General features: G+C 69.1%; 53 protein-coding genes and 1 riboswitch (1 of these 54 only partly in view). Of the genes, 35 read left to right on the top strand and 18 right to left on the bottom strand.

The annotated features are described in order from the left end of the window. Positions 1-457 carry the final stretch of an O-linked N-acetylglucosamine transferase, SPINDLY family protein gene (locus AC2EWF_RS00515; RefSeq protein WP_483637416.1) on the top strand. Its footprint begins 1646 nt before the window's first position, so only the last 457 of its 2103 coding nucleotides appear in the window; its start codon lies off the left edge, out of view; its stop codon occupies positions 455-457. Positions 458-472: 15 nt separating this feature from the next. Here the strand turns inward: AC2EWF_RS00515 and AC2EWF_RS00510 are convergent, their stop codons facing one another. Genes AC2EWF_RS00510 through AC2EWF_RS00500 form a run of 3 tightly spaced genes read right to left on the bottom strand, consistent with a single transcriptional unit; the run spans position 473 to position 2489 of the window. Further along, positions 473-739 carry an acylphosphatase gene (locus tag AC2EWF_RS00510; protein WP_483637415.1) on the bottom strand — a complete coding sequence of 89 codons (267 nt, stop codon included), beginning with the start codon at positions 737-739 and terminating at the stop codon, positions 473-475. Continuing rightward, entirely contained in the window at positions 739-1218 is a 480-nt protein-coding gene (locus AC2EWF_RS00505) for a TlpA family protein disulfide reductase (protein WP_483637414.1), read from the bottom strand. Before AC2EWF_RS00505 ends, AC2EWF_RS00510 begins: the two co-directional genes overlap by 1 nt. Further along, positions 1215-2489 carry a YihY family inner membrane protein gene (locus tag AC2EWF_RS00500; RefSeq protein WP_483637413.1) on the bottom strand — a complete coding sequence of 425 codons (1275 nt, stop codon included), beginning with the start codon at positions 2487-2489 and terminating at the stop codon, positions 1215-1217. Before AC2EWF_RS00500 ends, AC2EWF_RS00505 begins: the two co-directional genes overlap by 4 nt. A gap of 226 nt (positions 2490-2715) precedes the next feature. Here AC2EWF_RS00500 and wrbA point away from each other — a divergent pair, with 226 nt between their 5' ends. Genes wrbA through AC2EWF_RS00485 form a run of 3 tightly spaced genes read left to right on the top strand, consistent with a single transcriptional unit; the run spans position 2716 to position 4161 of the window. Beyond that, positions 2716-3315, top strand: a complete 600-nt coding sequence (wrbA, locus tag AC2EWF_RS00495) for an NAD(P)H:quinone oxidoreductase (RefSeq protein ID WP_483637412.1) — start codon at positions 2716-2718, stop codon at positions 3313-3315. Further along, positions 3312-3662 carry a DUF2069 domain-containing protein gene (locus AC2EWF_RS00490; RefSeq protein ID WP_483637411.1) on the top strand — a complete coding sequence of 117 codons (351 nt, stop codon included), beginning with the start codon at positions 3312-3314 and terminating at the stop codon, positions 3660-3662. The genes wrbA and AC2EWF_RS00490 overlap by 4 nt, the downstream gene beginning before the upstream one ends. 31 nt (positions 3663-3693) lie before the next feature. Then, entirely contained in the window at positions 3694-4161 is a 468-nt protein-coding gene (locus AC2EWF_RS00485; protein WP_483637410.1) for a cupin domain-containing protein, read from the top strand. 9 nt (positions 4162-4170) lie between these two features. Here AC2EWF_RS00485 and AC2EWF_RS00480 read toward each other — a convergent pair whose 3' ends face one another. Further along, positions 4171-4809, bottom strand: a complete 639-nt coding sequence (locus AC2EWF_RS00480) for a LysE family translocator (protein WP_483637409.1) — start codon at positions 4807-4809, stop codon at positions 4171-4173. After that, a complete protein-coding gene (locus tag AC2EWF_RS00475; protein ID WP_483637408.1) occupies positions 4806-5594 on the bottom strand; it encodes a hypothetical protein in 789 nt (262 codons plus the stop codon). Before AC2EWF_RS00475 ends, AC2EWF_RS00480 begins: the two co-directional genes overlap by 4 nt. Before the next feature lie 69 nt (positions 5595-5663). Between AC2EWF_RS00475 and AC2EWF_RS00470 the strand changes: the two genes are divergently transcribed. From AC2EWF_RS00470 to AC2EWF_RS00460, 3 genes are all read left to right on the top strand, one after another. Further along, entirely contained in the window at positions 5664-6641 is a 978-nt protein-coding gene (locus tag AC2EWF_RS00470; protein WP_483637407.1) for a helix-turn-helix transcriptional regulator, read from the top strand. 75 nt (positions 6642-6716) lie between these two features. Further along, positions 6717-8354 carry an acyl-CoA dehydrogenase family protein gene (locus AC2EWF_RS00465; protein WP_483637406.1) on the top strand — a complete coding sequence of 546 codons (1638 nt, stop codon included), beginning with the start codon at positions 6717-6719 and terminating at the stop codon, positions 8352-8354. Positions 8355-8412: 58 nt separating this feature from the next. Next, a complete protein-coding gene (locus AC2EWF_RS00460; protein WP_483637405.1) occupies positions 8413-8904 on the top strand; it encodes an asparaginase domain-containing protein in 492 nt (163 codons plus the stop codon). A 45-nt stretch (positions 8905-8949) separates the two neighbouring features. On the opposite strand, the gene sufT is transcribed toward AC2EWF_RS00460, so the two are convergent. After that, positions 8950-9507: a putative Fe-S cluster assembly protein SufT gene (sufT, locus tag AC2EWF_RS00455; RefSeq protein ID WP_483637404.1), complete on the bottom strand. Its 558-nt coding sequence runs from the start codon at positions 9505-9507 to the stop codon at positions 8950-8952. A gap of 225 nt (positions 9508-9732) precedes the next feature. Here sufT and AC2EWF_RS00450 point away from each other — a divergent pair, with 225 nt between their 5' ends. Next, positions 9733-10155 carry a hypothetical protein gene (locus AC2EWF_RS00450; RefSeq protein WP_483637403.1) on the top strand — a complete coding sequence of 141 codons (423 nt, stop codon included), beginning with the start codon at positions 9733-9735 and terminating at the stop codon, positions 10153-10155. A 269-nt stretch (positions 10156-10424) separates the two neighbouring features. On the opposite strand, the gene AC2EWF_RS00445 is transcribed toward AC2EWF_RS00450, so the two are convergent. Together AC2EWF_RS00445 and AC2EWF_RS00440 are read right to left on the bottom strand one after the other, a co-directional pair. Further along, positions 10425-11894, bottom strand: coding sequence for an NAD(P)(+) transhydrogenase (Re/Si-specific) subunit beta (locus AC2EWF_RS00445; protein WP_483637402.1), 1470 nt, complete (start codon positions 11892-11894; stop codon positions 10425-10427). Further along, entirely contained in the window at positions 11891-12193 is a 303-nt protein-coding gene (locus tag AC2EWF_RS00440) for an NAD(P) transhydrogenase subunit alpha part 2 (protein ID WP_483637401.1), read from the bottom strand. Before AC2EWF_RS00440 ends, AC2EWF_RS00445 begins: the two co-directional genes overlap by 4 nt. Before the next feature lie 183 nt (positions 12194-12376). Between AC2EWF_RS00440 and AC2EWF_RS00435 the strand changes: the two genes are divergently transcribed. Genes AC2EWF_RS00435 through AC2EWF_RS00425 form a run of 3 tightly spaced genes read left to right on the top strand, consistent with a single transcriptional unit; the run spans position 12377 to position 13830 of the window. Continuing rightward, the gene (locus AC2EWF_RS00435; protein ID WP_483637400.1) at positions 12377-12964 is read left to right on the top strand and encodes an RNA polymerase sigma factor; all 588 of its coding nucleotides are present in this window, start codon (positions 12377-12379) and stop codon (positions 12962-12964) included. After that, positions 12961-13347, top strand: a complete 387-nt coding sequence (locus AC2EWF_RS00430) for a hypothetical protein (RefSeq protein ID WP_483637399.1) — start codon at positions 12961-12963, stop codon at positions 13345-13347. Before AC2EWF_RS00435 ends, AC2EWF_RS00430 begins: the two co-directional genes overlap by 4 nt. 3 nt (positions 13348-13350) lie before the next feature. Beyond that, positions 13351-13830 carry a DUF3106 domain-containing protein gene (locus AC2EWF_RS00425; protein WP_483637398.1) on the top strand — a complete coding sequence of 160 codons (480 nt, stop codon included), beginning with the start codon at positions 13351-13353 and terminating at the stop codon, positions 13828-13830. A gap of 35 nt (positions 13831-13865) precedes the next feature. On the opposite strand, the gene AC2EWF_RS00420 is transcribed toward AC2EWF_RS00425, so the two are convergent. Beyond that, positions 13866-14966: an NAD(P) transhydrogenase subunit alpha gene (locus AC2EWF_RS00420; RefSeq protein ID WP_483637397.1), complete on the bottom strand. Its 1101-nt coding sequence runs from the start codon at positions 14964-14966 to the stop codon at positions 13866-13868. A 112-nt stretch (positions 14967-15078) separates the two neighbouring features. Here AC2EWF_RS00420 and cdd point away from each other — a divergent pair, with 112 nt between their 5' ends. The 5 genes from cdd (at position 15079) to AC2EWF_RS00395 (ending at position 19133) form a co-directional block, all read left to right on the top strand. Continuing rightward, positions 15079-15489, top strand: a complete 411-nt coding sequence (gene cdd, locus AC2EWF_RS00415) for a cytidine deaminase (RefSeq protein WP_483637396.1) — start codon at positions 15079-15081, stop codon at positions 15487-15489. A 51-nt stretch (positions 15490-15540) separates the two neighbouring features. Further along, positions 15541-16110 (top strand): nitroreductase family protein, encoded by a 570-nt coding sequence (locus AC2EWF_RS00410; RefSeq protein WP_483637395.1) that lies wholly within the window; start codon positions 15541-15543, stop codon positions 16108-16110. Further along, a complete protein-coding gene (locus tag AC2EWF_RS00405; protein WP_483637394.1) occupies positions 16098-17006 on the top strand; it encodes a 5'-3' exonuclease in 909 nt (302 codons plus the stop codon). Before AC2EWF_RS00410 ends, AC2EWF_RS00405 begins: the two co-directional genes overlap by 13 nt. Positions 17007-17118: 112 nt before the next feature. After that, positions 17119-18099: a DMT family transporter gene (locus AC2EWF_RS00400; protein WP_483637393.1), complete on the top strand. Its 981-nt coding sequence runs from the start codon at positions 17119-17121 to the stop codon at positions 18097-18099. 386 nt (positions 18100-18485) lie between these two features. Then, positions 18486-19133, top strand: coding sequence for a glutathione S-transferase family protein (locus tag AC2EWF_RS00395; protein WP_483637392.1), 648 nt, complete (start codon positions 18486-18488; stop codon positions 19131-19133). A gap of 9 nt (positions 19134-19142) precedes the next feature. Here AC2EWF_RS00395 and AC2EWF_RS00390 read toward each other — a convergent pair whose 3' ends face one another. From AC2EWF_RS00390 to metX, 3 genes are read right to left on the bottom strand one after another with little or no spacing between them, the layout of a single operon-like run. Then, positions 19143-20258 (bottom strand): homoserine dehydrogenase family protein, encoded by a 1116-nt coding sequence (locus AC2EWF_RS00390; RefSeq protein ID WP_483637391.1) that lies wholly within the window; start codon positions 20256-20258, stop codon positions 19143-19145. Beyond that, positions 20255-21466, bottom strand: coding sequence for a cystathionine gamma-synthase (gene metB, locus AC2EWF_RS00385; protein ID WP_483638234.1), 1212 nt, complete (start codon positions 21464-21466; stop codon positions 20255-20257). Before metB ends, AC2EWF_RS00390 begins: the two co-directional genes overlap by 4 nt. A gap of 25 nt (positions 21467-21491) precedes the next feature. Then, positions 21492-22514 (bottom strand): homoserine O-succinyltransferase MetX, encoded by a 1023-nt coding sequence (gene metX / locus AC2EWF_RS00380; RefSeq protein WP_483637390.1) that lies wholly within the window; start codon positions 22512-22514, stop codon positions 21492-21494. Between the two features lie 78 nt (positions 22515-22592). After that, positions 22593-22705: riboswitch (SAM riboswitch) on the bottom strand. A gap of 142 nt (positions 22706-22847) precedes the next feature. Here metX and AC2EWF_RS00375 point away from each other — a divergent pair. The 12 genes from AC2EWF_RS00375 to AC2EWF_RS00320 all read left to right on the top strand — a co-directional run bounded on the left by AC2EWF_RS00375 (position 22848) and on the right by AC2EWF_RS00320 (position 37200). Continuing rightward, the gene (locus tag AC2EWF_RS00375) at positions 22848-23483 is read left to right on the top strand and encodes a peroxiredoxin (protein WP_483637389.1); all 636 of its coding nucleotides are present in this window, start codon (positions 22848-22850) and stop codon (positions 23481-23483) included. A gap of 85 nt (positions 23484-23568) precedes the next feature. Beyond that, positions 23569-24642, top strand: a complete 1074-nt coding sequence (locus AC2EWF_RS00370; protein ID WP_483637388.1) for a cysteine synthase A — start codon at positions 23569-23571, stop codon at positions 24640-24642. Between the two features lie 66 nt (positions 24643-24708). Next, positions 24709-25428: a 2OG-Fe dioxygenase family protein gene (locus AC2EWF_RS00365; protein WP_483637387.1), complete on the top strand. Its 720-nt coding sequence runs from the start codon at positions 24709-24711 to the stop codon at positions 25426-25428. Positions 25429-25478: 50 nt separating this feature from the next. Further along, positions 25479-26297, top strand: coding sequence for a creatininase family protein (locus AC2EWF_RS00360; RefSeq protein ID WP_483637386.1), 819 nt, complete (start codon positions 25479-25481; stop codon positions 26295-26297). Between the two features lie 47 nt (positions 26298-26344). After that, positions 26345-27517, top strand: coding sequence for a YncE family protein (locus AC2EWF_RS00355; RefSeq protein WP_483637385.1), 1173 nt, complete (start codon positions 26345-26347; stop codon positions 27515-27517). 26 nt (positions 27518-27543) lie between these two features. After that, positions 27544-28044: an SRPBCC family protein gene (locus AC2EWF_RS00350; protein ID WP_483637384.1), complete on the top strand. Its 501-nt coding sequence runs from the start codon at positions 27544-27546 to the stop codon at positions 28042-28044. A 69-nt stretch (positions 28045-28113) separates the two neighbouring features. Then, a complete protein-coding gene (locus AC2EWF_RS00345) occupies positions 28114-29715 on the top strand; it encodes a peptide chain release factor 3 (protein WP_483637383.1) in 1602 nt (533 codons plus the stop codon). Between the two features lie 398 nt (positions 29716-30113). Further along, a complete protein-coding gene (locus AC2EWF_RS00340) occupies positions 30114-31013 on the top strand; it encodes a lysostaphin resistance A-like protein (protein ID WP_483637382.1) in 900 nt (299 codons plus the stop codon). A gap of 119 nt (positions 31014-31132) precedes the next feature. Beyond that, a complete protein-coding gene (locus AC2EWF_RS00335; RefSeq protein WP_483637381.1) occupies positions 31133-34768 on the top strand; it encodes a response regulator in 3636 nt (1211 codons plus the stop codon). A 7-nt stretch (positions 34769-34775) separates the two neighbouring features. Further along, positions 34776-35636, top strand: a complete 861-nt coding sequence (locus AC2EWF_RS00330) for a CheR family methyltransferase (RefSeq protein ID WP_483637380.1) — start codon at positions 34776-34778, stop codon at positions 35634-35636. Further along, entirely contained in the window at positions 35636-36202 is a 567-nt protein-coding gene (locus AC2EWF_RS00325) for a chemotaxis protein CheB (RefSeq protein WP_483638233.1), read from the top strand. The genes AC2EWF_RS00330 and AC2EWF_RS00325 overlap by 1 nt, the downstream gene beginning before the upstream one ends. Next, the gene (locus tag AC2EWF_RS00320; protein WP_483637379.1) at positions 36199-37200 is read left to right on the top strand and encodes a diguanylate cyclase domain-containing protein; all 1002 of its coding nucleotides are present in this window, start codon (positions 36199-36201) and stop codon (positions 37198-37200) included. Before AC2EWF_RS00325 ends, AC2EWF_RS00320 begins: the two co-directional genes overlap by 4 nt. Positions 37201-37204: 4 nt before the next feature. On the opposite strand, the gene AC2EWF_RS00315 is transcribed toward AC2EWF_RS00320, so the two are convergent. From AC2EWF_RS00315 to AC2EWF_RS00305, 3 genes are all read right to left on the bottom strand, one after another. Further along, on the bottom strand, positions 37205-37675 hold the full coding sequence (locus AC2EWF_RS00315; protein WP_483637378.1) for a hotdog fold domain-containing protein: 471 nt from the start codon (positions 37673-37675) through the stop codon (positions 37205-37207). Between the two features lie 72 nt (positions 37676-37747). Further along, entirely contained in the window at positions 37748-40222 is a 2475-nt protein-coding gene (locus AC2EWF_RS00310; RefSeq protein ID WP_483637377.1) for an acyl-CoA dehydrogenase, read from the bottom strand. Positions 40223-40241: 19 nt separating this feature from the next. Further along, the gene (locus AC2EWF_RS00305) at positions 40242-41138 is read right to left on the bottom strand and encodes an alpha/beta fold hydrolase (protein WP_483637376.1); all 897 of its coding nucleotides are present in this window, start codon (positions 41136-41138) and stop codon (positions 40242-40244) included. Positions 41139-41256: 118 nt separating this feature from the next. On the opposite strand from AC2EWF_RS00305, the gene AC2EWF_RS00300 reads away from it, so the two are divergent. The 5 genes from AC2EWF_RS00300 to AC2EWF_RS00280 all read left to right on the top strand — a co-directional run bounded on the left by AC2EWF_RS00300 (position 41257) and on the right by AC2EWF_RS00280 (position 45797). Further along, positions 41257-41835 (top strand): TetR/AcrR family transcriptional regulator, encoded by a 579-nt coding sequence (locus tag AC2EWF_RS00300; RefSeq protein ID WP_483638232.1) that lies wholly within the window; start codon positions 41257-41259, stop codon positions 41833-41835. Positions 41836-41920: 85 nt separating this feature from the next. Further along, positions 41921-43744 carry a phosphoenolpyruvate carboxykinase (GTP) gene (locus tag AC2EWF_RS00295; RefSeq protein WP_483637375.1) on the top strand — a complete coding sequence of 608 codons (1824 nt, stop codon included), beginning with the start codon at positions 41921-41923 and terminating at the stop codon, positions 43742-43744. A 110-nt stretch (positions 43745-43854) separates the two neighbouring features. Next, complete coding sequence (locus AC2EWF_RS00290) at positions 43855-44436, top strand: RNA polymerase sigma factor (RefSeq protein ID WP_483637374.1); 582 nt, start codon at positions 43855-43857, stop codon at positions 44434-44436. Next, entirely contained in the window at positions 44433-44876 is a 444-nt protein-coding gene (locus tag AC2EWF_RS00285) for a hypothetical protein (protein WP_483637373.1), read from the top strand. The genes AC2EWF_RS00290 and AC2EWF_RS00285 overlap by 4 nt, the downstream gene beginning before the upstream one ends. Before the next feature lie 18 nt (positions 44877-44894). Continuing rightward, on the top strand, positions 44895-45797 hold the full coding sequence (locus AC2EWF_RS00280; RefSeq protein ID WP_483637372.1) for a DUF4097 family beta strand repeat-containing protein: 903 nt from the start codon (positions 44895-44897) through the stop codon (positions 45795-45797). A 211-nt stretch (positions 45798-46008) separates the two neighbouring features. Here AC2EWF_RS00280 and AC2EWF_RS00275 read toward each other — a convergent pair whose 3' ends face one another. After that, positions 46009-49089 (bottom strand): TonB-dependent receptor, encoded by a 3081-nt coding sequence (locus AC2EWF_RS00275; RefSeq protein ID WP_483637371.1) that lies wholly within the window; start codon positions 49087-49089, stop codon positions 46009-46011. Positions 49090-49515: 426 nt separating this feature from the next. Here AC2EWF_RS00275 and AC2EWF_RS00270 point away from each other — a divergent pair, with 426 nt between their 5' ends. Next, positions 49516-51063 carry a tetratricopeptide repeat-containing sulfotransferase family protein gene (locus tag AC2EWF_RS00270; RefSeq protein ID WP_483637370.1) on the top strand — a complete coding sequence of 516 codons (1548 nt, stop codon included), beginning with the start codon at positions 49516-49518 and terminating at the stop codon, positions 51061-51063. An 83-nt stretch (positions 51064-51146) separates the two neighbouring features. Here AC2EWF_RS00270 and AC2EWF_RS00265 read toward each other — a convergent pair whose 3' ends face one another. Then, a complete protein-coding gene (locus tag AC2EWF_RS00265; protein ID WP_483637369.1) occupies positions 51147-52058 on the bottom strand; it encodes a hypothetical protein in 912 nt (303 codons plus the stop codon). A gap of 232 nt (positions 52059-52290) precedes the next feature. On the opposite strand from AC2EWF_RS00265, the gene AC2EWF_RS00260 reads away from it, so the two are divergent. Beyond that, a complete protein-coding gene (locus tag AC2EWF_RS00260; RefSeq protein ID WP_483637368.1) occupies positions 52291-55182 on the top strand; it encodes a bifunctional diguanylate cyclase/phosphodiesterase in 2892 nt (963 codons plus the stop codon). Positions 55183-55258: 76 nt separating this feature from the next. Here AC2EWF_RS00260 and hslO read toward each other — a convergent pair whose 3' ends face one another. Continuing rightward, complete coding sequence (hslO, locus tag AC2EWF_RS00255; RefSeq protein ID WP_483637367.1) at positions 55259-56155, bottom strand: Hsp33 family molecular chaperone HslO; 897 nt, start codon at positions 56153-56155, stop codon at positions 55259-55261. Positions 56156-56210 lie beyond the last annotated feature (55 nt).

Genomic DNA, 56210 nt, shown 5'->3' with positions numbered 1-56210 from the left:
CACTGCCGCCGCCGCGGCCGGCATCGCGCCGGAGCGGCTGGTCTTCATGCCGCAGCTGCCGCACCTGGAGTACCTGGCACGCTACAACCACGCCGACCTGTTCCTAGACACGCTGCCGTACAACGCGCACGCCAGCGCTTCGGATGCGCTGTGGGCGGGTTGTCCGCTGCTCACGTGTCGCGGGCGCGGCTTCCCTGGCCGGGTCGCCGCCAGCCTGCTCCATCACCTGGACATGCCGGAGCTCGTCTGCGAGAACGAAACCGCCTTCGTCGCCACCGCCGTCCTGTACGGCAACGACCGCGAAGCGCTGGAAATGCTGCGCCTGCGCCTCGCGATGCAGCGTGCGAACAATCCACTGTTCGACATGCAGGGCTTTGCCGCCGACTTCCGCCGCATGCTCAAGGCCATCAGCGCCAGGTATCGCAGCGGGCGACCGGCAATGGACCTGGATCTGTAGGCTGCGCGCAACCGCTCAGGCGGTATGGAATCCATGCAGCGGCTGATCGGCCAGCTCCGCACGATCCACGCTCGTCACCGTCGCACCGGGCGGCCCCTGGCGCAGCCAGTGCTCCAGCAGGCCGAGCGCCGTCGCCTTGCCGCTGGCGACCACTTCGACACGGCCGTCCGGCAGGTTCTTCGCGTAACCGGCCAGGCCCAGGGCCAACGCCTGCTCGCGGGTGCCGGCGCGGAAGCGCACCCCCTGTACCCGGCCGCTGACCAGGAAGCGCGCGGCCGGCATCAGTGTTTCGTCCTGCCGATCGCCGCATCCAGCTTGGCGGCGTTGATCGGGCCGATGAAGTGCGTGGCTACAGTGCCATCGGGTGCGATCAGGTACGTGGTGGGCAGGCCGCGCGGTTCGTCGAAATCCTTGAGCGGCTTGTCCAGGGTGACCTGGGCGACCGGGTACACCACCGGATGCTTCTTGAGGAATGCCTTGATATCGGCCGGTTCGCTGTCCTCATAGGCCAGGCCGATCGCGCGCACGTCCGGGTGCGTGGCCACGTAATGCGAGAGTTCCGGCATCTCCGCGATGCACGGCACGCACCAGGTGGCCCAGAAATTCACGATCACCCAGTGTCCGCGCTGTGCGGCGAGATCGTAGGGCCGGCCATCCAGCGTGGTGGCATGGATGGATGGATGCACGGGCATCGACGCGCGCGCCGTGCCCAGCAACGCCAGCGGCAACGCCAGCGCGGCGAGCCAGGTGGACCTGTTCATGCGGAATTCTCCCGTTGATCGGCGGCTGCGGAAGCCACCGGAAAGACGTGGTGGAGCGGCGTACCCAGGGTGGCACGCAACGACGCCGCAAGTTCGGCCAGCATCGCCAGCAGTTCCTGCGGCAACTGCAAGTCCAGCGCCGCCGCTTCCTGTGCCGGCTGCAACGGCAGACGGTAGTTGCTGTGCCGGTATACGCGCAGCAGGTCGGCGCAGTCCAGGCTGCGGCTGAGCAGCCAGCCGCCGGCCTCGCTGCGCTGGATCAGGTCGGCGCGCTGCAAGTCGTCGAAATACGCCGCCACCAGCGCGCTGCGCAGGCGCGGCTCGCCGGCACGGATCAGCGCCGGGTCCACGCTGTCGCCGCGCCGCTGCGCGTCGATGAAGTGCCGCAGCACCACCAGCAGGCCGAGGAACTCCGAACCCTCCGGCAGCGTCTCGGTAGGCGGCTGGTAGTCGAACGCCGACACCGAGGCGGCGACCGAGGCGCCGAGGATCACGATGATCCACGACAGGTAGATCCACAACAGGAAGATCGGGATCGCCGCCAGCGCGCCATAGATGTCCTGGTAACTCTGCGCGTGCTGCACGAAGCGGGCAAAGCCCCAGCGCGCGAGTTCGAACAACAGCGCGCCGAGCAGCGCGCCGATCGCCGCGTTGCGCCGCGACACCCTGCTGTTCGGGATCAGCACGTACATCAGCCACAGCGTGATGTACGTGACCACGAACGGCAGCATGCCGAGCAGGCGCTGGCCCATGCTCACCAGCTGGCCCGTCGCGGCCTGCAGCAGCGGCACGGCGGTGACATAGGAGGTGAGCGCGATGCCGCCCATCACCAGGATGGGCCCCAGCGTCAGCGCGGCCCAGTACAGCAGCAGCCGCGATCCCCAGCCCCGCGGCTGGCGCACGCGCCAGATGCGGTTCAGCCGGTCCTCGATGCTCACCATCATCGAGATCGCGCTGAACAGCATCACCAGGATGCTGATGCCGGTGAGTTTGCGTGCGTTCGTGGCGAACGCCACCAGCGCCTCCTGCACCTTTTCGCCGGCTGCCGGCACGAAGTTGTTGAACACGAAGTTGAGCAGGGTCTCGCGCGCCGTCTCGAACATCGGAAACGCGGCGAACATCGTCAGCACCGCCACGGTGAGCGGCACCAGCGAGACCAGCGTGGTGTAGGACAGCGCGCCGGCGGTCTCGAAGCACTTGTCGTCGACGAAGCGCTGCCACAGGAAGCGGCCGAAACTCAGCGTGCGGTCGCGGTCGAAGCGCAGTTGCATGGGGCGGCTCGCAAAATCGGAAGCGTTCGTGTTGAGCGTAGCGGAACGAAGTTCCGCGAAGTCAAAACACCAGGCACCCGGAATTCCCTGCCCTTCGACTTCCTCGCTCCTCAAAGCATGGCCATCCTTGGCCATTTTCCGCATAGGCCCGCGGGCCTACGCTCAGGGCGAACGGATGTTTTGATAGCTTCTACACTAACGCATCGCCCACATCGCGCCCACACGCATGAACGACATCCTCGTCCTCTACTACAGCCGCAGCGGCCATACCGCTCAGCTGGCACGGCTGATCGCCCGCGGCATCGAAGAGATCCCGGGCGCGCGCGCGCGCCTGCGCCAGGTGCCTCCGGTGGCGCCGGTCACCGAAACCGCACAGCCCCCGGTGCCGGACGAGGGCGCGCCCTACGTGGCGAAGCAGGACCTCGCCGAGTGCAGCGGCCTGGCGCTGGGGAGCCCCACCCGCTTCGGCAACATGGCCGCGCCGCTCAAGCACTTCCTCGACACCACCGGCGCCGAATGGGCCAGCGGCACCCTCGTGGGCAAGCCCGCCGCGGTGTTCACCTCCACCAGCACCATGCACGGCGGCCAGGAATCCACCCTGCTGACGATGGCGCTGCCGCTGCTGCACCACGGCGTGCTGCTGCTGGGCATCCCGTTCACCGAGCCCGCGCTCACCGCCACCCTGAGCGGCGGTTCGCCTTACGGCGCCAGCCACGTCGCCGGTCCCAAGGGCGAGAACGCCATCAGCGAGCACGAGCGCGAACTGGCCCGCGCGCTGGGCCGGCGCCTCGCCGATACCGCACGCAAGTTGACCGTGGGCGCATGAACAGCGCCGCCATCCTGCCGATCGAGCAGAAACTGGGCCTCGCCGCCTGGGCCTCGCTCGCCGCATTGCAACTCGTCTGGCACGCATGGCTGTTGCCGCCGCAGAGCCTGCCCGTGGCGCTGGCGATGGCGATCACACTGGGCCCGCTGCTGTTGCCGCTCGCCGCACTGCGCAAGCCTCGCCGCGCCCTGCTCTGGGTCGGCATCCTCGCCCTGTTCTATTTCTGCCACGGCGTCGCCGAGGCGTGGAGTTCGCCCGCCGAACGCGCGCCGGCCACCGCCGAGATCGCACTGACCCTGTTGCTGATCGGCACGTTGGGCGCAGGCGTACGGCGCCCGCGCCGCTGACGACGCTATATCCATCGATCGGGAGATCCGTATGCCCCAGCCACGCGAACTGCTGAAGGCCGCCGACATCGAGGCAATGGAGGCGGTGGCCAGCCTCCACTCGCTGAACCCGAACGCGCTGCGCCTGCACAAGTCGCTGGGCGACGCCACCGGCCTCACCCAGCTTGGTTTCCACCGCATCGAGCTGATGCCCGGGCGCGACTCCAGCGAATACCACTGCCACCACTACGAGGAAGAGTGCGTCTACGTGCTGGCGGGGCATGGGCGCGCGCTGATCGACGAGCAGGCGCACGCCGTCGGCCCCGGCGACTTTCTCGGCTTCGCGCGCAACGGCCCGGCCCATGTGATCACCAACACCGGCGACGCGCCGCTGGTACTGCTGGTGGCCGGCCAGCGCCTGGAGCAGGACATCTGCGACTACCCGCACCGCCGCAAGCGCCTGTACGTGCGCGGCGAGCAGGGCGACCTGGTGGACTTCGACGCGATCGTGCCGGACTGACTGCACCGCTCACGCCGGCCGCAGGGCTTCCAGCCCGGTGAACACCGCCACCGCGATCAGCAGGCCGCCCACGCAGCGCATGGCCAGCACGCCGCTCGCCGGGCGGCCCTGCAGCCAACCGCGCACGCGCTCGGCCAGCAAGGCCAGCGTGCCGTACACGCCGCACTGGGTCAGCGCGATGATCGCCCACAGCACCAGCGCCTGCAGCCACAACAGGCCATCGGCCGGGCGCAGGAACTGCGGGAAGATCGCCAGCATGAACAGGTAGGCCTTGGGATTGAGCAGGCAGGTGAACAGCCCCTGCCGGAAGGTCGCGCCCAGCGGCGCCGCCGTATGCCCGGCCACCGGCGCGTGGAGCGCCACCGCGCTGCGCAGCAGTGAGATCCCGATCCAGGCGATGTACAGCGCGCCGGCCAGCAGCAACGCATGGAACACGCCAGGCACCAGGCGGATCAGCACGCTGATGCCCAGCGCCGTCATCAGCACGTGGCAGGCGCCGCCCGCCACGATGCCGCCCAGCGCCGCGAGGCCGCGGGCGCGGCCGCCGCTCAGCGCGCTGCCGAACACGAAAGCCATGTCCAGCCCCGGCAGGGCGATCACCCCGAACACCAGCACGAAGAACAGCCACAGCCCGGCGGCGTGGCTCATCGCGTCGCCTCGCCGGCAGCCTCCAGCCAGCGCAACCGCGAGCGCGGCGTGGGATCCATCGCCAGCAGCTCCGGCGTCCCGCGCAGCATGCCGCTGGCCAGCAAGGCCTTGGCTGCAGCCTGCATCGCCGGTTCCAGCTGTGCGTGCAGGATGGCTTCGTCACGCACCACGCCGAGCCAGACCAGGTAAGGACCGTCCACGCGCACCGGCAGCTGGGGAAAGTTGTTCGCTTCGTCCAGCGTCACCAGGATGCCGGCCGGCCGAGCACCGGCCGCACGGTAACTCTCGAACTGCGCCTCCGCGTGCGCGGCGAACACCGCTTCGCTGCCCGGCTTCACCGCGAACAACTGCGCCACCACGATGCCCTGGGCACCCTGCGCTTCATCCACCGGATCCACCGCCGGCAGCAGCGCCACGCCGGTGTCCGCCCGCAACGGGCGCAGCAGCAGCACGTCGTCGCTGTCGGGCAGCAGCGCATTCACCTTCATCCGGTGTTCGCGCCACAGCGGCCCGTAGTAGAACTGCGCGTTCACCACCGCTCGCGAGGGCATGTCGCGGAAACCGCGCAGCCACACGAAGCGATCCGCCTGGCCGCGCGGCAGGAACTGGCCGTGCACCATCGCGCCCAGCTGCTCGAAGGCCTCCGGGAAATAAGTGTCGAAATAGCTGGCGAAGCGCTTCTGGCCGCCTTGGCTGGTGGTGTAGCGGCGCAGCTCCACGACCTGGGAGCCGGGAAGGTGAGCAATGCTCTGGAAGTCGGGCGAGTGGTGCGGCGTCTCGTGCATGGCGGTTCCTGGGCGGTTGAGGACGAGTCGCGTGCACGCTATGCCCCAATCAGGACAGATTCCGCCCTGATGAATCGCTACACTGCGTCCATGACCCGCCCCACCACCCGCGTGCTGGCCGTGCTGGAACTGCTGCAGGGCCGTGGCCGCATCGCCGGCCCTGAGCTGGCCCGGCAAATCGGCGTGGACGGGCGCACCCTGCGCCGCTACATCGCGATGCTGGAAGAAATGGGCATTCCGATCGTCGCCGAGCGCGGGCGTTACGGTGCCTACATGCTGGTGCCCGGCTTCAAGTTGCCGCCGCTGATGTTCGGCGACGACGAGGCGCTGGCGCTGTCGGTGGGGCTGGTCGCGGCGCGCGGGCTGGGCCTGGCCGAGGCCGCGCCGGCCGTCGCCAGCGCCCAGGCCAAGCTGGCGCGCGTCACGCCGGAGCGCCTGAAGCGGCAGCTGCACGCGATCGCCGAGACGGTGCGCGTCGACCTCGCCCACGCCAGCGATGCCCCGCACAGCAACGAGGCGTTGATCGCGCTCACCGCCGCCGCGCAGGCACAGCAGCGCGTGCACCTGCACTACACCACGCCGCAGCACCAGCGCAGCGAGCGCGACGTCGATCCCTACGGCCTCGCCTGGCGTGCGGGGGCCTGGTACGTGGTGGGCTGGTGCCACCTGCGCCGCGACCTGCGCTCGTTCCGGCTGGACCGCGTCGGCGCGGTGCGGGCGCTGGCCGCGCATTTCGAGCGCCCCGCCGGCTTCGATCCACTCGAACAACTCGCTTTCAGCCTCGCCACCCTGCCGCGCAGCGTTGCGATCGAGGTACTGCTGCGCACCGACCTGAAGACCGCGCGCAACGCCTTCTCGCTCGCCTTCGGCCTGTTCGAGCCGGTCGCCGGCGGCGTACTCCTGCGCAGCAGCGCGGACGACCTGGCCTGGTTTGCACGCCAGCTGGCGCGGCTGCCGTTCGGCTTCGAGGTGCGCACCCCGGCACGCCTGCGCAGCGCGCTCAAACGACACGCGGTGCGCCTGCTCAAGCTGGCCGGCGGGGGCTGAGCGGAGTTCGCGGCTCACGCGCTGGGGACGGCACCCTTGCCTATACTGGCGCGGTCGATCCGACCGGAGCCGGCCATGGGATTCCTGCAAGACGCCCCACAGCTTGCCCACCCGTACCGCAACGACCGCCTGCTGCATGCGCTGCTCGAACGCACCCTGCCCGCCGCGCGCCGCGCCGCGCTGGAGGCCGACCTCGATGCGCTGGGCGGCTACGCTCTGGCGGCCTGGCGGCGCGCCGCCGTCACCACGCGTCGCAAGCCGGTGCTCACGCAGTGGGATGCCTGGGGCCGCCGCGTCGACCGCATCGAGCTGACCACGGCGTGGCGGGAAGGCCCGGACATCACCACCCGCCATGCGCTGCTCGCCAGCGGCCACGAGGCCCACGAGCACGCAAGGCTGGAGGAATTCGCCCGCGTCTACCTCTACCACGTGGCCAGCGAGTTCTACACCTGCCCGCTGGCGATGACCGACGGCGCGGCGACGGCACTGAAAGCCTCGGGCAACCGGGCCCTGCTCGAGCGTGCGCTGCCGCATTTCCTCAGCCGCGACCCGGCCACGTTCTGGCTGAGCGGCCAGTGGATGACCGAGACGCGCGGCGGCTCGGACGTAGGGCAGACCGAGACCATGGCGCGGCAGGACGCCGACGGCCAATGGCGCCTGCACGGCCGCAAATGGTTCAGCTCGGCGGTGGTGGGCGAAGCGGCGCTGGCGCTGGCCCGCCCCGAAGGCGCCGGCGACGGTTCCGGCGCGCTGGCGCTGTTCTACGTGGAGACCATGGATGGCGCGCAGCGGAAGCCGCAGCTCCTGATCGACCGCCTCAAGGACAAGCTGGGCACCCATGAGCTGCCCACCGCCGAGATCCACCTCGACGGCCTGCCCGCCTGGCCACTGGGCGACCTGGCGAACGGCGTGCGCCAGGTGGCGCCGATGCTCAACGTCACCCGTACGTGGAACGCGGTGTGCGCTGTCGCCAGCATGGCGCGAGCGACCGTGCTGGCGCGCGACTACGCCGAACGCCGCCAGGCCTTCGGTCGTCCCCTGATCGAACAGCCGCTGCACGCGCAGACCCTGGCCGACATGCAGGCCGAGTTCGAGGGCGCATTCGCATTGGCCTTCGAGGTGGCGCAACTGCTTGGCCGCGTGGAGCACGGTGCAGCCGCGCCGCACGAAGCCGCGCTGCTGCGCCTGCTCACCCCGCTGGCCAAGCTGTGGACGGGCAAGCTCGCGGTGCGCCTCTGCTCCGAGGCGCTGGAATGCTTCGGCGGCGCCGGCTACATCGAGGATACCGGCCTGCCCCAGCTGCTGCGCGACGCGCAGGTCTACGCGATCTGGGAAGGCACCACCAACCTGCTGGCGCTGGATGCGTTGCGCGTGCTGGCGGGCGACGGGCTGGCCGCGTTGCGCACCGCCGCAGCCACCTGGCTGCAGGGCGGCGATCCGCATGCCGCATTCGCGATCGATGCCGCGCTGGACGCCGCCGCCACGCACCTCGATGCGCTATCGGCGGATCGCGCCACGCTGGAGGCCGGTGCGCGCGGGCTCACGCTCACCCTGGCGCGCAGCGCGGCGGCGGCGTTGCTGGCCCGGCAGGCGGCGTGGGCGCTGGCGCGCGGGGACACGCGTCCGGCGGCGGCGCTGCGCCGCTTCCTCGGCCACGGCCTGCTGCGGCTGGCCGATACCGGAACGGACGACACCGCCCTGCTGCTGGGGTGAGCGCCGCACGGACGCAACCCGCTAAAATGCGCGGATTCCCCCTTGCGGCGCAGCGACCATGCAGCATCTCACCATCGTCACCACCGGCGGCACCATCGACAAGATCTATTTCGACGACAAGTCGGACTACAAGATCGGCGCGCCGCAGATCGGCGAGATCCTCGGCCAGCTCGGCGTGGCCTTCCAGTTCGACGTGATCCCGATCCTGCGCAAGGACAGCCTGCACGTCACCGACGAGGACCGCGCGCTGATCCGCTCCACCATCGAGGCGCAGCCGCACCGCCATGTGCTGGTGACGCACGGCACCGATACCATGGTGGAAACCGCCAAGGTGCTGGCCGGCATCCCGGGCAAGACCATCGTGCTCACCGGCGCGCTGAACCCGGCCCGGTTCCAGGGTTCGGACGCGGTGTTCAACATCGGCTGCGCGGTGGCCGCGGTGCAGACCCTGCCCGATGGCGTCTACATCACCATGAACGGCCGCGTGTGGGACCCGGCCAAGGTGCGCAAGAACCGCGCGGAGAACCGGTTCGAGGAAGTGAAGGGCTGAGGCGGCGGTTCCGCGTCCTCTCCCGGCAGGGAGAGGGAGCCGAAACTACAGCATGCCGGTTTCGAGCTTCGCCGCGTCGGACATCATCGAGTGCGTCCACGGCGGGTCGAACACCAGGTCGATGTCGGCCTCGGCGACGGTGGGGATCATCTCCAGCTTGGTGCGGGCGTCGTCCACCAGGATGTCGCCCATGCCGCAGCCGGGCGCGGTGAGGGTGAGCTTGACGTAGACCTTGCGCTGGCCGTCCTCGCGCTGCTCCAGGCTGAGGTCGTAGACCAGGCCCAGTTCGACCACGTTCACCGGGATCTCGGGATCGAACACGGTGCGCAACTGGTCCCAGGCCAGTCTCTCCACGTCGGCGTCGGTGGCGTCCGCCGGCACCTCGATCGGCAACGGCTTCTCCTTGCCCAGCGCCTCGGCATCGCCGCCGGCGATGCGGAACAGGTTGCCGTCCACGTACACGGTGAAGCTGCCGCCCAGCGCCTGGGTGATGTAGCCGATCTGGCCGGCGGGCAGGCGCACCGTTTCACCCTGCGGCACCATCACCGCATCGCAGTCGCGCAACAGGGTGAAGGGTTCGCTGCTCAGACTGAAACCGCTCATGCCACCGCCAATCCGTCATGAAAGATGGGCGCCGCACGGCGCACCAGGCTGTCTATTATGCCGTGCCGGGCCGCCGGCATCCTGCCCCAGATCAGGCCGGCGCCGCGAATTGCAAGCCGCGACGTGCCAGCGCACGGCACCGGCCGGCGCCGGCAACCGGCTATGATCGGGGCTTTGCCCATCGGACCGACGCATGCCCAGCCCTTCCGTCTTCCGTTCCCCACCATGAAGCCGCGCGACATCCTGCTGTACGTATTCGCGCTGTTCTGCGCGGCGATGATGGGCCTGGCCGTGGGTGCGACATGGATGGTGGCGGCGATGTACCTGCGCCAGTCCGCGCCCTGGCTGGCGCCGGCGGCGGGCGTGCTGCTGGCGTGGGCGACCCGTCACTGGATCCGCCGGCCCGGCGTGGGCGCGGCGGGGCTGGCGGCGTTCGCCACCTTGCTGGCGGCGCTCTACTTCAACATGCTGATGGCCGCGATCCAACTTGCCGGGAATTTCGGCATGAGCCTCACCGAAGCCATCCGCACTGCCGGCACCGGCATGCTGTTGGCGCTGGCGCAACTGGGCCTGCGCCCGATCGACGGAGCCTGGTACGCCGCAGGCGTGTTGCTGGCGGCATGGCTGGCCTGGTGGCGGAAGCGGTGATCCTGGAGGTACCCCCGCGATCGTCCTGATCGCGAGGATCAAACAGGCAGCCGTCCATGGCTGCATTGCTTGTGCCCCTGCGATCGTCCCTGATCGCGAGGGTCAAACGGGCGGCCATCCATGACCGCACTGCTCAAGCCCTTGCGATCATCCATGATCGCCAGAATCAAACGGGCGGCCATCCATGACCGCACTGCTCAAGCCCTTGCGATCATCCATGATCGCCAGAATCACACGGGCGGCCATCCATGGCCGCACTCTTCAATGGATCAGGTCTCCAGCGCCTTCAGCTCGCTGACCAGCTGGCCGGCGGCGGCCTGGCCGTCGCCGTAGAGCATGCGGGTGTTGTCGGCGTAGAACAGCGCGTTCTCGATGCCGGCGAAGCCGGTGCCCTTGCCGCGCTTGATCACGATCACCTGTTTTGCCGCGGCGACGTCGAGAATGGGCATGCCGTAGATCGGCGAGGACGGATCGGTCTTCGCCATCGGGTTCACCACGTCGTTGGCGCCGATCACCAGCACCACGTCGGTATTGGGGAACTCGGGGTTGATGTCGTCCATGTCCTCGATCAGGTCGTAGGGCACGCCCGCCTCGGCCAGCAGCACGTTCATGTGCCCGGGCATGCGGCCGGCCACCGGGTGGATCGCGAACTTCACCTTCACCCCGCGCTCGATCAGCAGCTTGGCAAACTCCCACACCTTGTGCTGCGCCTGCGCCACCGCCATGCCGTAGCCGGGCACGATCGCCACGCGCTCGGCGTAGGCCATCATCACCGCCGCGTCGGCGGCCTCGACAGGCTTCTGGCTGCCTGCGATCTCCTGCGCCGCGCCGCCCGCCGCCGCGCCGAAGCTGCCGAACAGCACGTTGCCCAGCGAGCGGTTCATCGCCTTGGCCATCAGCTGGGTCAGCAAGGTGCCCGCCGCGCCCACCACCATGCCGGCGATGATCATCGCCTCGTTGCCCAGCACGTAGCCCTCGAACGCCACCGCGAGGCCAGTGAACGCGTTGTACAGCGAGATCACCACCGGCATGTCGGCGCCGCCGATCGGCAGCGTCATCAGCAGGCCGAACAGCAGGGCGAACACGAAGAAACCCGCGATCACCGGCATCGTGAGGTCGCCGCCGGCCAGCATCGCGCCATGCAGCAGCGCCAGCAGCAGCACCAGCAGGTTCACGATGCGCTGGCCGGGGAAGACGAAACGCCGGTCCAGCCAGCCCTGCAGCTTGGCAAAGGCGATCAGCGAACCGGAGAAGCTCACCGCGCCGATCAGCGCGCCCAGCACGCCCAGCACCAGGGCCACTGGCGAGAGCGGCGCCATCGCGGGCGCTTGATGCAGGGCATCGATCGCCCAGCCCTCGGGCCGCAGCGGCGAGGTGTCCGGCACCGCCGGCAGCACCCGACGCACGTGGGCCACCAGCTCCACCGCGCCGATGGCCGCCGCCGCACCGCCGCCCATGCCGTTGTACAGCGCCACCATCTGCGGCATCGCGGTCATCGCCACGCGCCGGCCACTCCACCATGCCGCGGCCACGCCGATCAGGACCGCCGCCAGGATCAGTCCGCGGTGGTGCAGCTCCGGCAGCGCGAGCGTGGCCAGCACCGCCAGCAACATGCCCACGCCCGCCCACACGATGCCGCCGCGCGCGGTGCGCGGCGAACTCATGCGTTTCAGTCCCAGGATGAACAGCAGCGCGGCGAGGAAATAGCAGGCCTTGACCAGGGCGGGCAGCCAGCTCATGGCTTGTCCCCCGGCTTGCCGGCGCTGGGCTTGAACATCTCCAGCATGCGCTCGGTGACCACGTAGCCGCCGGCCGCGTTGCCGGCACCCAGCAGCACGGCAAGAAAGCCCAGGCCGGTCTCGAACGGTGTAGTGGCGTGGCCAAGCGCTATCATGGCGCCCACCAGCACGATGCCGTGAACGAAATTGGAACCGGACATCAGCGGGGTATGCAGGATCACCGGTACCCGCGCGATGATTTCGTGGCCGGTGAACGCGGCCAGCATGAAGATATACAGCGCCAGGAACCCGTCGAGCATGTGCTTCCCCCGCCTCGCAGCCATGTCCGCCGCATCATACGGTACAAGGCCTGCCCGGATTCATCCCCGCGCGGACGGCGCGGCGCCCGGCCGGTCAACCCGCGCCGGGCTTCGGCGTTGAGCACGGGTGTCGAACTGATGGAGCCCAGGCATGCATCTGCCGACGACGCCGACGAGGCGGCCATGAACAGCCTCGCAGGCACACTCGATGCCGAACTGCTGGCCGAGACCGCGCAGGAGACCCCTGCCACCCTCGACGCCTTCCTGGCGCAGGTGGAGCGGCGTGCCTTCCGCATGGCCGAACTGAACCTGCGCCAGCGCGAGGACGCCATGGACGCGGTGCAGGACGCCATGCTGCGGCTGGTCAAGCACTACCGCGACAAGCCGTCCGGCGAATGGGCGCCGCTGTTCTGGGGCATCCTGCGCCGGCGCATCGTCGACCTGCAGCGCCGCCGCAAGGTGCGCTCGATCGTGGTGGGCTGGCTGGGTGGCGGCCGCGACGACGAGGGCGACGAGCTGCCCAGCTGGGAACCGGCCGACCACGGCCCCGGCCCGCTGGACCGCCTGCAGGACGCGCAGTCCTGGGGCGATCTCAGCACCGCGCTGGGCGAGCTGCCCCGGCGCCAGCGCGAGGCCTTCATGCTGCGCATGCTGGAGGGCCTGGACGTGGCAGAGACCGCACAGGCCATGGGCTGCTCCGAAGGCAGCGTGAAAACGCATCTGTCGCGCGCCATGCAACGGCTGCGCGAGCAACTGGAGGACTGGCGATGAACACATCGCAGAAACAGCTGGAACACCGCGCCCGCGAGCTTTATCTGGAGGCCGCGCGGCGCATCGACCCCGCCACCGCGGGCCGCCTGCGCGCCGCACGCCGCGAGGCGCTGGCCAGCACGCGACGGGCGCAGCGGCCGCACCATCTCGCGCGCTGGCTGGTGCCGTCCGGCGCCTGCGCGGCGATCGCGCTGGCGGCCCTGCTGGTATGGCCGTCCGCGCCGCACCCGGTCGCCACCGCCCCGATCACCGCCGCCACGACCGCCGGCGAAACCGACAACCCGTTGCCGCCCGACCCTGAACAGGCCGATCCCAACCTGTACCAGAACCTCGACTTCTACGGCTGGCTGGCTGCCAACGACAATCAGTCCTCGACACGCTGAACCATGATCCTGTCCGCACGACCGCTGCTGTCGCTCACCCTCGCCACCCTGCTCGGCGGCCTGGCCGCGCCCGCGCTGCATGCGCAGGCAGCGCCGGCACCAACCCACTGGAACAACCTCACACCGGCCCAGCGCGACGTGCTGGCGCCGCTGCGGCAGGAATGGGACACCATGCCGCCGCGCCGGCAGCAGCACATGCTGGAGAAGAGCGAGCAGTGGGTGACCCTGCCTCCGCAAAAGCGCGAGGAGATCCGCGAGCGCATCGCCCGTTGGCAGCAGATGACACCGGCCGAGCGCAAGCAGGCACGCGAGAACCAGCGCCTGTTCCGCCAGCTGCCGCCCGAGCAGCGCGCACAGCTGCACGCGGCCTACAGGCGTTTCCAGCAACTGCCGCCGGACCGCCGCGCCCAGTTGATGAAGCAATGGCATGCCATGCCGCCTGCCCAGCGGCTGCGCTGGCTGCACCGCGGCCAGGGGCGCTGACCGGCGCTCTCTTCGACACCGGCCCGCTGCCGCGATCAAGCCCCGAACAGCACCTCGCCGGCGCGCACCAGGCAGCTCTTCAGCACCAGTTCGTCGCCGAAATCCGCTGCCAGCGCACCCTCCTTCAGCAGCAGCTCGGTGAAGTTCAGTACGTTGCGCGCATACATCTCCGACGCATGCAGCGGCGCACCGGCCGGCAGGTTGAGCGGACCGAGGATGGTCACGCCTCCCTGTTCCACGCGCTCGCCCGGCCGGGTCAGCTCGCAGTTGCCGCCGCTCTCGGCCGCCAGGTCCACGATCAGTGCGCCCGGCTTCATGCCGGCGACCATCGCGGCGGTGACGATCTTCGGCGCGGGACGTCCGGGCACCGCCGCGGTGCTCACGACCACGTCGAAAGCCGCGAGGCGCTCGGCCAGCGCCTGCTGCTGCGCCGCGCGCTCTTCTGGCGACAGCTCGCGGGCGTAGCCGCCGCTGCCCGCGGCGCTGACGCCGAGCTCGAGGAACTTCGCACCCAGCGACTCCACCTGCTCGCGCGTCTCCGGGCGCACGTCGTAGCCCTCGGTCTGCGCCCCCAGCCGGCGCGCGGTGGCGATCGCCTGCAGGCCGGCCACGCCGGCGCCGATCACCAATACCTTCGACGGACGGATCGTGCCCGCCGCCGTGGTCAGCATCGGAAAGAATTTCGGGCAGGCCTCGGCGGCGATCAGCATCGCGCGATAGCCGGCCACTGCCGCCTGCGAGCTCAGCACGTCCATCGCCTGCGCGCGGGTGGTGCGCGGCAGCAGCTCCAGCGCGAACGCGGTCAACTTGCGCGCGGCCAGCGCGGCGATGCGTGATTCGGCGCCATAGGGGCGCAACTGCCCCACCACCCACGCACCCTCGCGCAAAGCCGCGAACACTGTATCGTCCGGCGGCAGCACGCAGGTCAGCAGGTCGGCCTGCGCCAGCACCTCGCCCGCCGCGGCGAAGTCCGCGTCTGCATACGCCTCGTCGGGGAAACCCGCCGCCGTGCCCGCGCCGTGCTCCAGCAACACCCGCAAGCCCCTGCCGCGGAGCTTCTTCGCCATCTCGGGCGTGATCGCCACGCGGCGTTCGCCGGCGGCGGTCTCTCGCAAGGCGGCCACAGTGATCGGCATCGCGTATCCCCTCGTGGAAGCTCGTCGCATCTTAGCCGCACTCGCTCATGCTTGGACGCACCGCCCGCGCGCGCTAACCTGACCCGCCGCCACGGGGTACACGGAGAACACGATGCCCGTATCCGTCCCGCACGACGAACTGCTGGCCCTGGCGCGCGCCGCCCGCGAGCAGGCCCACGCTCCGTATTCCGGCTTCGCCGTGGGTGCCGCGCTGCTCGCCCGCGACGGTCGCCGCTTCACCGGCTGCAACGTGGAGAACGCGTCCTACGGCCTGTGCAACTGCGCCGAGCGCACTGCCTTGTTCTCCGCCATCGCGGCCGGCTGCAAGCCCGGCGACTTCGCGGCGATCGCGGTGATCGCCGACTGCGCGGCGCCGGTCAGCCCCTGCGGCGCCTGCCGCCAGGTGATGAGCGAACTGTGCCACGACGACATGCCGGTGCTGCTCGCCAACCTGCACGGCGACACGGCGCAGACCAGCGTGGCGGCGCTGCTGCCCGGCGCGTTCACCCTGGCGCCGCGCTGATGCGCCGCGTCTCGCGGGTTACCATGCGCTTTTCCACGACGCGATCCCGCCATGGCCGATCCGCTTGAGTTGCTGCTGCAACGCCACTCCGTTCCTTCGCGCCAGCTCGGCGAGCCCGCGCCCGACGAGGCTACGCTGCGCGAGCTGCTCACTGCTGCGATCCGGGTGCCAGACCACGGCAAGCTGGTGCCGTTCCGCCTGATCCGGCTGGAAGGCGAGGCCAAGCTGCGCTTCGGCGAGCAGCTGGCCGAACTCGCGATCCGCAAGCAGCCGGAACTGTCCGACGCCAAGCGCGAGAAGGAACGCCTGCGCTACACCTTCGCACCGCTGGTGATCGCCGTGGTCGCGCGGCTCGACGAGACCAGCAAGGTGCCTGCGATCGAGCAACGCCTGTGCGCCGGCAACGTGGCCTACAACCTTTTGCTCGGCGCGTACGCGCTGGGTTACGGCGCACAGTGGCTTACCGGCTGGGCCGCCTACGACTCCGACGTCGCCGCCTTGCTGGGACTCGCCGAGAACGAGCACGTGGTCGCCTTCGTGCACCTGGGCATGCCGCAGATCGAGGTGCCCGACCGCGAACGCCCCGCGCTGGACGACGTGCTCAGCATGTGGACGCCGTGAACGCGAACCGCCGCGGCGCCGCGCACCTGGTCGATGGAAGCCTTTACGTGTTCCGTGCCTGGCACTCCATGCCGGACGAATTCCACGACGCTGACGGCCATCCGGCCAATGCTGTGCACGGCTACACCCGCTTCCTGTGCGAGCTGCTGGAGAAAGTACAGCCGGAACGGCTGGCGGTGGCCTTCGACGCCTCGCTCACCAGCTCGTTCCGCAACGCGATCTACCCGCCTTACAAGGCCAACCGCGAGCTGCCGCCGCCCGATCTCGAACGCCAGTTCGTGCAGTGCCGCGAGGTGACCTCCGCGCTCGGCGTCCCGGTGCTGATCGACCACCAGTACGAAGCCGACGACCTGATCGGCAGCGCGCTGTGGGGCCTGCGCGCGCACGGCGTGCCTGGCGTGATCGTCTCCGCCGACAAGGACTTCGGCCAGTTGCTGGGCGAGCACGACGAACAGTGGGATTACGCCCGTAACCTGCGCTGGGGCCCCGCCGGCGTGCACGAGAAACTCGGGGTGCACCCGCACCAGGTGGCCGACTACCTCGCGCTGTGCGGCGATGCCGTGGACAACATCCCCGGCGTGCCCGGCATCGGCGCCAAGACCGCCGCCGCCCTGCTCGGCCACTTCGGCAGCCTCGACGCGCTGCTCGAACGCGTGGACGAAGTGGCCTTCCTGCGCATCCGCGGCGCCGCCAGCTGCGCCGCGAAACTGCGCGAGCACGGCGAGCAGGCGCGGCTCTACCGGCGCCTTACCCGCATTGCGCTGGATGCTCCCGTGCCGGACGGTGCCCGCGCACTGCGGCGCGAAGCCGGCGACGCCGCCGCGATCGACGCGCTGTGCGAGCGGCTGCGCTTCGGACCGCTGACGCGGACGCGGCTCAAGACGCTGATCGGGTGAAGCTGCAGCGGCGAGCACCGGGCAAGGCCTGCGCTTGGTCGCCGCGTCCGGCGCCAACGGCGGCCGCCGTGCACCTCAAGACAATCGCCCCGCGACGCGCCATCTTGCGCGCATGTTGAAGGGAACCCTCTACGCACTCGCCGCCGGCCTGATGTGGGGCGTGGTCTTCGTCGCACCCTTGCTGCTGCCGGACTACCCGCCTGCGCTGCAGTCGGTGGGACGCTACCTCGCCTTCGGCCTGATCGCGCTGCCGCTGGCCTGGCTGCACAGGGACGCATTGCGCCAGCTGGGCCGTGCCGACTGGGTCGAGGCCGTCAAGCTCGTCGCGGTGGGCAACCTGCTGTACTACCTGTGCCTGGCCAGCGCGATCCAGCGCGCCGGCGCACCGTTGCCCACGATGATCGTGGGTACCTTGCCGGCGGTCATCGCGATCGCCGCCAACCTGCGCAACGGCCGCCGCGACGGCAGGCTGCCGTGGCGGCGGCTGGCGCCGCCGCTGCTGCTGATCGTCGTCGGCATCGCCTGCGTGAACCGCGCCGAGCTGGTCGAGTTGCAACACGCGCAAGGCGGCCTGGCGCGCTATCTCTCCGGCGCCCTGCTCGCCTGCGGCGCCGTGGCCTGCTGGACCTGGTACCCGCTGCGCAACGCCGACTGGCTTCGTCACCACCCCGACCGCAATCCGCGCGCCTGGGCCACGGCGCAAGGCGTGGCCACGCTGCCGTTGGCCGCACTCGGCTATGTCGCGCTGTGGGGCACGATGAAGGTAGCCGGCAGCCGCTTTCCGATGCCGCTGGGGTCGCACCCCGGCCTGTTCGTCGGCCTCATGGCGGCGATCGGCCTGTTCGCCTCGTGGCTGGGCACGCTGTGCTGGAACGAGGCCAGCCAGCGCCTGCCCACGGCCCTGGCCGGGCAGCTGATCGTGTTCGAGACGCTCGCCGCACTGGGCTACGCGTTTCTCCTGCGCCACGCCATACCGGCGCCGTCCGCCCTGCTGGGCATCGCGCTGCTGGTGGCCGGCGTGGTGCTGGCGGTGCGCGTGAAACCCGTGCCGTTGCCGGTGACCGAAGCGGACGGCGGCCGCATGGCAGGCTGAGCACTCTCGCGCGGTCCGCATCCTCCGTCGACTGCGTGTCGCCATCCATGCCCAGCGTGTGCACCTGCAGCTGCTTGCCGTCCGGCGTCAGCCCGGAACCCGGCAAGGTGCCTCTCTTGTCGGCGCCCTTCACCATCACCGCCGACACGGCCTGGGCGTCCGGCAGCATAAACAGCGTGTTGCCCTTGCCATCGACCATCAGGCCGGCGCGATCGCGCGCCGTGCCCTTCGGTGTATTGCGCGCACCCTTGTGGGTTGTGGGGGTGGAGCGCGGCGAACGCTGCCACCCGGCCGGCACCGGCGGCAGGGCTTGTCGAAAACCCGCCTGCCGTTTCGTCGCTACCGTGAAAGGGCGCCATCGCGGCGCGCCCACCCAAGGAGCCCCCATGAGCCTGCTGCTCTACATGCACCCGCTGTCCTCGTTCTGCCACAAGGTGCTGATCGCCCTGTACGAGAACGACACGCCGTTCGAGCCGCGCGTGGTGCGCCTGGATGACGAGGCCTCGCGGGAGGATTTCCGCAAGGTCTGGCCGATCCTGCGCTTCCCGGTGCTGCGCGACGAGGCGCGCGACCGCACGGTACCGGAGTCCACGGTCATCATCGAGTACCTTGCGCTGCACTATCCAGGCCGCACGGCCCTGGTCCCCGCCGATCCGCAGGCCGCGCTGGACGTACGCGAGCGCGACCGCTTCTTCGACCTTTACCTGCACGTGCCCACGCAGAAGATCATCACCGACCGCCTGCGCCCAGAAGGCGGCCACGACAGGGTCGGCGTGGCGCAGGCACGCGAGCAGCTGCGCACGGCCTACACCCTGCTCCAGCAGTCGATGGACGGGCGCAGCTGGGCGATGGGCGACACGTTCACCATGGCCGACTGCGCGGCAGCGCCGCCGCTGTTCTATGCCGACTGGGCGGAGCCGCTGGACGATTTCCCGCTACTTGCCGCCTACCGGCAGCGGTTGATGGCCCGGCCTTCGTTCGCCCGTGCGTTGCGCGAGGCGGAGCCGTACCTGCAGTTCGTGCCGAAGGCGTAGCGCTGGCCTTCAGGCCAGCGCCAGCACGTCGCCCAGCAGCGCCTGTGCGGTGACTTCCGGCCCTGCACCCGGCCCCTGGATCACCAGCGGCTGGGTGTGATAACGGGTGGTGGTGAGCGCAAACTGGTTGTCGGTGCCGTAGAGGCGCGCGGCGGGATGGTCGGCGGGCACCTCGACCAGGCCCACGCGGGCGCGGCCGCGCTGGTTGAGCCGGGCCAGGAAGCGCAGTACGTGGCCGCGCCCTCTGGCCGCGGCGTGCAGGGTGGCGAGCGGCCCGTCGAGCTCTTCCAGCCGGGCGAGGAAGGCCCCGGTGTCCAGGGCGCGCAGCGGCTCGGGCACCAGGCTTTCCACCTGCACTTCGTCCCAGCCGAGCGCGAAACCGGCGTTGCGGGCAATGATGAGCAGCTTGCGCGCCACGTCCTCGCCGGAAAGGTCGGCACGCGGATCCGGCTCGGTGTAGCCACGCTCCCGTGCCTCGCGCAGCAGCGCGGAGAACGGACGGCTGCCGTCGTAGCCATTGAAGAGGTAGGAAAGCGAACCGGAGAACACGCCCTCCAGCGTGAGCAGCGCATCGCCGCACTGGCGCAGCCGACGCAGCGTGGAGAGCACCGGCAGTCCCGCCCCCACGGTGGCGGAATCACCGTAGCGCGCGCCCCTGGCCAGCGCGGCCTGCAGCGCGCGCCAACCCGGCAGTTCGCCGCCGCCCAGCGATTTGTTGGCGGTGACCACGTGGTAGCCGTGTGCCAGCCATTCCGCATGGCGCGCAGCGAGTTCGCCGCTGGCGGTGGCGTCCACGACCACCTTGGTCGCCGCGCTGCTGGCATCGAGCGCGGCAAGGAGGGCTGCATCGTCGCGCTGCGCACCCACGCTCTTGAGCTGCTCGCGCAGGTTGCGTTCGGCGAGCCGCGTGGGATCGGTCTGCTGGCGGCGCGAGTTGGCCGCGCCCACCAGCCGCAACGCCGAGGCGGCCGGCGTGTTCAGCAGCTTGAGGAAGGCACCGCCGACCACGCCGGTGCCCAGGAGCACGACCGCAATTCCGATCCGGGCGGAAGCATCGTGAGGTTGGGGGGTGGGGGCCGCCGCCGCCGCCGCAGGCGGCGCGGCCTCGGCCAGCACCGCGCTCATGCGCCCACCGCTCGTTTGGGCTGGCCCGCGGCCAGCGCGCGCGCCAGTGCCGCATCGAGGTCGCGCAACAGGTCGTCGCCGTCCTCGATGCCCACCGACACGCGCAGCAGGGTGTCGGCGATGCCCGCCTTGCGGCGCGCCTCCGGCGCCATCGCGGCATGGGTCATGGTGGCCGGATGCGCGACAAGGCTCTCCACGCCGCCCAGCGATTCCGCCAGCGAGAAGTATTCCAGGCCATCGACGAAAGCCTCGATCTGCGCCTCGTCGCCGGCCAGCTCGAAGCTCAGCATCGCGCCGAACCCCTGCTGCTGGCGTGCGGCCAGCGCGTGGTACGGGTTGGACGCGAGGCCGGGGTACCAGACTTTGCGCACGGCGGCGTGGCCGTCGAGATGCGCAGCGATGCGGGTGGCGTTTTCCTGGTGCTGGCGCAGGCGCACGCCCAGCGTGCGCAGGCCACGCAAGGTGAGGAAGCTGTCGAACGGCGCGCCGGTGAGACCGTTGCAGTTGCCCCACCACCTGAGCTGGTCGGCCACCGCCGGGTCGCGCGCCACCACCGCGCCGCCCACCACGTCGCTGTGGCCATTGATGTACTTGGTGGTGGAATGCACCACCACGTCGGCGCCCAGCGCCAAGGGCTGCTGCAGCGCGGGCGAGAGGAAGGTGTTGTCCACCACCACCAGCGCGCCAACGGCGTGCGCGGCCTGCGCCACGTGGCGGACGTCGGTGACGCGCAGCAGCGGGTTGCTCGGCGTTTCCACCCATACCAGGGCGGGCCTGGCGGCCAGGCCGGCGGCCAGCGCGGCCGGGTCGGTGAGGTCGGCGAACTGGACGGCGAAGCGTCCCTTCTTCGCCCAGGCGTCGAGCAAGCGCCAGGTGCCGCCGTAGCAGTCGTGCGCGGCGAGCACCGTGGCGCCGGCCGGCACCAGCTCCAGCGCCAACGCCACCGCGGCCATGCCGCTGGCGGTCACCACCGCACCGGTGCCCTGCTCCAGCTCGGCGAGCGCGCCGGCGAGCAGGTCGCGCGTGGGGTTGCCGCTGCGCGAATAGTCGTAGGGGCGCTTCTTGCCAAAGCCCTCGAATGCGTAGTTGGTCGACAAGTGCAACGGCGGCACCACCGCGCCGTGCTGGGTGTCGCTCTCGATGCCGGCGCGCACTGCGCGGGTACAAGGGGCCGTGCTTTCGTTCATCGTGTTCTCCCGGAATCCAATGCCGTACGTGTGTTCTTGTCGTGGCTCAGCGCAGGGCTTCGCGCAACAGCGGCGCGAGTTGCTCCGCTTCCTTGAGGAAGGCGTCGTGGCCGTAGGGCGACTCCAGTACTTCCAGCGTGGCCGGGCCGCGCAGGCGGCGCTGCAGCTCGCAGAGGTCGGCCAGCGGCACCAGCCGGTCGGAGGGAAAGCCGATCAGGGTGGCCGGCAGCGGCACACGCTCCGGCTCCACATCGTGCAGGTCGATGGACTCGGACAGCGCGAGGAAGCGCTCCGCGTCGAAGCGCTCGACGAAGCGCCGTCCCTGGTGTTCCAGGTAATCCTCGACCGGGAAGTGGAAGCGGTCGCCGCGCCATTCCGGTTCGCCGGCAAAGCGGCGGCCGAACTCGGCGCTGCCGCGGTAGGTGGTCATCGCCAGCTGGCGCGCCAGCGCCAGCGCCTCGTCCAGCCGGCCGCTCTGCTGGCCAAGGCGCACGATGCCGCGCTGCACGCTGCGCTGCGCAGTGGACAGCGGATGGGCACGGTGCGCGCCGCACAGCAGCACCAGCCGTTCCGCCCGTTGCGGATGCCGCGCGGCAAAGGCCAGCGCCACCATCGCGCCGTAGGACGAACCCACGAAGGCCTGTGCGCGGGCGATGCCCAGCGCATCCAGCAACGCTGCCAGCGCGTCGGCCTGGTCCTCGCTGGAAATGGTGCTGACGCCGAGTTCGGCGGGGACCAGCCAGTCGATCGCCAGCACGCGGTAGCGCGCAAGATCGATCGCCGCCTCCTCGGCCACCAGCGCCTGCCACCAGCCCGGCGCAGCACCCGCCGGGGCGGTGACGTCGCGGTCGGCGGAGATGCCGCCCTGCACGATGACAGTGGGCGCGTCCGGCGCGCCGCACCACAGATAGCGCACATCGACGTCGCACGGGCCGTTGCCGTACTTCGGGGACAGCACGATCCTCCGCGTGCCGCGCTGGTCGGCGAGCCCGTTGCGCGCGCGCGGTGCGGCCGGGTGGTGGACCACCTCGGCGGTGCATGCGATGCGGGTTTCGGGCAGCTGGCTCATGTGTCTCTCCGTTCGGCATCGCCCTGCGGATGCCGGAGAGGAGCCCCGCGCGTACGGCACGTCGCCGCCTGCGCAAGCCGCCCATCTGCCGGGGCGCCAGGGCGCCGCCGCAGGAGTTGGCACCGTCGCGGAACATTCCGCAGGTTGCCCCGGCTTCAAAGGGCCTGTCCCTCAGCCGGTCTCGATGAGTGGCAGCGATATTGCCGGCACCCTGGAAGACTGTCAATAGACGTCTAAACGTCTGGACGCTTATATGCATATTCGTGATATGTATTTGCCGTCTGCACGAAGTGCGGCGCAGGCTGGCAGGGCCGTTCGCAGAGGAACAACCCGATGAGCCTGCAGCTGGGCGACACCGCCCCCGATTTCACCCTCGACTCCACCGTCGGCACGGTGCGCTTCCACGACTACGCGGGAGACCATTGGGTGGTGTTCTTCTCGCACCCGAAGGATTTCACCCCGGTGTGCACCACCGAGCTCGGCGCATTCGCCGGCCGCAAGGCGGAGTTCGATGAGCGCAACACGAGGCTCATCGGCCTGTCGGTGGATTCGGTGGCCGACCATCACGGCTGGGCAAAGGACGTGGCCGACGTGGGCGGGGTGGAGATCAACTATCCGCTGCTGGCCGATCCGGACCTCGAAGTCGCCAGGATCTACGGAATGTTCCATCCCAAGGCCGATCCCAAGGTCACCGTGCGCTCGGTGTTCGTGATCGACCCGCAGAAGAAAGTGCGGCTGATCCTCACCTATCCGCCGAGCGCCGGGCGCAATGTGGACGAGGTGCTGCGGGTGCTCGATTCGCTGCAGCTCACTGACGGTCGCAAGCTCACCACGCCGGTGGACTGGCAGCCGGGCGACGACGTGATCATCGCACCCTCGGTGTCGGACGAGGATGCACGCAAGCTGTATCCGGATGGCTGGCGCACGCTGAAGCCCTACCTGCGCCTGGTGCCCGCGCCGGTCGCATGAACACTCTTTCCGTAGCGGCGCACAGGGTGCGCTCCTGCGGGCCTGCCCGGGCGACGTATCCCGGTTCGCGAATGAGCCCTCGACCATGAGCATCCAAGCCGATTTCTCCTCCAGCGTGGGCCGCACCCCGCTGATCCGCCTGCGCCACGCCAGCGCGCTCACTGGCTGCGAGGTGCTGGCCAAGGCGGAGCTGCTGAACCCCGGCGGCTCGATCAAGGACCGCACCGCGCTGGGTCTGGTGCTGGACGCGGAGCGGCGCGGCGAACTCCTGCCCGGCGGCACCATCGTGGAGGGCACAGCGGGCAACACCGGCATCGGCCTGGCGCTGGTCGGCGCCAGCCGCGGCTACCGCACGGTGATCTTCATGCCGGAAACGCAGAGCGCGGGAAAAATCGCCGCACTGCGCGTCACCGGTGCCGAGGTGCAGCTGGTACCCGCCGTGCCGTACAAGGACCCCAATCACTACGCCCACCACGCGCGGCGCCATGCCGAGGCACTGAATGCCGCACGGCCCGGCAGCGCGTGGTTCGCCAACCAGTTCGACAACACCGCGAACCGCGACTGGCACGCCGCCACCACCGGCGTGGAGGTCTGGGAGCAGACCGGCGGCCAGGTGGACGGCTTTGTCTGCGCCGCCGGCACCGGGGGCACCCTGGCTGGCGTGGGCCACGCGCTGAAGGCACGCCGGCCGCAGGTGCGCATCGCTCTGGCCGACCCGGCCGGCTCCGCGCTGGCCAACTACGTGCGCACCGGCGAACTGGCAGCCCGCGGCAACTCGATCAGCGAGGGCATCGGCTCCAGCCGGGTCACCGCGAACTTCGACGGTGCACCGGTCGACCTCGCCTGGTCGATTCCCGACGACGAATCCGTACCGCTGGCGCACCGCCTGTTGCATGAGGAAGGCTGGTGCGTGGGTGGCTCCAGTGGCGTGAACATCGCCGGCGCGATCCGGCTCGCCCGGGCGCTCGGCCCGGGCCACACCATCGTCACCGTGCTCGCCGACGCCGGCACACGCTACCAGGCCAAGCTGTTCAATCCCGCCTTCCTGCGCGAGAAGGGCATTCCGGTGCCGCCATGGCTGGAGCAGGCGTTTCCGGGAGAGACTCCAGCCAGGCCGCAGGCGAGGATCGTGCATCGCGCGTTCGCCAAGGCGCTCTGAGCACCGCCCGCAAACCGCCACGTGCGGGCCAGTGCCGCTTCAGGCCAGGGATGCTAGCGTGCGCGCATGAACGCCCCCACGCCTCCCGATCTGCGCGTCGCCCTGCGCCGCGACGGCTACACCTTCGTCACCGCCGAGGCCATGCGCGACCTGCTCGACGCGGCCACGCTCGCCGACTGGCCTGCGTTCGCCGCGAACTGGAACGATCTGGGCGACGACCGCTATCTCGCCGCCCGCGGCCGCCATCGCCGACGGCGCCACGCGGTCTTCACCGCCAGCACCGACGGCGCGATCCGCCGGGAGCCACACCAGCCGCATTACCAGAGCCTCGCCTACAACACGCTGCAGGGCGGCATCGAGCGCTGGTTCGAGCCGGTCGAGCCGGCCGTCGCGGACAGCGCCAGCCTGCAACGCATCCTTGCTTTCTGCCGCGACGGTTTCGGTGCGCTGGCGCCGGAGGTGCGGCAATGGCACATCGAGGTGCACCAGTTCCGCATCGAGGCACGCGCCGACGAGGCGGGCGAACCCACTCCCGAGGGCGTGCACCGTGACGGCGTGGACTACGTGCTGGTGCTGCTGGTCGACCGCGAGAACATCGAGCGCGGCACCACCACCATCCACGCGCCCGACGGCCGGGAACTTGGCCAGTTCACGCTCGCCCGCGCCTTCGACGCCGCCCTGGTCGACGACCGCCGCGTATTCCACGGCGTCACCCCGGTGGTGCCGAAGGATCCGGCACGGGCCGCGCACCGCGACGTGCTGGTGGTGACGTTCAAGGCGACCTGAATCCCCCCTGCGCGCCGGCGATCCATCCCCCTGCCCGAGGATTTCCTCCCATGCCTTTCCGACCGTTGCAACGTGCCTGCGCGCTTGCCCTGCTGCTCGCCGTCGCCCAGGCGGCCTTCGCCCAGACGCCTGCCACCGTGCAGTTGCAAGACCTCACCTGGACCGAACTGCGCGCGCAGATCCACGCCGGCAAGACCACCGTCATCATCCCCATCGGCGGCACCGAACAGAGCGGCCCCTACATCGCGGTGGGCAAGCACAACCGACGTGCCACGGTGCTGGCACAACGCATCGCCGAAGGACTTGGAAATGCGCTGATGGCGCCGACCGTGTCCTACGTGCCCGAAGGCGGCTACGCGCCGCCGACCTCGCACATGCGCTTCCCCGGCACCATCACGATCCCGGACGGCACCTTCGAGCAGTTGCTGGCATCGGCCGCGAACAGCTTCGCCGTGCACGGCTTCCGCAACATCGTGTTCCTGGGCGACCACGGCGGCTACCAGAAGGACTTGCAGCACGTCGTGGCGCAACTCAACCGGCAGTGGGCCGGCAGGCCGGCGCGCGCCTTCGCGCCGGCCGAATACTACGCGGCCAGCTCCACCGGCTATGCGCAGATCCTGCGCCAGCACGGCATCCGCGAGGACGAGATCGGTACCCACGCCGGGCTGGCCGACACCTCGCTGCAGCTGGCGGTGGCGCCGCAGATGGTGCGGCTGGAACGCCTGCGCCACGCACCGAAACCCGGCGCGGCGGACGGCGTCTACGGCGGCGACCCGCGCCGTTCCAGCGCGGCTCTGGGCCAGCTCGGCGTCGATGCGATCGTGGTGCGCACGGTCGAGGCGATCCGTCGCGACACGGCTGGGCGATAATGCAGCACTCCCATCCCCGAATTCCCTTCCCCCTCCAGCGAACCGTCATGTCCCACGCATCCCTGAGTCTTCCGCGCCTCGTCCTGCTGGCCGGCGCCGCCCTGGCCGGCCTCGGCGCCGCCCCGCTGGCCGCTGCCGCATCCCGGGTCCGGACCGTTCCCGGCATGCCGCCGGTACTGAACCCCGCCAACCTGTACAGCGAGGCCGGCGCCGGCCACTTAAGCCCCGCCGTGGCCGGCGACCTGGCGCGCATCTACGTGCCGAACCTGCGCGGCGACAGCGTCTCCGTGATCGACCCCGCCACCTACAAGGTGGTCGAGACGTTCAAGGTCGGGCAGAGCCCGCAGCACGTGGTGCCGTCGTGGGACCTGAAGACCTTGTGGGTCACCAACAACGCCGAGGGCCACACCGACGGCAGCCTCACCCCGATCGACGCACGTACCGGCAAGCCGGGCGCCGCGATCGCGGTGGACGACCCGTACAACATGTATTTCACCCCTGACGGCAAGCAGGCCATCGTGGTGGCCGAGGCGCACGCGCGGCTGGACTTCCGCAACCCGCATACGATGGCGCTGGAATCCAGCCTGCAGGTACCCGGCTGCAAGGGCATCAACCACGCCGACTACTCGATCGACGGCAGCTACGCGATCTTCACCTGCGAGTTCGGCGGCCGGCTGGCGAAGATCGACATCGTCCACCGCAAGGTGCTGGGCTACCTGCAGCTGGACAGACACGGCATGCCGCAGGACATCCGCGTCTCGCCCGACGGCAAGCTGTTCTACGTGGCCGACATGATGGCCGACGGCGTGTTCCTGATCGATGGCGACAGCTTCACCAAGGTCGGCTTCATCAGGACAGGCGTGGGTACCCATGGCCTGTACCCGAGCCGCGACGGCAGCAGGCTCTATGTCGCCAACCGCGGCTCGAACAAGATCCACGGGCCGCGCCACGGCAAGGGCAGCGTGTCGGTGATCGACTTCGCCACCCGCAAGGTGGTCGCCAACTGGCCGATCCCCGGCGGCGGCAGCCCTGACATGGGCAACGTCAGCGCCGACGGCAGGACGCTGTGGTTGTCCGGCCGCTTCGACGACGTGGTCTACGCCATCGACACCACCACCGGCAAGGTGCGCAAGATCAAGGTCGGCGCCGAGCCGCACGGCCTGGCGGTGTGGCCGCAGCCGGGCCGCTACTCGCTGGGGCATACCGGCATCATGCGCTGAGCCGCCCGCTCCGATAACGCCGCGCCATGTCCCGGACGTTCGAACGGCGCCTGCTCATCCGTGCGGGCGTCGCCGACACCTGGGAAATCCTGACCCGGATCGATGCCATGAAGGCATGGATGGGCGGAGACGATTTCGGCGTCGAGGTCGAAACTTCCTGGGTGCCGGGCAGCTCGTTCACGGTGCGCGGCTTTCACCACGCACCGTTCGAGAACACCGGCAAAGTGCTGGAATTTGTTCCGCCGGGGCGGCTTGCCTACACGCACCGAAGCTCGCTGTCGCGATTGCCTGACCATCCGGACAGCTACACCACGCTCCGTTTCGACCTGCAAAGCGCAGGCGGATGGACGTCGCTCGCCCTGACGGCAAGCGGGTTCCCGACCGAATCGGTTTTCCGGCACCTGCGTTTCTACTGGGGCGGCACCCTGGATGTGCTGAGGCGGCATGTGGAACGGGCCCAGACAGGCCGCGATGCTGCGGGCCCATGCCGCCCATCGCCCGGCGCCAGCCGGGATGATGCGGCCTGACCCGCCGGCGACCCGTGCAACCCGAGCTACAATGGCGGGTTCGATCATCGACTATTCCTCCATACGTCCATGTCCACCCACCTCGCCGAAACCCGCCGCCGCCGTACCTTCGCCATCGTCAGCCACCCTGACGCGGGCAAGACCACGCTGACCGAAAAGCTGCTGCTGTTCGGGGGCGCCATCCAGATGGCCGGTTCGGTGAAGGGCCGCAAGGCGGCCCGCCACGCCACCTCCGACTGGATGGCGCTGGAGAAGGAACGCGGCATCTCGGTGACCTCCTCGGTGATGCAGTTCCCGTACGAGGGCAAGATCGTCAACCTGCTGGACACGCCCGGCCACGCGGACTTCTCCGAGGACACCTACCGCGTGCTCACCGCGGTGGACTCGGCGCTGATGGTGATCGACTGCGCCAAGGGCGTGGAGGAACGCACGATCAAGCTGATGGAGGTGTGCCGCCTGCGCGACACGCCGATCATGACCTTCGTCAACAAGCTCGACCGTGAAGGCAAATCGCCGATCGAGCTGTTGGACGAGGTGGAATCCGTGCTCGGCATCGCCTGTGCGCCGCTGACCTGGCCGATCGGCATGGGCAAGCGGCTGAAGGGCGTGTATCACCTGCTGCTCGACGAGGTGCACCTGTTCGAGCAGGGCAGGAACTTCACGCGGCAGGATTCCACCATCTTCAAGGGCCTGGACGCGCCGGGGCTGGAAGCGGCCATCGGCAACGAGGCGCTGGCCGAGCTGCGCGAGGAGCTGGAACTGGTGCAGGGCGCCGCGCCCTCCTTCGATCTCGACGACTACCTCGCCGGCAGGCTCACCCCGGTGTTCTTCGGCTCGGCGGTGAACAACTTCGGCGTGCAGCTGCTGCTGGACTTCTTCGTCGAGCACGCGCCCTCGCCGCGCCCGCGCGCCACCACCACGCGCGAGGTGCAGCCGGAGGAGGAAAAACTCACCGGCTTCGTGTTTAAGATCCAGGCGAACATGGACCCCGCGCACCGCGACCGCGTCGCCTTCATGCGCGTCTGCTCGGGTACCTACACCGCCGGCATGAAGATGGTGCAGACTCGCACCGGCAAGGAAGTGCGCATCGCCAACGCGCTGACCTTCATGGCCTCGGACCGCGAGATCGTGGAAACCGCCTATCCGGGCGACGTGATCGGCCTGCACAACCACGGCACGATTTCCATCGGCGATACCTTCACCGAGGGGGAGCCGGTGAGCTTCACCGGCATTCCCAACTTCGCGCCCGAGCTGTTCCGCCGCGCGCGCCTGCGCGATCCGCTGAAGATGAAGGCGCTGCAGAAGGGCCTGGCGCAGCTGTCGGAAGAAGGCGCCACCCAGTTCTTCCGTCCCTTGATGTCGAACGACCTGATCCTCGGCGCGGTGGGCGTGCTGCAGTTCGACGTGGTGGCCTACCGGCTCAAGGACGAGTACGGCGTGGACGCCGTGTTCGAGCCGGTGACCGTGGCCACCGCGCGCTGGATTCACTGCACGGACGAGAAGAAGCTGGAGGAGTTCCGCGAGAAGAACGCGATGAACCTCGCCATCGACGCCGCCGGCGAGCTGGTCTACCTGGCGCCCTCGCGGGTGAACCTGCAGCTGGCGCAGGAGCGCTCGCCCGCGGTCCGCTTCTCGGCCACCCGCGAGCATGCGACGTCCGTGGAGCTGTAAGAGCCTGTTCAATGTCTCCGCGTAGCTCGCGTTGCCATCGAATGGCCGTCAGGTGGTGGCGCGTGACGCAGCGCCTGCCTGGCTGGCAGGCCAAGCTGCGCGCTGCCGCATGGCGGCCATTCGGGGGCAACCCGAAGGGCCGGGTCTGTTTGCCCGCATCCCTGTGTCATCACTCGGTCGTGGACGGACGTCCACTCCTCGCTTCCCGACGCCGAGTCCATCCATGGACTCCCCCCGCGTGCCCTCCTTCTTTCTTGGTCTGTGCGCAAACAGCTCCCGGCGCGGGCCATACGGAGACATTGAACAGGCTCTAAGCCGCGGCGCGTGGCGGAAGTCACGCAGACGGATTGCCGCGCGGCCGCTAGGCTTTGCGGCACTTCGTCCAGGGGATTGCACGCATGAATGGCACGCTGCCGCTCGCCTACGCCACGCCGGCCCAGGCTTCCTCATGGAAGCGCTGGTTGGTGTACTCGCCGCTGGCGCGCATCGCGATCTTCCTGCTGCTGTTCCTCGTGCTGAACCGATCCAGCTCGGCACTCTTCCACGTGCTCATGCAGGGCATGGCCAAGAGCCCGATGAAGTCAGCGCTTGGCTATCTCGTGGTCGTCCTGGTGCCGGCGGTCGTCACCTACGCGTTCCTGGTGCGCGTCGTCGAGCGCCGCAGGCTGGACGAACTGGCACTGCGTCGCTGGCCCGATGCGCTGCGCGGCCTGCTGGCGGGCAGCCTGCTGTTCAGCTCCGTGGTGGGCACGCTCTGGCTGCTGGGCAGCTATCACGTCGTCGGTTTCAATCCCCATGCCGACTGGCTGCCGTCCCTGCTGCTCGCCGGTATCGGTGCCGGCATCGGCGAAGAGATCCTGTTTCGCGGCGTGCTGTTCCGCGTCACCGAGGAAGGCCTGGGCACCTGGGCGGCGCTGCTGATCTCCGCGCTGTTCTTTGGCTTCGCCCATGCCTCCAACCCCGGCGCCACCGTGTGGAGTTCGACGGCCATCGCGATCGAGGCGGGCCTGCTGTTCGGCCTGCTCTACCACGTTACCCGCTCGCTGCCGATCTGCATGGGCCTGCATGCGGCCTGGAACTTCTGCCAGGGCACGGTCTACGGCATCCCGGTCTCCGGCCTGAAGGCCGACGGCTGGCTGGTGTCCACGCGCACCGGCCCGGACTGGCTCAGCGGCGGCGTGTTCGGTGCCGAGGCCTCGGTGGTGGCGATGGCGCTTTGCCTGCTGTGCTCGACCGCCCTGCTGGCAGTGGCGCTGCGGCAACGCTCGCTGGTGCCTCCCGGCTGGCGGCGGCGCTGATCCCGAACGGGCGCGGGCTATGGCCGGGCGCCCGCAGCGGTTACCCTGTGCGCGATACCCCCCCGCGCACGGCAGGGATGTGCGACGGCCGCAGCTCCGAACCGTTCGGCGACACCATCATGCCCGCGACGCCCCGCACGACGCCCCGCAAGTACTCCTGGCTGGCGAACCAGCCGATCCAGCGCAAGATCCAGCTGGCCATCGCGCTGCTGCTCGTCGTCTCGCTGGCCACCAACCTGCTCACGCTGGATTCGCTGCGCCAGCAGGACGTGGCGCGGCACTGGTACGTGCATACCTACACCGTCCTGCGGCAGATCGACGAGATCCACGACGCGACCAAGACCGCCCAGGTCGGCGTGCGCGGCTATCTGCTGACCGGGCACACCGAGGAACGCGACGCCTACCTGGCCAGCATGCAGGCGTTCGACGGACAGGTCCGCCAGCTCCGCACACTGGCCGCCGACAACTCGCTGCAGCAGACACGCATCGACCGGCTCGAAGCTGCGATCGCGCAATGGAGCCAGGAGGTGACCGATGGCGTGACGATGCCAATGGCGCGCCTGGGCACACTGGATCCGGCGCAGCAGGCGGCGGAACTCCAGCGCATCCGGACCGCCTACATGGACCGCCGCTCGGTGCGTGCCGCCAACATCCTCGACCTGCTCACCCAGATGACCCGCGAGGAACAAGGCCTGCTGGCCAGCCGCACCACGCGCCTGGGTACCCTGGTGACCCGGACCCGCGTGATCGATGCCGTGGTCACCCTGCTCATGCTGCTGCTCGGCTGGTGGGTGATTTCGCTCTGCTTCCGCCTGATCACCCGGCCGCTGCGGCGCATCACCGACCAGATGACCCGGCTGGCCGCGCACGACCACGAGGTCGAGATAAGACAGCTGGAGCGCGGCGACGAGATCGGCGAGATCGCCCGCGCACTGCAGGTGTTCAAGGAGATGGCGATCGAGACGTACGCCAACGCCCGGCTGAAGAGCCAGGTCGCGGCGATCTCGCAGCAGTTGCAGGAGGCCACCACCCACCGTGCGTTCGCCGAGCAGCTGACCGGCGAACTGATGCCCCTGCTCAAGGCTGGCGTCGGCGTGCTCTACCTGCACGACGAAGCCAGCGGGCGGCTCGACCTGATCGGCAGCTACGGCCTGCGGCTGGGCGCCCACCCCGCCGTGCGCTATCTGCCGGGCGAGGGCCTGGTCGGCCAGTGCGCGCTGAGCCACCGGCCGATCGAACTGGATCACCTGCCCGACGACTACCTGCGCATCGACTCCGGCAGCGGCAACGCGCTGCCGCGCCACCTGCTGATCCTGCCCGTGCTGCTGCGCGACCGCCTGATCGGCGTGCTCGAATTCGCCGGCTTCGAGGCGCCGACTTCGCTGCAGCGGCAACTGCTGGAGCAACTGCTGCCGGTGATCGCGCTGTCGCTGGACAACCTCAACCGCGCGGTGCACACACAGGATCTGCTGGAACAGACCCAGGAGCAGGCCGACCAGTTGCGCATCGGCAGCATCACCATGCGCCAGCAGCAGGAAGCGTTGCGCGAGTCGCACGACACCCTGGAGGCGAAGACCCTGGAGCTGGAGGAACAGTCGCAGCGCCTGCTGGTCTCCGAGGAGGAGTTGCGTGTGCAGGCGGAAGAGCTGCAGTCCTCGAACGAGGAGCTGCGCCTGCAGAGCGACACCCTGCAGGAACAGAAGCGCACGCTGGAGGCGCTGCAGGCGGAGACCGCCGAGAAAGCGCGGGAACTGGCGCGCGCCAGCCAGTACAAGAGCGAGTTTCTCGCCAACATGTCGCACGAGCTGCGCACGCCGCTGAACAGCCTGCTGATCCTCTCGCGCAGCCTCGCCGAGAACGCCGGCGGCCGGCTGGACGCGGAGGAGGTCGAATCGGCGCGGATCATCCACGACGCTGGCAGCAGCCTGCTGCGCCTCATCAACGACATCCTCGACCTGTCCAAGATCGAGGCCGGCAAGATGGAGCTGGCGCTGGACGACTACGCGCTGGAGGACCTCGCCCGCAGCCTGCGCCGCAACTTCGACCACGTGGCCCGCGACAAGCGGCTGGACTTCGCCGTGGAGCTGGCCGACGGCCTGCCCGCGCGCATCCACACCGACCCCGGCAAGCTGGAGCAGATCGTCAACAACCTGCTGGCGAACGCGTTCAAGTTCACCGCCAGCGGCTCGGTGCAGGTGCGCATCGCGCGGCCGGCCGCCGACCTGCCGCGGCCCGCCGCGCTGGCGGAGCAGCGGCTGCTGGCGATCAGCGTGCGCGACACCGGCATCGGCATTCCCGCCGACAAGCTGGAGAAGGTGTTCGCCGCGTTCGAGCAGGTCGACGCCAGCACCAGCCGGCAATACGGCGGCACCGGCCTCGGCCTCAGCATCTCGCGGCGCATGGCCGCCCTGCTCGGCGGCGACATCGTGCTGTGCAGCGCAAGCGGCATCGGCAGCGAATTCACCCTGCTGTTGCCGGAGCACAGCGTGGCCACCGCGCCGGCGGCAGCCACGGAGGCGCCGACGGCCGCCGCAACCGTGCGGCAGCCGTCCGGCCCCGTGCTGCTGCCGGGCAGCCTGCCCGACGACCGCGAACGGATCGCTCCCGGCGACTCGCCGATCCTGATCGTCGAGGACGACCCCGCGTTCGCGCGCATCCTCGCCGACATGGTGCGCCAGAAGGGCCATCCGATGCTGCTCGCCGCCAACGGCGAGAGCGGGCTGGAGCTGGCCCGCCGCTACCACCCGCTGGGCATCCTGCTCGACGTGATGCTGCCGGGCATCGACGGTTGGACGGTGGCCGAACGGCTCAAGGCCGACCCGGCCACGCGCGCCATCCCGGTGCACTTCCTCTCCGCCGCCGACGGCGCCGAGTACAGCCGCGAGCTCGGCGCGGTGGGCTTCCTCACCAAGCCGGTCAGCCGCGAGCAGATCAACGAGGCGGTCGAACGCCTGCTGCACGTGGCGCGCGACCGCACCCGGCGCCTGCTGGTAGTGGACGACGACGCGGCCGAGCGCAGCGCGTTGCGCAACCTGCTGCGCCAGGAAGGCGTCGAGATCGACGAGGCCGCCTCCGCCGAGCAGGCGCTGGAACGGATCGCGGCCGGTGCCTACGACTGCATCGTGCTGGACCTTGGCCTGCCCGGCCTGGATGGCCTGGAGCTGCTGGAACGCCTCGCCGCAGGCGGTGGGGTGCCGCCGGTGGTGATCTATTCCGGGCGCGACCTCAGCCGCGAGGAAAACCTGCGCATCCGCCAGTACACCGACAGCATCGTGATCAAGGGCGAGCGCTCGCCCGACCGGCTGCTGGACGAGGTCAGCCTGTTCCTGCACCGCATCCGTCAGCAGCCGGCCGCCGGCGCGGCGGAGGTCGCCGACGGGCTGCAGGGCCACCACGTGCTGCTGGTCGACGACGATATGCGCAACCTGTTCGCGCTGTCCAAGGTGCTGCGCGGCTGGGGTCTCAAGGTCAGCATGGCGCAGGACGGCCCGCGGGCGCTGCGCGCGCTGGACGAGGACGCTGCGCCGGAGCTGGTGCTGATGGACGTCATGATGCCTGGCATGGACGGCTACGAAGCGATCCGGCAGATCCGCGCGCAGCCGCGCTTCGTGCAGCTGCCGGTCATCGCGCTCACCGCCAAGGCGATGCGCGGCGACCGCGAACAATGCCTGGCGGCCGGCGCGAACGACTACCTCTCCAAGCCGGTCGACCTCGACAAGCTCAACTCGATGATCCGCGTCTGGCTGCGTCGTTGAGGCCAGCGTGGACCATTCGCCGGACGACCTCGAACTGGAAGGCATCGAACTGGACTTGTTCGTCGAGGCGATGCGCCGGCGCCACGGCTACGATTTCGGCCAGTACGCGCCGGCGTCGCTGCTGCGCCGCGTGCGCCAGCTGGCCCGGTCGCACGGCGGTGGCGCGATCAGCGCGCTCACCCACCGCCTGCTGCACGAGCCCGCGCTCCTGCCGCAGCTGCTGGAAGGGCTGTCGGTGCCGGCCTCGGACATGTTCCGCGATCCCTCGGTGTTCCGGGCCTTGCGCGAGCAGGTACTGCCCCTGCTCGCCTCCTGGCCGCAGCTCACCATCTGGCAGGCCGGCTGCGCCCACGGTGAGGAGGTGTACTCGCTGGCGATCCTGCTGGAGGAGGCCGGGCTTTACGAGCGCAGCCAGATCTTCGCCACCGACCTCAGCACGCAGGCGCTGGACCGCGCCCGCGAAGGCATCTACCCGCTGCGCTCGGCGCAGCAGTGGTCGCGCAACTACCTGGCGGCCGGCGGCCGCCATTCGCTGTCCGACTACTGCAGTGCGCGCTACGGCCTGCTCAAGCTCGACGGGCGGCTGCGCCGCAACGTCACCTTCGCCCAGCACAATCTGGTGGCCGACGGCGTGTTCTGCGAGGCCCAGCTCGTGCTGTGCCGCAACGTGCTGATCTACTTCGCCGACCCGCTGCAGCAGCACTGCCTCACTCTGTTCCGCGACTCGCTGGTGCGCGGCGGCTTCCTCTGCCTTGGTCTGCGCGAGCGCCCGGGCGCCGGAGGCGCCACCACCGACTTCGCGCCGGTCGATGCCGGCCTGCGGATCTACCGGCGCGGCGGCACGGGTACGCCGGGGCGGCCGTCGTGATGCGCCCGGCCGCGATCGTGCTGGGCTGCTCGGCCGGGGGGCCCGAGGCGCTGAAGGCGGTGCTGGGCGGACTTGATCCACGCCTGCCGCAGGCGGTGCTGGTGTGCTGCCACACCGCCTCGGAGACGGTGGACTTGCTGTGCGAGCTGCTGGCCCGCGCCTCACGGCTGCCGGTGATCGAAGCGGCCGAGCGCGAAGCGGTACGCAGCGGCACGGTGCAGGTCGCGCCTGCCGGCTACCATCTGCTGGTGGAACGCGACCTGCACTTCACGCTGTCGACGGATGCACGCATCAACCTGGCACGGCCCTCCATTGACGTGCTGTTCGCTTCCGCTGCCGCAGCATGGCGCAGCGCCCTGGTGGGCGTGGTGCTCAGCGGCGCGAACGCCGATGGTGCCGACGGCCTGCGCGAGTTGCGGCGACTGGGCGGTTGCGCGATCGTGCAATCGCCGGACGACGCGCTGGCCAGCGCCATGCCGCAGGCGGCGCTGGACCACGCCGGTGCCGACCACTGCGTACCGCTGGATGCGATCGCCCCCCTGCTCAACCAGCTGTGCCTGCCATGACCGACCCGCGTCCCAAGCTGCTGATCGTCGACGACACCCGCGCCAACCTGGTGGCGATGCGCCACCTGCTCGGCGACTGCGGCGCCGAACTGGTCGAGGCCAGCAGCGGCAACGAGGCGCTGGCGCTGTGCCTGGAGCAGGCCTTCGCACTGATCCTGCTCGACGTCAACATGCCTGACATGGACGGCTTCGAGGTCGCGACCCTGCTGGGCGAGACCGAACAGCTGCGCGACACGCCGGTGATCTTCGTCACCGCCGCCTACGCCGACGACCTCAACCGCCTCAGGGGCTACCGCTCCGGCGCGGTGGACTACATCGCCAAACCGATCAACGACGTGATCCTGCGCTCGAAGGTGCGCGTGTTCCTCGACCTCTACAACGCGCGCATGCAGCTGCAGCAGGCACTGGGCGAACTGTCCGAGCGCAACCGCCAGCTGCAGGCGGAGGTCGCCGAGCGCCAGCGCGCCGAGGCCCAGGTGCGCCACCAGGCCACCCACGACATGCTCACCGGCCTGCCGAACCGGGCGCTGTTCCACGAGCGCCTGCACGAAGCCATCGCGCAGGGGCAGCGCCGCGGCTTCGCACTGGCGATGCTCGACATCGATGGCTTCAAGGCGGTCAACGACACCCACGGGCATCCCGTCGGCGATGCCCTGCTCCAGGCAATCGCCATGCGCCTGCGCGGGCATGTGCGGGCGGGCGACACCGTGGCGCGGCTGGGCGGCGACGAATTCGCGCTGATCCTGGAAGACGCCACGCAACTGCCGCTGTTGCTCGAACGCTGCCAGCAACTGTGCGACACGCTTGCCCTGCCCTATCCCCTGCCCGGGCCCTCCGGCGAGGTGGTGGCACGGGTCAGCGCCAGCATCGGCATCGCCCTGTGGAAGCCCGGCACGGCGTCGGACGAGGCGCTGATCCAGGCCGCCGACCGTGCGCTGTACGAAGCCAAACGGGCAGGCAAGAACCGTTGCCTGCTGGACGTGGCGCACGCCGCCTGAACACTCAATCCCGGCGTCGCGGCGACAGCCACATCTCGATGCGCGCGCGAAACACCTCGCTGCCTGCGTCGTCGCGCACCCGCACTGTCACCGGCCATGCGTAGCCCTCCGCAGACTCGACTGCGGCGCGCTCCGGCGCGGCCGACGCATGCATGGTGCCGCGTGCCTTGGCGAGATACTCCACCGCCATGCCCTTCGGTATCCAGCGCATGCCGGCGGGAATGGTGACATCGGTCATCATGCCCGCGCAGAGTTCCGCAACGTTGCACAGCGCGATCGCGTGCACGGTACCGATGTGGTTGTGCACGCGGCGGCGGTCAGGTATCGCGATCTCGCAGCGCTCCGGCCCCAGCGTCTCGAAGCGCGGCGCGATGGTGGCGAAGTATGGCGCCTTGAGGCAGATCAGCCGGCCGTACAACCAACGCCCGGCGGGCCAGCGGGAGCACCGCTGCCAGAGTCGCAGGGCGGCGCTCATGTCCTCGCTCCCGTGGGAGAACGGAGCGACGCGCGCCTCCTTCGCTCCCGCCCCGCGTCGCAATGCGCGGACTCACGCGGCATCGGCCAGCGCCTTGCGGCGCTCGTCCGCCCGTGTCACCGCCGCGCGCAGCTCGGCCGCATCGAAATCGTCCACCGAGATGAACTCGAACACCGCGGCATGCACCCGCTTGAGCAAGTCGTGCTCGGCCTGGGTAATCACATCGGCAGCCAGCGCCTCGGCCAGCTGGCCGTCGTAGTCGTGTGCCTTGAACTGGCCGGCCTTCAGCCCCTTCAGGAACTTTCGCTCCACCGGTTCGGCGGCGATCACGTCGGGCAGCAACGCGTTCATGCGGCCCACCGTGTTGTTCGCGGTGGGTTTCAGGTACACCCACTCGGTCAGGCGGTCGCGCGCCTCGTTCGGCGCCGTGAGCAACGCAGCCACGCGACGGCCCAGGCGATCGGAGGGCGGCACTTCGCGGCGACCGAGCGGGAACACCAGCGCGCGCAACAACCAGGCCACCGGGCGCACCGGGAAGTTGCGGATCGCGCCGTCCAGCGCGTTCTGGATCAGCCACATGCACTCGTGGAATCCCCAGGCGAGGAAGGGCCGGTCCGCCTCCGGCCGACCGGTGTCCTCGTAGCGCTTGAGCATCGCGCTGGCGATATAGAGGTAGCTCAGCACGTCGCCCAGGCGCGCGGAGAGCTTCTCCTTGAACTTCAGCTTGCCACCTAGCACGCCCATGAAGGTGTCGGCGCACAGCGCCAGCGCCGCGGAGTAGCGGTTGAGCTTGCGGTAGTAGCGGCGCGTGTAGGCGTCGCCCGCGGCCGCGCCCATGCGACCGCCGGACAGGCCCATCACGAAGCTGCGCACGGCATTGGAGATGCCGAAGCCGATATGGCCGAACAGCGCCTTGTCGAAACTGTGCAGCCGCTGTCGGTAATCGACGATGGACAGCGCCTCCATTTCCTGCAGCACGTAGGGGTGGCAACGGATCGCGCCCTGGCCGAAGATCATCAGGCTGCGCGTCATGATGTTGGCGCCCTCCACCGTGATCGCGATCGGCACGCTGGACCAGCCGCGCCCGGCGTAGTTCCTCGGGCCGAGCTGCACCGCCTTGCCGCCGTGCACGTCCATCGTGTCGCCGGCCACCACGCGCGCCCACTCGGTGGCGTGGTACTTGGCGATGGCCGACGGCACCGCGGGCTTTTCGCCCCGGTCGACCGCCGCCGCGGTGGCGCGCGCTAGCGCGGTGCTGGCGTAGGTTAGGCCGCCGATGCGGCCCAGCGCCTCTTCCACGCCTTCGAAGCGGGCGATGGCAAGGCCGAACTGCTTGCGCATGCGCGCGTAGGCGCCGGTGGCCGCGGCCGAACCGCGCATCGCGCCGGTGGCGTTGGAAGGCAGCGAGATCGCTCGGCCCACCGACAGGCATTCCACCAGCATGCGCCAGCCATGGCCCGCCATGTGCGGGCCGCCGATCAGGGTGGACAGCGGCGCGAACACCTCCCTGCCGTGGACCGGCCCGTTCTGGAACGGGATGTTGAGCGGGAAGTGGCGTCGGCCGATCTGCAGCCCCGGCGTGGAACGCGGCAGCAACGCGAGCGTGATGCCGAGATCGTCCTTGTCGCCCAGCAGGTGCTCAGGGTCGTACATGCGGAAGGCCAGGCCGACCACGGTGGCGATCGGTGCCAGCGTGATATAGCGCTTGTCGAACGTGAGCTTCACGCCCAGCGTCTCGACGCCATCGACCATCTGCTTGCAGACGACGCCGTAGTCGGGGATGGAGGTGGCGTCGGAACCGGCGTACGGGCCGGTGAGCGCGAAGCAGGGAATCTCCTCGCCCACCGCGAGGCGCGGCAGGTAGTAGTCCTTCTGCTCGTCCGAGCCGTAGTGCAACAGCAGCTCTGCCGGGCCCAGCGAGTTCGGCACCGCCACGGTGGAGGCCACCGTGGCCGACATCGTCGACAGCTTCTGCAGCACCGCCGAGTGCGCCAGCGCAGAGAACTGCAGGCCGCCGTACCGCTTCGGGATGATCATGCCGAAGAAGCGGTGCTTCTTGATGAAGTCCCAGATCTCCGGCGGCAGGTCCGCCAGCTCGTGGGTGATCTGCCAGTCGTCGATCATCGCGCAGAGCTCCTCCACCGGGCCGTCGAGGAAAGCCTGCTCCTCCACGCTCAGTTCGGGTTTCGGCTGCTTCAGCAGCTCGTCCCAGTCCGGCTTGCCGGAGAACAGCTCGCCCTCGAAGCCCACCGTGCCGGCTTCCAGCGCGGTCTGCTCGGTCTCCGACAGCTTCGGCGTGACCTTGGCGAACATCTTCAGCAGCGGCGCGGTGATTTGCCGCCGGCGGAACGAATCCATCAGCAGCGGCACCGCGACGCCCAGCTCGACGATCAGCAGGATGAGCGTCGTCCAGAACGCGCCGGTCACCAGGCCCACCACGAGGGTGGCCACCGGCGCGGCGATCGCGAACGTGCGCAGACTGCTGCGGTGGTAGGCGCATGCGCCGCTCGCGATGAGCGCCGCCAGCAGGGTCAGTATCACGGCCATCTCGACATCCTCGTTGCGGTCATGCGACGCGTTCGCCCGGCCGGGCCTCCGCATCGTCCAGGGTACGAATGAAACTTGCGATCTCGCGGGTGAAGGCGTCGTTGGCGTCGCCCGCGAGCATGTGGGTGGCGCCCGCCACCTCGACGTGCAGGGCGTGCGGCACCAGTTGCAGGAATTCGGCGACCGTGGCGTGCGAGACCACGTCGCTGCGCGCACCCGAGAGCAGCAGCACCGGCACGCTCACCTGCGCGGCCGCCGCGAACAGGCGCGGCTGGTAGCGCTCGCTTTCGGCGACCAGGTCGCCCGCCAGCAGGGCCGGGTCCCAATGCCAGCGCAGGCGGCCGTCGGTGCCCGTGCGCAGCAGCGGCTTCAGCTGCTCTTCGCTTTTGCGGCCGGCGCGATGTGGCAGGTAGGCCGCGATCCGTTCGGCAGCCTCGGCGTAATCGGCGAAACCGTCCGGGTGCGCCTGCATGAAGGCGAGGATGCGCTCCACGCCCTTCGTCTCCCAGCGCGGCGTAATGTCCACCAGCACCAGTGCGCGGAACGGCGGCGGCCGCGTCTCGCCCGCGGCCACCAGGCCGAGCAGGCCGCCCATCGAGGCGCCCACGAGTACCGGGGGTTCGGGCTGTGCGCGGGCCAGCGCCAGCAGGTCGTCGGCGAACTGCTGCATGTGGTACCCGTGCTTGGAGCCCGCGCCGTCCGGCAGGCGGCCACTCTCGCCGTGGCCGCGCGCGTCATAGCTCACGCAGCGGCAACCCCGCGCCGCCAGTGCGGCGACTGTGCCGCCCCAGGCGCCCCGGGTCTGGCCGAAACCGTGTGCGAACAGCAGAGTCGGGGCCTCCGCGGCACCGCAGGTTTCCACGGCCAGGCGCACGCCGTCCCCGGTGGCGACGTACCCCGTGCAATGGGCCGGCATCGATGGCGCGGATGTTTCCATACGGATGAGTATGGGTCGCCCGATCCGGCCCCGTCAACCCGCCCGCACCGGCGTCACCGTGGATTACAAAGCCATGCGCAGCGGCTACCATACGGTCATGGATTCCAGCCCCAAACCGGAACGCACCCGCCTCACCGCGGAAGACTGGGAAGTCGCCGCCCTGCAGATGATCGCCGACCAGGGCGTGGGAGCGCTGGCGGTCGAGGCTCTGGCCCGCCAGCTGGGCGTCACCAAAGGCAGCTTCTACTGGCACTTCCGCACCCGCGAGGCGCTGCTGCAGGCAGCGCTGGAACGCTGGGAGCAATACGGCGAGCGCGAGGTGCTGGGCCAGATCGAGCAGATCGCCGACCCGCGCAAGCGCCTGCCCGAGCTGTTCCGCCGCGTGGCGCACGAACTGCAGCCGCACCGCGTCTACGCCGCCCTGCTGAAGGCACTGGACCATCCGTTGGTGGTGCCAGTGATGGCGCGCGTGTCGCAACGGCGTACCGAGTTCCTGAACACCGCCTACCGCGAGGCCGGCCTTCCGCCGCGCGAGGCGCTGAATCGCGCGCGGCTGACCTACGCCGCCTACGTCGGCTTCCTGCAGCTGAACTTCACCCTGGGCCTGCCGCGCATCAACCACGAGGAATTCGACGCCTACGTGGAACACATGATCGCCACCCTGATCCCGGCCTGATCCGTTCCAACGAGAACTTGCGGAAACGGCGCCTAGGCGCCGTTTCCGCGCGCGCCTGCTGCACGCGACCTTGCAATGCCAGTGCATGCAAACTACGGTTCCTCCTCTTTTTTGTCACAAGACCAGTGAGGACACGATGGCAAGCACGTTGGAAGCGCTCGAACGCTGGGTCGGCGAGGTGGCGGCGCAAACCCGCCCCGCGAGGATCCACTGGTGCGACGGCTCGGAAGCCGAATACCAGGCGCTGCTGCAGCAGATGCTGGCCGACGGCACCTTGGTCGAGCTAAACCAGGAGACCCACCCGGGCTGCTACCTGCATCGCTCCAGCCCGTCCGACGTGGCGCGCGTGGAACACCTCACCCTGGTCTGCCATCCGGACCAGGAAGACGCCGGTCCGAACAACCACTGGATGGCCCCGGCCGAGGCGCACGCGAAGATGGACGCGCTGTTCGATGGCTGCATGGAAGGCCGCACCCTGTACGTGATCCCGTATTGCATGGGCCCGATCGACTCGCCGCTGTCGCGCTGCGGCGTGGAGATCACCGACAGCGCCTACGTGGTCGCCAACATGCGCATCATGACCCGCATGGGCAAGGCGGCGCAGGAGCGCATCGAGAGCGAGGGCACGTTCGTGAGGGGCCTGCATTCCACCGGCGAGCTCGACCCCGAGCGCCGCTGGATCATGCACTTCCCGGCCGAGCGCATGATCAAGTCCTATGGCTCCGGCTACGGCGGCAATGCGCTGCTGGGCAAGAAGTGCCACGCGCTGCGCATCGCCAGCAACCAGGCCCGCGACGAGGGCTGGCTGGCCGAGCACATGCTGATCGTGGGCATCGAGAATCCGCAGGGCGAAACGCACTACATCGCTGCCGCCTTCCCCTCCGCCTGCGGCAAGACCAACCTGGCCATGCTGATTCCGCCCGAGGGTTACCGCAGGGCCGGCTGGAAGGTGTGGACAGTGGGCGACGACATCTGCTGGATGCGCCCCGGCGCGGATGGTCGTCTGTACGCGATCAATCCCGAGGCCGGCTTCTTCGGCGTGGCACCGGGCACCAGCCACAACAGCAACCCGAACGCGCTGAAGAGCATTGCGCGCGACACCATATTCACCAATGTCGCCGTCACCGCCGACAACCAGCCGTGGTGGGAGGGGCTGCCAGGCACGCCGGTCATCGACTGGCAGGGGCGCCCCTACGATCCGGCGAACGGCCCGGCTGCGCATCCGAACTCGCGCTTCACCGTAAGCGCACGGCAGTGCCCCACCTGGTCGCCGAAGACCGAGGATGCGCAAGGCGTGCCGATCAGCGCGATCGTGTTCGGCGGTCGCCGCCCCTCCCTGCTGCCGCTGGTGATGGAGGCGCGCGACTGGCCCCACGGCGTGCTGATGGGCGCGGCGATGGGATCGGAGACCACCGCCGCCGCCGCCGGCGCAGTGGGCGTGCTGCGCCGCGACTCGATGGCGATGAAGCCGTTCGCCGGCTACCACTACGGCGACTACTTCAGGCACTGGCTGTCCTTCGACCAACCGGGCGCGAAGCTGCCCAGGATCTTCCACGTCAACTGGTTCCGCAAGGACAAGAACGGCAAGTTCCTGTGGCCAGGCTTCGGGGAGAACCTGCGCGTGCTGGAATGGATGATCCGCCGCGTCGACGGCAAGGCCCGCGGCGTGGAAACCCCGATCGGCACGCTGCCCGCCGCCGGTGAACTGAGGCTCGACGGCCTGGATCTCGATCCGGCCGCGCTGGCCGAACTGCTCGCCGTGGACCAGGCCGGTTGGCAGGCCGAGCTGGCCGCCATCGGCGACTACCTCGAGGGCTTCGCGCCGCGCCTGCCCGCGGCCCTGCATGCGGAACAACAGCGCGTGGCCGAGGCACTGGAGGCCACGCCGCGCAAGGCGGCCACGGCCTGAGCCGGAGCCGGGTGGCATTTGCCATTCCGCTCCATGATCGCATCGTCGCGGATCGTCACCGCCGCGACGATGCAAACCCTTGGCCCCGCAGCGGCATCCAAGCTGGCAAGATGATCGCCGCCTGCCCCGCCAACGACCGCTCGATGCCGCCAGCCCCCGCTGCCGCCGACCACGATACCGACGACGTGCACGCTGCGGTGGCCGGTGACCGGCTGGCGTTCCAGCGGCTGTACCGCCGACACGTCGAACGCATCCACGGCGCGGTGTGCCGGCTGGCCGGCTACGACCATGCCCGCGCCGAGGACCTCACCCAGGAAGCGTTCGTGCGCGCCTGGCAAAAGCTGCCCGGCTTCCGCCACGAGAGCGCGTTCGGCACCTGGCTGTACCGCCTCGCGATCAACGTGGCACTGATGGAAATCCGCGGCCGCCGCGCCGATCCGGTCGGCTACGTGGACGAGGACAATCTGCCCGAACACGGCGAGACACCGTTCTGCGCCGCCGAGCGCGAGGAGCTCGAGCGCGCCATCAGCAAGCTGCCGCCGCGCGCACGTGCCGTGCTGGTGCTGCACGACGTCGAGGGGTGGCGGCACGAGGAAATCGGCGCGGAAATGGCCATGGCGGTAGGCACTTCGAAAGCGCAACTGCATCGCGCACGGCGATTGCTGCGCCAAGCCTTGGGAGACACTCCATGAACGAATTCGAATGGCGACAGCAGATGCGCAGCCTGCGCCAGCCGATCGCTCCCGGCCGCGACCTGTGGGGCGCGATCGACGCCGCACTGGAAGCGCACGACGGCAACGCGACGGTGCTGCAAGCCACGCCGCGCGCCACGCATCGGCCCTGGTTGCTGGCCGCCGCGCTGGCCAGCGCCTTCCTGCTGGCGGGCGGCATCGGCCTGCGCCTGCACCGCAATGCCGCCGCTGCGGCGGGCGATGCGAACGCTTTGGCGAAATCAGCGTGGAGCCCCTCCGATCCGCGCCTCAGCGGCGCGGCGATCGAGCTGGATGCGGCCCGCCTCGAACTGCAGCAGGCCATGCAGCAGTCCCCCCACTCACCCGCGCTGCAGCGCCTGCTGGCACGCACCGAACAACAACAGACGCAATTGCGCCATCTCGTCCACGAGGCCGGCTGATCCACGCCAGGAACGACCATGAAGATCCCACGCTACGCTCCACTGCTGCTGTGCCTATGCATCGGCCAGGCCCTGGCCGACACGCCGATCAACCTGCAGCATGCCGCCACCCCGACCGCGCGCATCAGCATCAGCAACGTCGCCGGTGAGGTGCACGTTACCGCCTGGGACCGTCCGTCGGTACAGGTGAGCGGCCAGCTCGGCGACGGCGCCAGGCCGTTGGCGATCACCGGCAGCGACGGCAAGCTTGCGATCGAGGTGCAGCCGCAGGGAGGCGGCGGCTGGTTCGACTGGGGCAGCGACAACCGCATGGGCCCGACCATGCTGGACCTGCACGTGCCGCGCGGCGCCACGCTGGAGGTGCGCGTGGTGAGCGCGCCACTGGTAATAGACGGCATGGACGGCGGCAACATCACCGTCAACACGGTCAGCGGGCGCGCGCGTATCAACGCGCACACGCCGTCGCTCAACGTCGACAGCGTCAGCGGCAACATCGAACTGGCCGGGCATGCCGCACAGGCCAGTCTGCAGACGGTCAGCGGCGACATCCTCGCCCCCGTGCTGGGTGGGCAGGCAAAGCTGCAGACCATCTCCGGCCGCATACAGGCGGGTGGCGGCCCATGGCGCCAGCTCACGCTCAGCACGGTATCGGGCGACGTGCAGATTGCCGGCGGCGTCGCGCCGGACGGCAGGCTCGGCATCGACAGCATGAGCGGCAACGTGCAACTGCAGCTGCCCGCCGGCACCTCCGCCACGGTGCATGCCAGCAGCTTCAGCGGGGACCTGCGCAGCGATTTCGGCAGCGCACAGAAGTCCGAACACGGCCCCGGCAGCAAGCTGGACGCGCGCCTCGGCAGCGGCAGTGGTGCCATCAACGTCGAGACCTTCAGCGGCGACCTGCGCATCCGCACCGCGAACTGATGCCGGCTCGGGACCCGCCACCAGGGCGGGCCTCGAGTCAAACCCGGGTCTGTACCGTCCGCGGGAGCGCCATTCCCGCTTGCGCGTCGGTCGAACGGCCTTGTCGCTGCTTGGCTCTTTGCACGACCGCTTTCCGCGTAGCGGCCACCCGCAAAAAAGCCACCGGCCGTGAAGGCCGGTGGCAGCGGGACGTTGCAAGCTGTCCGATGTATCAGTAGTCGTAGGTCACCGACAACCGCACGGTGCGCGGCGGCGTGGTGAACAGCGCCTGGTGATAGTTGCTGTTGACGTAGATCGTGTTGTTCGTCCGATTGAAGGAGTTCGGGAACGACGGATCGGTCTGCAGGGCGCGCTGCTGGTTCAACGCATTGAAGACATCCAGGTTGAAGCTCAACTTGTGGTCGGCGAATGTCGGACGGTAATGCACGCCGAGGTTGAGCAGCTCCGTCCACGGCGTATAGCCCACCGAACCCGGCGGCAAGCGCTTGCCGTTGCACCAGTGGTAGTTGCCGGTGCCCGAGTTGTTGTAGCCGGTCGGGTCGTTTGCGCCACCGGGGAGGTAGCCGCCCGGACCCTGCGTCAGCGGACCGTAGTAGCCAAGGCACTCCATCGGCATGCCGGACTGCACCAGCAAAGTGGCCGAAAGCAGCCATTCCGGGTTGACCTGGTAGTCGCCACGGAAGCGGAACTGGTGCTTGCGGACGTTGGCGAAGTCGCCGTACTGGCCGTCCATCAACTGCCAGCTGTCCCAGTCTTCGGTCTTGGAAATGTCGCCTTGGCCGAAATCGGAACGCACCTGGCCCTCGGTGTTGCCGAATCCGCGGGTGAAGGTGTAGTCGACGCGGCCGTACCACTTGCCGTCGAACGGATGCTCCAGGTACAGGTTCAGGGAACCGTACTTGCGGACGGCACCGCGGTCGAAGCCCCAATCCTTCAGGGTCATCGGCACGATCACCTTGCTGGTGCCATCGTCGGACACCACCAGCATGTTGTTGGTGCGACCCGGGTTGAACAGGCGGCAATAGGACGCGCCATACAGCGAGTCGCCGTACTTGCTCGGATCGAGACCCATGCTGGTCATCTTGGTGGCGATCTGGCCCGGCGAGCACTCGTCGTCGATCGCGGCCTTCAGATCGCGCCACATCGCCTTGGCGCCATAGACCCAGTGGTCACCCAGCTTCTTGTCGAAGCCCACGATGAACTCGTCCAGGTATTCCGGCTTCAGGTTGCGCGCGGCGACCTGCGTCGGGTCCTTGGGTGCGCCCGTCTCACCATCCGGCGAAGTCGTCGGCCCGAGCTGGGTCAGGCCCTGCGGGATGCCGGTGACCGGATCGATGCTGGTGTACGAGAAGTTGGTGGTGAGGTAGGTCGACCGGTTCGCCGCACGCTCCGCCGCATTGTTCGGCAAGGCCAGATAGTAGCGGCCGGCGTTGCCGTAGACCTTGAACGAGGAGTCACCGAACACGTCCCAGCTCGCGCCGATACGTGGCTCCCACTGGTTCTTCTCGTCGACGAAGGCCTGGCTCAGGTCGTTGTAGTTGGTGAAGCGGTCGTTGCGCAGGCCGATGCTCAGGTAGACATTGGAAGCCACCTGCCAGTTGTCCTGCAGGTAGTAGGCCTTCTGCGACATGGTCATGCTGGTCGCCCAGCCGATCTCGCGCTTCTGCACCTCACCGCCCGGCAGATAGCGCCAGTAGTAGTTCACTGCCGGATTGAACGGATTCTGCTGGTTCGGCCCCTGGTCGATGGCCCGGTAATACATGTTGTCGATACCGGCCAGCAGGTCGTGATCGCCCAGCTTGTAGTCGAAGTCCACGCGCAGGCCGCGGGTGGAGTTTTTCGCGCCGGGCGAAGTCCACGAGGTATTGGTCTGGGCGTTGGTGGGATGGCTGCCGTCGGGCAGGGTCGCGTTGGTACCACGGGAGATGAACGGCAGCGGGCTGGTGTTGCCGTACTCGACAGGGTCCTGGAAATGGCCCTTGCCCGCCGTGATGCTCAGCGTGGCCGCATCGGTGATGTAACTGGTGAAGTGGCCGATGTAGAACTGGGCGTTGTCCTTGGTGACGTCGTTCTTGCTGGAGAACGCGCCACGCTGCAACGTGTCGTAGTCGTAGACGTACGTATTGCCCGCGCCCAGGCTGGTGTTGTTCCGCAGCGCAGTCAGCTCCAGCACGTTGCTGTCGGTGATGTTCCAGTCCAGCTTGCCGTAGAACTTCGTTTCCTTGTCGTGGAAATCCTGCACCTTGCCGTTGTCGATGATCTCGACGTTGGTGCCCTGGGTCTTGGTGGTCTCACCCGCCAGGAACAGGTACAGCTTGTCCTTGATCAGCGGGCCGCCCACGTAGGCCGAATAGATCGTCTGCCATTCCTTGTTGTCGTTGCGGTACTGCCGCAGCGACCCAGGTGCATTCGGATCAGGCGCATAGTTGACCAGGCTGCTGGATGCCGGAATCGCGGGGTTCCCATAGCGGTAGTTGGTCGGCGTGCCTTCAAGCGAACGGGGCTGCCAGGAGACTTGGCCGCCGAAGTGCCAGTCGTTGGTGCCGCGCTTGCCGACCTGGTTGATCACGCCGCCGTCGGAGCGGCCGTACTTGGCGTCATAGCCGCCAGTCAGGGTTTCCTGCTGCTCGATGGCGCCGTAGGGCAGCTGGAAGCCGCCGAGGTTCTTGTACGGTTCGCCGACGTTGTAGCCGTTCACGTAGTAGGCGTTCTCGGACACGCTCGAGCCGCCGAACGACACCAGCGACTGGCCGGACGTGCCGGTGAAGAAACCGCTGCCCGACGTGGTGTTCGGCGACAGCAGGGCGATGGCCTCGGCGCTGTGCGCCACCGGCAGCCGCTTCAGGTCCGCCGCGGTGATGACCGTGCTCGAGTTGACGTTGGTGACGTCGATGGAAGGCAGCGCGTTGGCCGTGACCGTCACCGAGGACAACTGGGTGGCACTGGTGCTGGCGGTGGCGAAGTCGACGCCCGAGGCGCCGCCGCTCGAGACGTAGGCGTTGTCGCGCGTGCTGATGACCGTGCCGTTCTGCTTCAGGGTGACCGTGTAGCTGCCCACCGGCAAGTGGTCGACGCGGTAGCGGCCCGAGCTGTCCACCGGCACTTCGCGCGAGAAGCCGGAGGTATTGCTGACCACTACGGTCTCGCCGGACGCGGCTGGCGCCTGGCCGAAGATGCTGCCGACGGTGCTCTGCGCAAGCGCGGCCCCGCTGAAGCTCAAGCCCATGGCGATCGCCAGGGCAGTCGGGCGCCAACGCATGGCACCGGCACTGGCTCGGTAGCGAATACTCATCGTGTTTCTCCCCAAATAGATGTCCGGACGGACGACTGATGCGACTCAAACACATCGAACCGACAGATCAACGGAAGCCCCCTGGCTCCCGGGCTCGGCCGCGGCGGAATTCCATGATTCCTTGCGACGAACGACCTGCCTCTTCGTAAAAATAAGACGCGAGAACATAACGGTCAACAAAAATTTCATGTTTGCAACTGAATGATATCGCAAGAATTTACAAGCCAATGACCCGCAAGAAAATATTCCTGCAATGCGCTGCGGAAGCTGGAGAACTCGCGACCCGGCGTCCCGCGGGCGTGTAATCGAACGCGCGGTTTCGCTTCGAACAGGCGGATTGAGCTGCCCCAGTGGCGGAACTACCATCCCCCGATGAACTCGACGGCATCCGCAACCACCACGCCACGCCCCCCATCCCAGGATCCGGTGTTGGACGAAGCCCGGTTGGCCCATGCCCAGGAATCCCTGGAATTGCGGCTCGCCCAGGCGCCCAACGACACCGCAGCGCTGATCGAACTGGCCGAAGTGCTGTTCCAGCGTGGGCGCTTCCGCGCCTCCAGCCAGCCGCTCCTGCAAGCCGCAAGCCGGCTTCCGCACAACGCACCACTGATCGTTTCGCTCACGCAACGCCTTGTCGCCAATGGCGAAATCAATGTTGCCCGCGCCTGCCTCGACCTGCTGGAGCAGGCGCCCGAGCCACCCTACGGCTTGCTGGCCGCCCAGGCCCACCTCCGCTTCATGATCGGCGACATCGCCAAGGCCCACGAGCTGATCGAACGCGCACGGCGCGCGGGGGCCGATTCTCCCGACGAACTGCACATGCATGCCCTGCTGCTGCAGTTCAGCGGCCGGATCGACGAGGCGCAGGCGTTGCTTGAGCACTGCCTTTTGCGCTGGCCGCACTTCGGCGACGCCATCACGGTGCTGGTCAACCTGCGCAGGCAACGCCCCGAATCCCGGCGGCTGGAGTGGATCGAGGAACAATTGCGGCAAATGCCGCAGGAAGCCACGGGGGGCGATCGCGACTTCGTGCGCGCGGAATTCGAATACGCACGTTTCAAGACGCTCGATGACCTGGGTCGCCACGAGGAGGCCTGGGACGCGTTGTCACGTTGCAACGCGATCATGCATGCGCTGAATCCTTACGGTGCCGAGGCCGAAGAATCAGTCGCCGGGGCGCTGATCGGCATGCCGGCTGCCGCCGGGCCGTGCCCTGGCGCCCAGCGACCACCGGGTCCCGTGCCTATCTTCGTGGTGGGCATGCCCCGCTCGGGCACAACCCTGCTAGACCGGATCCTCTCCAGCCACTCGCAAGTCGCCTCGGCGGGTGAAATCATCGATTTCTGGCGCCAGTTGCACTGGGTCGCCGACGTCGTGCCGGCCCGGTCCAGGGGCCTGCTGGAAATCATCCGCCGCGCCGGCCACATCGACTGCCGCGAGCTTGGCGAGCGCTACCTGAAGCAGACCCAGTGGCGTGCGGAAGGCAAGGCGTATTACGTCGACAAGCTTCCCGCGAATATCCAGATGGTCGCCTTCATCCGGCGCGCGCTGCCGCACGCGCCCATCCTGCATCTGGTGCGCGACCCCATGGACACCTGCTTCTCCAACTACAAGGCGATGTTCGGCAACATCTCCCCATACAGCTACGACCTGGAAGCGCTTGCGCACTACCACGGGCAGTACGCAAGGCTGGCGCAGCACTGGCACGCCACAATGCCGGGAGCCATGCTGGACGTACCGTACGATGCACTCGTGCGTGACACCGAAGCGACGGTCCGCCAGGTCCTGGCCCACTGCGGGTTGGCTACCGAGGAAGCCTGCTTCAGGCCCGAGCGCAACGCCGCCCCCGTCGCCACGCCCAGCAGCGCGCAGGTGCGCGAGTCGATCCATACGCGGGGACTGGGCCAGTGGCGGAGCTACGCACGGCAACTGGAGCCGCTGCGAGCAGCGCTGGCGGCGCAATCGATGCGCTGACGACTGTCCGGGGCGTCAGACGAGAATGCCGGCGCTGGGCGACGGCGTTCCGGTTGCGTGATTGACTCCGCGGCAGGCGGAGATCAGAGGTCCTGGTGGTATTGGACGTAAGGCGTGCGCGACTGGTCCGGCTCGGGACCCATCGGCGTGTTCGTCGCCGTGCCGGAGGACCACAGGTTCTGCGCGCCGACGCTCAGCGAGCCCTGCCACGGCAGGCGCCAGGTCACGCCGAGGTCGATGCTGTTCCAGCGGCGGTCGGGGGCGTAGCCGTTGCCCGGCAAGCCGGCCAGCGGCTGCATGGTGCGGCCGACGATGCTTCCGCTGACCGGACCATGGTCGACGCCGAAGCTGATCGCCTTCTGGTCCAGGGTGCTGATGCCCAGCAGGTTGCCCGGCAACAGGTGTATGCGGCCGACACTGGCGCCGACATCGATGCCGCTCTTGCTGCCCAGCGCCAGACGACCGCGCGCATTGAGCTGGGAACTGCTGTCGAAGCCGGAGAGACCATCAACACCCGGCACCACGCCCGGCAGCACGCGCGGCAGGCTGGGACTGCTGGGCGTGCTATTGGCGCCTACGCTCAGGCCGAGGCTGTAGCGCCCATCCTGGTAGGTGGCGCCCACCTCGCTGCCGACCACGCGCAGCGGGCTATTGATCCAGGAATGCTGGCTCACGTCGGCGTGCGCCTGCCAGTTCGGCGTCAGGCCGTATTGCAGGCCCGCACTCGTCACACTCGCCGCGTCGACCGCATGGAAGGACAGGGGCGCGTCGCGCTGAGCCAGGATGCCGTTGCGCTTGTCCGCCTTGAGCACGAAGAGGCGACCGTCCGTGCCGCGCCACAGCGGCACCACCAGACCCGGCTGCACCTCGGCCATCTGCGCCGGCGGCTGCTTCAGCAGCTGCGTGGCCAGCTTGCCGCTGGCATCGTCCACAGTCTGGCCTGCCGCCGCGAACGGCAGCAGACACAGGAGCAGTGGAGCGAGCAGGCGACGCATGGGCAAAGGGTCCGATACGGTGGCATCAGTCAGTCGGTTGCAGCGACTGAAGTATATCGCATTTTACATTTAACTAACACCGGTACAAGCCCGCGGTACAGTAATCAATACCGTGCTGTGACCGGCTTCTCGATAGACCGGTTTGCCGTCCTCGGGGTTCCTGCTGGCGGTGGCACCGATTCGCAGGATATAAGGGGCGTCACGCCGCCCCCGACTGCCGGGTCGATCCTTGATGAATGCAGCTTCCACCTCACGCTCCACGCCCGTGCCCGCCCCGGCAGACGATCCGGCGGGCGTGCCTGCGGCGATCGAGCAGCTGCTGAAGGCACACGACAGTTCGAGCGTGCTGGAAATCTGCGAACGCATCCTGGCCGACTTCGGCATCACCGGCCGGTTGCAATGGCGGGCACCCGAGGCCAGGGACGCACATGCCGCCGGCTGGCACTTCGATCTGGCGGAAGATACCCAGCACCAGCACGTGCTCACGCTGAGCCGCGACGAACCGGTTGCCGAGCCCCTGCACGGAAAACTGGCCTGGCTGGGTCGGCTCGCCGACACGCGCCTGCGCCAGCTGGCCGAATCCAGCCGCCTATACGAGGCGATCTCGCGGCTGGCGCTGGCCGAGCGGCTGCAGCGCGCGCTTTACGCGATCGCCGAGCAGGCCAGCGCCGAACACGACATGCCCGCGCTGATGCGCTCGCTGCATACCATCGTCAGCAGCCTGATGTACGCGGAAAACTTCTACATCGCGCTGTACGACCCGGCCAGTGACAGCGTGCGCTTTCCGTACTACGTCGACACCCTCGACGCCGACCCGCCGCCTCCCGGGCGCAACGTTCCGCTGCACGAACTGCTGCACGGCATCACCTGGAACCTGCTGCGCCATGGGCGTCCCCTGTTCGGCGCCGCCGACGAACTCGCACAGGAACTCGGCGGCCAATTCCAGCTGCATGGCCCGCGTTGCGAGCACTGCATCGGCGTGCCGCTGTTCCGCGCCGGCCAGGTCGTCGGCTGCATCGTGGTGCAGAGCTATCGCGCCAGCGTGCGCTATACCCGGCACGACCTCGACTTGCTGAGCTACGTGGCACAACACGTGCAGACCGCGATCGAGCGGCGCAGCGCCCACGTGGAGCTGGAACGCCGGGTCGCCGACCGCACCACCGCGCTGCGCGAGGCGAACCGCGTGCTGCGTCAGCAGGTGCTGCAGCGCCAGCGCGGCGAACGGCTGCAGGCGGCGCTGTTCCGCATCGCCGAGCTGGCCAGCACCACCGACAGCCTGGAGGACTTCTACCCGGCCGTGCACCGCGTGATCGGCGGGCTGCTGTACGCGCGAAATTTCTACATCGCGCTCAGCGACGAGGAAAACCAGCTGATCAGCTTCCCCTACTCAGTGGACGAGGTGGACAACGACCGACCGCCGCGCAGCCACGGCACCGGCGCCACCGAATACGTGCAGCGCACCGGCCGGCCGCTGCTGGCCGACGCCGCGACGATCGACCGCCTGTGCGCCAGCGGCGAGATCACCCGTTTCGGCTCGCGGTCGGTGTGCTGGCTCGGGGTACCGCTGATCTGGGGCGACCAGGTGCGCGGTGTGCTCGCGGTGCAGAGCTACACGCCCGAACACACCTATACCGAGCGCGACCAGGAGCTGCTTACCTTCGTCAGCTACCACGTCGCCAACGCACTGCAGCGCAAGCATGCCGACGCCACGCTGAAGCAGGCGTATGCCAGCCTCGAACGGCGCGTGGTCGAGCGCACCCGCGCGCTGGGCCTGGCCAATCGCGACCTGCGCGAACAGATCGCCGAACGCGAGCGCATCGAGCGCCGGCTGAAATACGAGACCCTGCACGACTCGCTCACCGGGCTGCCCAACCGCACCCTGCTGCTGCAGAGGCTGGAACAGGCGATGCAGCGCTATCAGGCGCATCCGGAAGAGCAATTCGCCGTGCTATTCATCGACCTCGACCGCTTCAAGGTGATCAACGACTCGGTCGGCCACCTGGTTGGCGACGACCTGCTGTTCCAGGTCGGCGGCCGCATCCGCGCCTGCCTGAAGACCCGCGACGTGGTGGCGCGCCTCGGCGGCGACGAGTTCGCCGTATTGCTGGAGCACGTGCCCGATGCCGACGCGGCACGGCGCATCGCCGAGCACGTGCTGAACGAATTGCAGACGCCGTTCCGGCTGGGCGCGCGCGAAATCTTCACGTCCGCCTCGATCGGCATCGCGATGGCCGGCACGCACTACCGCCAGCCCGAGGAGCTGCTGCGCGACGCCGACTCGGCGATGTACCACGCCAAGGACGGTGGCCGCCACCGGGCCTCGCTGTTCGACGACCGCCTGCGCCGCGAGGCGCTGTCGCTGCTGCGCATGGAAAGCGACCTGCGCCATGCGCTGACGCGCCGCGAGTTCGTGCCGTTCTACCAGCCGATCGTCTCCCTGGTCGACGGCCGCGTCGCGGGATACGAGGCGCTGCTGCGCTGGAACCATCCCGAGCGCGGCCTGCTGCTGCCGCAGGATTTCCTGCTGATCGCCGAGGACACCGGCTGCGCCGAGGCGATCGACTGGCTGATCTTCGAGCAGGCCTGCGCCCAGGCCACGCAACTGGTTGGCACCAAGGGCACCATCAGCATCAACGTCTCGGGCCTGCATTTCCGCTATGCCGACTTCGACGCCCGCCTGCTGGCGCTGCTGGAGCGGCATCGCGTGCCACCGTCCAGCATCCGCATCGAGGTGATCGAGCGCACCTTGCTGGACAACCCCACCCAGGTGAAGCAGATGCTGCAGAACCTGCGCCACCAGGGCGTGGGCATCGCGCTCGACGACTTCGGCACCGGCTACTCATCGCTGAGCTACCTGCACCAGTACCCGTTCGACACGCTGAAGATCGACCGCTCCTTCGTCACCGAACTCGGCGACGAACGCAAGGACCAGGGCACGGCGGTGATACGCGCGATCCAGGTGCTGGCCGACTCGCTGGGCATGCAGGTCATCGCCGAGGGCATCGAGGAGGCCGCGCAGCGACAGGCCCTGGTCGACGTGGGCTGCCGCTACGGCCAGGGCTTCCTGTTCGCGCAGCCGCAAACCGCCGAATACTGGCTGCGCCCGGAACACCGCCTGCCGTAGGCCCGCGCGCGAATGCCCCGGCCTTGATCAGGCCCACCCAAAGCCATCGCGCACAGGGTACGCTCCTGCGGTGCGTTCACGCCGTGCCAGAAACTCCGGCCCCGCCCGCATCGCGCAGCAGGTGCTCCGCGTCCACGCGGTCGAACTGGTAGCGCTGCGCGCAGAACTCGCAGTTCACCTCGATCTTGCCGTCCTGCGCGTCCAGCGTCGCCTCCACCTCGTCGCGCCCGAGCGAGCGCAGCATTGCCGCCACCCGCTCGCGGCTGCAGCTGCAGCCGAACGCCAGCGGTCGCGGCTCGAACAGGCGTACGGATTCCTCGTGGTACAGGCGGTACAGCAACTGCTCGGGGGTGGTGGCCAGCAGTTCCGCCGCGCCCAGCGTGGCGGTGAGGTGCATCACCCGTGTCCACGCCTCCTCGTCCTGGGTCCCGCCGTGGCCGCCTTCGTCGGGCAGTTTCTGCAGCATCAGGCCCACCGCGTGTTCGCCGTCGGCGGCCAGCACCAGTCGCGCGGGCAACTGCTCGGACTGGGCGAAATAGTTCTCCAGCACTCCTGCCAGGTCCGCCGCGCGCAGTTCCACCAGGCCCTGGTAGCGCCGGCCGCGCTCCACGTTGCCTATGGTGATCGCCATTACCGCCTGCGGCAGCGCGTCCAGCGCCAGCGGCGCGGGCAATGGCTGTTCCCAGCGCGCCAGGCCGCGCAGGCGGCCGCCGTCCGTGCATTCGGCGAACAGCAGGCGCAAGGCACCCGTGCTCTTCAGCTGCACCGACAGCTCGCCGTCGAGCTTGATGTTGGCGGTGAGCAGCGCGCTGGCCGCCAGCGCCTGGCCGAGCAGGCTGCGCAAGGGATCGGGATAGTCGGCGCGGCCGGCCACCTCGCGCCACGCCGACCCCAGCCGCACCAGCGCGCCGCGCACGCCGGCGCGTTCGAGCAGGAAGCGGTGCAACACATCTTCGACCAGTACGGTTTCCACGCGATCACCTCGCAAGACCATCGTCGCCAGATGGGGGCGGATGCCGCCTGCGCAA

The sequence above is a fragment of the Rhodanobacter sp. sgz306013 genome (assembly GCF_057031145.1).
This window is presented reverse-complemented; position numbering and strand designations above follow the sequence as displayed.

Coding starts and splice junctions, on each gene's coding strand:
- AC2EWF_RS00460 (WP_483637405.1), top strand. CDS start 8,413: ATGCAGCATCTCACCATCGTCACCACCGGCGGCACCATCGACAAGATC.
- AC2EWF_RS00265 (WP_483637369.1), bottom strand. CDS start 52,058: ATGCGTCGCCTGCTCGCTCCACTGCTCCTGTGTCTGCTGCCGTTCGCG.
- AC2EWF_RS00335 (WP_483637381.1), top strand. CDS start 31,133: ATGCCCGCGACGCCCCGCACGACGCCCCGCAAGTACTCCTGGCTGGCG.
- AC2EWF_RS00315 (WP_483637378.1), bottom strand. CDS start 37,675: ATGAGCGCCGCCCTGCGACTCTGGCAGCGGTGCTCCCGCTGGCCCGCC.
- AC2EWF_RS00390 (WP_483637391.1), bottom strand. CDS start 20,258: ATGAGCGCGGTGCTGGCCGAGGCCGCGCCGCCTGCGGCGGCGGCGGCG.
- AC2EWF_RS00310 (WP_483637377.1), bottom strand. CDS start 40,222: ATGGCCGTGATACTGACCCTGCTGGCGGCGCTCATCGCGAGCGGCGCA.
- AC2EWF_RS00500 (WP_483637413.1), bottom strand. CDS start 2,489: ATGCAACTGCGCTTCGACCGCGACCGCACGCTGAGTTTCGGCCGCTTC.
- AC2EWF_RS00320 (WP_483637379.1), top strand. CDS start 36,199: ATGACCGACCCGCGTCCCAAGCTGCTGATCGTCGACGACACCCGCGCC.
- AC2EWF_RS00490 (WP_483637411.1), top strand. CDS start 3,312: ATGAACAGCGCCGCCATCCTGCCGATCGAGCAGAAACTGGGCCTCGCC.
- sufT (WP_483637404.1), bottom strand. CDS start 9,507: ATGAGCGGTTTCAGTCTGAGCAGCGAACCCTTCACCCTGTTGCGCGAC.
- AC2EWF_RS00440 (WP_483637401.1), bottom strand. CDS start 12,193: ATGCTCGACGGGTTCCTGGCGCTGTATATCTTCATGCTGGCCGCGTTC.
- AC2EWF_RS00430 (WP_483637399.1), top strand. CDS start 12,961: ATGAACACATCGCAGAAACAGCTGGAACACCGCGCCCGCGAGCTTTAT.
- AC2EWF_RS00340 (WP_483637382.1), top strand. CDS start 30,114: ATGAATGGCACGCTGCCGCTCGCCTACGCCACGCCGGCCCAGGCTTCC.
- AC2EWF_RS00360 (WP_483637386.1), top strand. CDS start 25,479: ATGCCTTTCCGACCGTTGCAACGTGCCTGCGCGCTTGCCCTGCTGCTC.
- AC2EWF_RS00395 (WP_483637392.1), top strand. CDS start 18,486: ATGAGCCTGCTGCTCTACATGCACCCGCTGTCCTCGTTCTGCCACAAG.
- AC2EWF_RS00370 (WP_483637388.1), top strand. CDS start 23,569: ATGAGCATCCAAGCCGATTTCTCCTCCAGCGTGGGCCGCACCCCGCTG.
- AC2EWF_RS00345 (WP_483637383.1), top strand. CDS start 28,114: ATGTCCACCCACCTCGCCGAAACCCGCCGCCGCCGTACCTTCGCCATC.
- AC2EWF_RS00465 (WP_483637406.1), top strand. CDS start 6,717: ATGGGATTCCTGCAAGACGCCCCACAGCTTGCCCACCCGTACCGCAAC.
- AC2EWF_RS00325 (WP_483638233.1), top strand. CDS start 35,636: ATGCGCCCGGCCGCGATCGTGCTGGGCTGCTCGGCCGGGGGGCCCGAG.
- AC2EWF_RS00470 (WP_483637407.1), top strand. CDS start 5,664: ATGAATCGCTACACTGCGTCCATGACCCGCCCCACCACCCGCGTGCTG.
- cdd (WP_483637396.1), top strand. CDS start 15,079: ATGCCCGTATCCGTCCCGCACGACGAACTGCTGGCCCTGGCGCGCGCC.
- AC2EWF_RS00425 (WP_483637398.1), top strand. CDS start 13,351: ATGATCCTGTCCGCACGACCGCTGCTGTCGCTCACCCTCGCCACCCTG.
- AC2EWF_RS00485 (WP_483637410.1), top strand. CDS start 3,694: ATGCCCCAGCCACGCGAACTGCTGAAGGCCGCCGACATCGAGGCAATG.
- AC2EWF_RS00355 (WP_483637385.1), top strand. CDS start 26,345: ATGTCCCACGCATCCCTGAGTCTTCCGCGCCTCGTCCTGCTGGCCGGC.
- AC2EWF_RS00510 (WP_483637415.1), bottom strand. CDS start 739: ATGCCGGCCGCGCGCTTCCTGGTCAGCGGCCGGGTACAGGGGGTGCGC.
- AC2EWF_RS00260 (WP_483637368.1), top strand. CDS start 52,291: ATGAATGCAGCTTCCACCTCACGCTCCACGCCCGTGCCCGCCCCGGCA.
- AC2EWF_RS00275 (WP_483637371.1), bottom strand. CDS start 49,089: ATGAGTATTCGCTACCGAGCCAGTGCCGGTGCCATGCGTTGGCGCCCG.
- AC2EWF_RS00475 (WP_483637408.1), bottom strand. CDS start 5,594: ATGCACGAGACGCCGCACCACTCGCCCGACTTCCAGAGCATTGCTCAC.
- AC2EWF_RS00375 (WP_483637389.1), top strand. CDS start 22,848: ATGAGCCTGCAGCTGGGCGACACCGCCCCCGATTTCACCCTCGACTCC.
- metX (WP_483637390.1), bottom strand. CDS start 22,514: ATGAGCCAGCTGCCCGAAACCCGCATCGCATGCACCGCCGAGGTGGTC.
- AC2EWF_RS00365 (WP_483637387.1), top strand. CDS start 24,709: ATGAACGCCCCCACGCCTCCCGATCTGCGCGTCGCCCTGCGCCGCGAC.
- AC2EWF_RS00280 (WP_483637372.1), top strand. CDS start 44,895: ATGAAGATCCCACGCTACGCTCCACTGCTGCTGTGCCTATGCATCGGC.
- AC2EWF_RS00400 (WP_483637393.1), top strand. CDS start 17,119: ATGTTGAAGGGAACCCTCTACGCACTCGCCGCCGGCCTGATGTGGGGC.
- AC2EWF_RS00290 (WP_483637374.1), top strand. CDS start 43,855: ATGATCGCCGCCTGCCCCGCCAACGACCGCTCGATGCCGCCAGCCCCC.
- AC2EWF_RS00435 (WP_483637400.1), top strand. CDS start 12,377: ATGAACAGCCTCGCAGGCACACTCGATGCCGAACTGCTGGCCGAGACC.
- AC2EWF_RS00450 (WP_483637403.1), top strand. CDS start 9,733: ATGAAGCCGCGCGACATCCTGCTGTACGTATTCGCGCTGTTCTGCGCG.
- AC2EWF_RS00480 (WP_483637409.1), bottom strand. CDS start 4,809: ATGAGCCACGCCGCCGGGCTGTGGCTGTTCTTCGTGCTGGTGTTCGGG.
- AC2EWF_RS00420 (WP_483637397.1), bottom strand. CDS start 14,966: ATGCCGATCACTGTGGCCGCCTTGCGAGAGACCGCCGCCGGCGAACGC.
- AC2EWF_RS00505 (WP_483637414.1), bottom strand. CDS start 1,218: ATGAACAGGTCCACCTGGCTCGCCGCGCTGGCGTTGCCGCTGGCGTTG.
- AC2EWF_RS00445 (WP_483637402.1), bottom strand. CDS start 11,894: ATGAGCTGGCTGCCCGCCCTGGTCAAGGCCTGCTATTTCCTCGCCGCG.
- AC2EWF_RS00295 (WP_483637375.1), top strand. CDS start 41,921: ATGCAAACTACGGTTCCTCCTCTTTTTTGTCACAAGACCAGTGAGGAC.
- wrbA (WP_483637412.1), top strand. CDS start 2,716: ATGAACGACATCCTCGTCCTCTACTACAGCCGCAGCGGCCATACCGCT.
- AC2EWF_RS00305 (WP_483637376.1), bottom strand. CDS start 41,138: ATGCCGGCCCATTGCACGGGGTACGTCGCCACCGGGGACGGCGTGCGC.
- AC2EWF_RS00410 (WP_483637395.1), top strand. CDS start 15,541: ATGGCCGATCCGCTTGAGTTGCTGCTGCAACGCCACTCCGTTCCTTCG.
- AC2EWF_RS00300 (WP_483638232.1), top strand. CDS start 41,257: ATGGATTCCAGCCCCAAACCGGAACGCACCCGCCTCACCGCGGAAGAC.
- AC2EWF_RS00350 (WP_483637384.1), top strand. CDS start 27,544: ATGTCCCGGACGTTCGAACGGCGCCTGCTCATCCGTGCGGGCGTCGCC.
- AC2EWF_RS00285 (WP_483637373.1), top strand. CDS start 44,433: ATGAACGAATTCGAATGGCGACAGCAGATGCGCAGCCTGCGCCAGCCG.